Annotated in this window: 44 protein-coding genes (2 of these 44 cut by a window edge); 23 read left to right on the top strand and 21 right to left on the bottom strand. The window is 70.5% G+C overall.

Annotation, left to right across the window (positions count from 1 at the left end):
* From ACFYWJ_RS09615 to sucC, 3 genes are all read right to left on the bottom strand, one after another.
* Nucleotides 1–689, bottom strand: partial view of a DUF5336 domain-containing protein gene (locus ACFYWJ_RS09615; protein WP_355273520.1) — the 5' portion only. Its footprint begins 376 nt before the window's first position; the window shows 689 of its 1065 coding nt (coding positions 1–689); the start codon lies at nucleotides 687–689; the stop codon falls past the left edge of the window.
* A gap of 197 nt (nucleotides 690–886) precedes the next feature.
* Nucleotides 887–1804 carry a succinate--CoA ligase subunit alpha gene (sucD, locus tag ACFYWJ_RS09610; RefSeq protein ID WP_355273523.1) on the bottom strand — a complete coding sequence of 306 codons (918 nt, stop codon included), beginning with the start codon at nucleotides 1802–1804 and terminating at the stop codon, nucleotides 887–889.
* 11 nt (nucleotides 1805–1815) lie between these two features.
* The gene (sucC, locus tag ACFYWJ_RS09605) at nucleotides 1816–2982 is read right to left on the bottom strand and encodes an ADP-forming succinate--CoA ligase subunit beta (protein ID WP_355273526.1); all 1167 of its coding nucleotides are present in this window, start codon (nucleotides 2980–2982) and stop codon (nucleotides 1816–1818) included.
* A gap of 520 nt (nucleotides 2983–3502) precedes the next feature.
* On the opposite strand from sucC, the gene ACFYWJ_RS09600 reads away from it, so the two are divergent.
* Both ACFYWJ_RS09600 and ACFYWJ_RS09595 read left to right on the top strand, forming a co-directional pair.
* Nucleotides 3503–4546 (top strand): M23 family metallopeptidase, encoded by a 1044-nt coding sequence (locus ACFYWJ_RS09600; RefSeq protein WP_355273528.1) that lies wholly within the window; start codon nucleotides 3503–3505, stop codon nucleotides 4544–4546.
* Between the two features lie 58 nt (nucleotides 4547–4604).
* Nucleotides 4605–5984 carry a DUF1731 domain-containing protein gene (locus tag ACFYWJ_RS09595; protein WP_355273530.1) on the top strand — a complete coding sequence of 460 codons (1380 nt, stop codon included), beginning with the start codon at nucleotides 4605–4607 and terminating at the stop codon, nucleotides 5982–5984.
* 8 nt (nucleotides 5985–5992) lie between these two features.
* On the opposite strand, the gene pcrA is transcribed toward ACFYWJ_RS09595, so the two are convergent.
* Nucleotides 5993–8581 (bottom strand): DNA helicase PcrA, encoded by a 2589-nt coding sequence (gene pcrA / locus ACFYWJ_RS09590; RefSeq protein ID WP_355273533.1) that lies wholly within the window; start codon nucleotides 8579–8581, stop codon nucleotides 5993–5995.
* Nucleotides 8582–8880: 299 nt separating this feature from the next.
* Between pcrA and ACFYWJ_RS09585 the strand changes: the two genes are divergently transcribed.
* Nucleotides 8881–9174 carry a chorismate mutase gene (locus ACFYWJ_RS09585; RefSeq protein WP_022566231.1) on the top strand — a complete coding sequence of 98 codons (294 nt, stop codon included), beginning with the start codon at nucleotides 8881–8883 and terminating at the stop codon, nucleotides 9172–9174.
* 90 nt (nucleotides 9175–9264) lie between these two features.
* Here ACFYWJ_RS09585 and ACFYWJ_RS09580 read toward each other — a convergent pair whose 3' ends face one another.
* The gene (locus ACFYWJ_RS09580) at nucleotides 9265–10722 is read right to left on the bottom strand and encodes an NAD-dependent succinate-semialdehyde dehydrogenase (protein ID WP_355273534.1); all 1458 of its coding nucleotides are present in this window, start codon (nucleotides 10720–10722) and stop codon (nucleotides 9265–9267) included.
* A gap of 82 nt (nucleotides 10723–10804) precedes the next feature.
* Between ACFYWJ_RS09580 and pgi the strand changes: the two genes are divergently transcribed.
* Entirely contained in the window at nucleotides 10805–12445 is a 1641-nt protein-coding gene (gene pgi, locus ACFYWJ_RS09575; protein ID WP_355273536.1) for a glucose-6-phosphate isomerase, read from the top strand.
* On the opposite strand, the gene ACFYWJ_RS09570 is transcribed toward pgi, so the two are convergent.
* From ACFYWJ_RS09570 to ACFYWJ_RS09555, 4 genes are all read right to left on the bottom strand, one after another.
* Nucleotides 12414–13007 carry a potassium channel family protein gene (locus ACFYWJ_RS09570; RefSeq protein WP_355273538.1) on the bottom strand — a complete coding sequence of 198 codons (594 nt, stop codon included), beginning with the start codon at nucleotides 13005–13007 and terminating at the stop codon, nucleotides 12414–12416. The genes pgi and ACFYWJ_RS09570 overlap by 32 nt on opposite strands.
* An 83-nt stretch (nucleotides 13008–13090) precedes the next feature.
* The gene (locus tag ACFYWJ_RS09565; RefSeq protein WP_355273541.1) at nucleotides 13091–13765 is read right to left on the bottom strand and encodes a nucleoside/nucleotide kinase family protein; all 675 of its coding nucleotides are present in this window, start codon (nucleotides 13763–13765) and stop codon (nucleotides 13091–13093) included.
* Nucleotides 13766–13849: 84 nt separating this feature from the next.
* Nucleotides 13850–15478, bottom strand: coding sequence for an acyl-CoA dehydrogenase family protein (locus tag ACFYWJ_RS09560; protein ID WP_355273544.1), 1629 nt, complete (start codon nucleotides 15476–15478; stop codon nucleotides 13850–13852).
* A 17-nt stretch (nucleotides 15479–15495) separates the two neighbouring features.
* Entirely contained in the window at nucleotides 15496–16101 is a 606-nt protein-coding gene (locus tag ACFYWJ_RS09555; protein ID WP_355273547.1) for a TetR/AcrR family transcriptional regulator, read from the bottom strand.
* A gap of 63 nt (nucleotides 16102–16164) precedes the next feature.
* Here ACFYWJ_RS09555 and ACFYWJ_RS09550 point away from each other — a divergent pair, with 63 nt between their 5' ends.
* Both ACFYWJ_RS09550 and ACFYWJ_RS09545 read left to right on the top strand, forming a co-directional pair.
* Nucleotides 16165–16932 (top strand): crotonase/enoyl-CoA hydratase family protein, encoded by a 768-nt coding sequence (locus tag ACFYWJ_RS09550; RefSeq protein ID WP_355273550.1) that lies wholly within the window; start codon nucleotides 16165–16167, stop codon nucleotides 16930–16932.
* Nucleotides 16932–18155 (top strand): hypothetical protein, encoded by a 1224-nt coding sequence (locus ACFYWJ_RS09545; protein ID WP_355273552.1) that lies wholly within the window; start codon nucleotides 16932–16934, stop codon nucleotides 18153–18155. Before ACFYWJ_RS09550 ends, ACFYWJ_RS09545 begins: the two co-directional genes overlap by 1 nt.
* Nucleotides 18156–18206: 51 nt before the next feature.
* Here the strand turns inward: ACFYWJ_RS09545 and ACFYWJ_RS09540 are convergent, their stop codons facing one another.
* Nucleotides 18207–18908, bottom strand: a complete 702-nt coding sequence (locus ACFYWJ_RS09540; RefSeq protein ID WP_355273555.1) for a TetR/AcrR family transcriptional regulator — start codon at nucleotides 18906–18908, stop codon at nucleotides 18207–18209.
* Nucleotides 18909–18966: 58 nt separating this feature from the next.
* Here ACFYWJ_RS09540 and ACFYWJ_RS09535 point away from each other — a divergent pair, with 58 nt between their 5' ends.
* Nucleotides 18967–19656 carry a DUF4386 family protein gene (locus ACFYWJ_RS09535; protein WP_355273558.1) on the top strand — a complete coding sequence of 230 codons (690 nt, stop codon included), beginning with the start codon at nucleotides 18967–18969 and terminating at the stop codon, nucleotides 19654–19656.
* On the opposite strand, the gene ACFYWJ_RS09530 is transcribed toward ACFYWJ_RS09535, so the two are convergent.
* Nucleotides 19614–20912, bottom strand: coding sequence for an alpha/beta hydrolase-fold protein (locus ACFYWJ_RS09530; protein WP_355273560.1), 1299 nt, complete (start codon nucleotides 20910–20912; stop codon nucleotides 19614–19616). The two genes, ACFYWJ_RS09535 and ACFYWJ_RS09530, sit on opposite strands and share 43 nt — an antisense overlap.
* A 123-nt stretch (nucleotides 20913–21035) precedes the next feature.
* Here ACFYWJ_RS09530 and ACFYWJ_RS09525 point away from each other — a divergent pair, with 123 nt between their 5' ends.
* Nucleotides 21036–23138, top strand: coding sequence for a DUF2156 domain-containing protein (locus ACFYWJ_RS09525; protein WP_355273562.1), 2103 nt, complete (start codon nucleotides 21036–21038; stop codon nucleotides 23136–23138).
* Between the two features lie 7 nt (nucleotides 23139–23145).
* Here the strand turns inward: ACFYWJ_RS09525 and ACFYWJ_RS09520 are convergent, their stop codons facing one another.
* Entirely contained in the window at nucleotides 23146–23838 is a 693-nt protein-coding gene (locus ACFYWJ_RS09520; RefSeq protein WP_355273565.1) for a pyridoxamine 5'-phosphate oxidase family protein, read from the bottom strand.
* A gap of 79 nt (nucleotides 23839–23917) precedes the next feature.
* On the opposite strand from ACFYWJ_RS09520, the gene ACFYWJ_RS09515 reads away from it, so the two are divergent.
* The 3 genes from ACFYWJ_RS09515 to ACFYWJ_RS09505 all read left to right on the top strand — a co-directional run bounded on the left by ACFYWJ_RS09515 (nucleotide 23918) and on the right by ACFYWJ_RS09505 (nucleotide 27092).
* Nucleotides 23918–25303, top strand: a complete 1386-nt coding sequence (locus tag ACFYWJ_RS09515) for a PLP-dependent aminotransferase family protein (RefSeq protein WP_355273567.1) — start codon at nucleotides 23918–23920, stop codon at nucleotides 25301–25303.
* A gap of 107 nt (nucleotides 25304–25410) precedes the next feature.
* Nucleotides 25411–25656 (top strand): DUF2630 family protein, encoded by a 246-nt coding sequence (locus tag ACFYWJ_RS09510; protein ID WP_355273570.1) that lies wholly within the window; start codon nucleotides 25411–25413, stop codon nucleotides 25654–25656.
* The gene (locus tag ACFYWJ_RS09505) at nucleotides 25653–27092 is read left to right on the top strand and encodes an NAD(P)/FAD-dependent oxidoreductase (RefSeq protein WP_355273573.1); all 1440 of its coding nucleotides are present in this window, start codon (nucleotides 25653–25655) and stop codon (nucleotides 27090–27092) included. The genes ACFYWJ_RS09510 and ACFYWJ_RS09505 overlap by 4 nt, the downstream gene beginning before the upstream one ends.
* Nucleotides 27093–27095: 3 nt before the next feature.
* On the opposite strand, the gene ACFYWJ_RS09500 is transcribed toward ACFYWJ_RS09505, so the two are convergent.
* Both ACFYWJ_RS09500 and cobF read right to left on the bottom strand, forming a co-directional pair.
* On the bottom strand, nucleotides 27096–27965 hold the full coding sequence (locus tag ACFYWJ_RS09500) for a DNA-formamidopyrimidine glycosylase family protein (protein ID WP_355273576.1): 870 nt from the start codon (nucleotides 27963–27965) through the stop codon (nucleotides 27096–27098).
* Nucleotides 27966–27981: 16 nt separating this feature from the next.
* A complete protein-coding gene (gene cobF, locus ACFYWJ_RS09495; protein WP_355273579.1) occupies nucleotides 27982–28722 on the bottom strand; it encodes a precorrin-6A synthase (deacetylating) in 741 nt (246 codons plus the stop codon).
* Nucleotides 28723–28767: 45 nt separating this feature from the next.
* Here cobF and ACFYWJ_RS09490 point away from each other — a divergent pair, with 45 nt between their 5' ends.
* The 6 genes from ACFYWJ_RS09490 (at nucleotide 28768) to ACFYWJ_RS09465 (ending at nucleotide 32995) form a co-directional block, all read left to right on the top strand.
* A complete protein-coding gene (locus tag ACFYWJ_RS09490) occupies nucleotides 28768–29571 on the top strand; it encodes a thymidylate synthase (protein WP_355273582.1) in 804 nt (267 codons plus the stop codon).
* Entirely contained in the window at nucleotides 29568–30056 is a 489-nt protein-coding gene (locus ACFYWJ_RS09485; RefSeq protein ID WP_355273585.1) for a dihydrofolate reductase, read from the top strand. Before ACFYWJ_RS09490 ends, ACFYWJ_RS09485 begins: the two co-directional genes overlap by 4 nt.
* 103 nt (nucleotides 30057–30159) lie before the next feature.
* Entirely contained in the window at nucleotides 30160–30486 is a 327-nt protein-coding gene (locus tag ACFYWJ_RS09480) for a cupin domain-containing protein (protein ID WP_355273587.1), read from the top strand.
* A gap of 73 nt (nucleotides 30487–30559) precedes the next feature.
* Nucleotides 30560–31612 carry a Dyp-type peroxidase gene (locus tag ACFYWJ_RS09475; protein ID WP_355273590.1) on the top strand — a complete coding sequence of 351 codons (1053 nt, stop codon included), beginning with the start codon at nucleotides 30560–30562 and terminating at the stop codon, nucleotides 31610–31612.
* Nucleotides 31612–32409: a family 1 encapsulin nanocompartment shell protein gene (locus ACFYWJ_RS09470; protein WP_355273591.1), complete on the top strand. Its 798-nt coding sequence runs from the start codon at nucleotides 31612–31614 to the stop codon at nucleotides 32407–32409. The genes ACFYWJ_RS09475 and ACFYWJ_RS09470 overlap by 1 nt, the downstream gene beginning before the upstream one ends.
* 58 nt (nucleotides 32410–32467) lie before the next feature.
* Nucleotides 32468–32995: a hypothetical protein gene (locus ACFYWJ_RS09465; protein WP_355273593.1), complete on the top strand. Its 528-nt coding sequence runs from the start codon at nucleotides 32468–32470 to the stop codon at nucleotides 32993–32995.
* Between the two features lie 12 nt (nucleotides 32996–33007).
* Here the strand turns inward: ACFYWJ_RS09465 and ACFYWJ_RS09460 are convergent, their stop codons facing one another.
* Together ACFYWJ_RS09460 and ACFYWJ_RS09455 are read right to left on the bottom strand one after the other, a co-directional pair.
* A complete protein-coding gene (locus ACFYWJ_RS09460) occupies nucleotides 33008–34162 on the bottom strand; it encodes an epoxide hydrolase family protein (protein WP_355273595.1) in 1155 nt (384 codons plus the stop codon).
* A gap of 56 nt (nucleotides 34163–34218) precedes the next feature.
* Nucleotides 34219–34890, bottom strand: a complete 672-nt coding sequence (locus ACFYWJ_RS09455) for a helix-turn-helix domain-containing protein (RefSeq protein ID WP_355273597.1) — start codon at nucleotides 34888–34890, stop codon at nucleotides 34219–34221.
* A gap of 217 nt (nucleotides 34891–35107) precedes the next feature.
* Here ACFYWJ_RS09455 and ACFYWJ_RS09450 point away from each other — a divergent pair, with 217 nt between their 5' ends.
* The 4 genes from ACFYWJ_RS09450 (at nucleotide 35108) to ACFYWJ_RS09435 (ending at nucleotide 40261) form a co-directional block, all read left to right on the top strand.
* Nucleotides 35108–36643 carry an amino acid permease gene (locus ACFYWJ_RS09450; protein WP_355273599.1) on the top strand — a complete coding sequence of 512 codons (1536 nt, stop codon included), beginning with the start codon at nucleotides 35108–35110 and terminating at the stop codon, nucleotides 36641–36643.
* 107 nt (nucleotides 36644–36750) lie between these two features.
* Nucleotides 36751–37503, top strand: coding sequence for a DUF1989 domain-containing protein (locus tag ACFYWJ_RS09445; protein WP_355273601.1), 753 nt, complete (start codon nucleotides 36751–36753; stop codon nucleotides 37501–37503).
* Entirely contained in the window at nucleotides 37500–38120 is a 621-nt protein-coding gene (locus tag ACFYWJ_RS09440) for an urea amidolyase associated protein UAAP2 (protein WP_355273604.1), read from the top strand. Before ACFYWJ_RS09445 ends, ACFYWJ_RS09440 begins: the two co-directional genes overlap by 4 nt.
* Nucleotides 38121–38287: 167 nt before the next feature.
* On the top strand, nucleotides 38288–40261 hold the full coding sequence (locus ACFYWJ_RS09435) for a 5-oxoprolinase/urea amidolyase family protein (protein ID WP_387161449.1): 1974 nt from the start codon (nucleotides 38288–38290) through the stop codon (nucleotides 40259–40261).
* A gap of 7 nt (nucleotides 40262–40268) precedes the next feature.
* Here ACFYWJ_RS09435 and ACFYWJ_RS09430 read toward each other — a convergent pair whose 3' ends face one another.
* Nucleotides 40269–40751, bottom strand: coding sequence for a MarR family transcriptional regulator (locus tag ACFYWJ_RS09430; protein ID WP_355273608.1), 483 nt, complete (start codon nucleotides 40749–40751; stop codon nucleotides 40269–40271).
* A gap of 106 nt (nucleotides 40752–40857) precedes the next feature.
* On the opposite strand from ACFYWJ_RS09430, the gene ACFYWJ_RS09425 reads away from it, so the two are divergent.
* On the top strand, nucleotides 40858–41991 hold the full coding sequence (locus ACFYWJ_RS09425; protein ID WP_355273610.1) for a GDSL-type esterase/lipase family protein: 1134 nt from the start codon (nucleotides 40858–40860) through the stop codon (nucleotides 41989–41991).
* Between the two features lie 10 nt (nucleotides 41992–42001).
* On the opposite strand, the gene ACFYWJ_RS09420 is transcribed toward ACFYWJ_RS09425, so the two are convergent.
* Nucleotides 42002–43000 carry an NAD(P)-dependent alcohol dehydrogenase gene (locus ACFYWJ_RS09420; RefSeq protein ID WP_355273612.1) on the bottom strand — a complete coding sequence of 333 codons (999 nt, stop codon included), beginning with the start codon at nucleotides 42998–43000 and terminating at the stop codon, nucleotides 42002–42004.
* Between the two features lie 92 nt (nucleotides 43001–43092).
* Here ACFYWJ_RS09420 and ACFYWJ_RS09415 point away from each other — a divergent pair, with 92 nt between their 5' ends.
* Nucleotides 43093–43734, top strand: coding sequence for a TetR/AcrR family transcriptional regulator C-terminal domain-containing protein (locus tag ACFYWJ_RS09415; protein ID WP_355273614.1), 642 nt, complete (start codon nucleotides 43093–43095; stop codon nucleotides 43732–43734).
* A 41-nt stretch (nucleotides 43735–43775) separates the two neighbouring features.
* Here ACFYWJ_RS09415 and ACFYWJ_RS09410 read toward each other — a convergent pair whose 3' ends face one another.
* The 3 genes from ACFYWJ_RS09410 to ACFYWJ_RS09400 all read right to left on the bottom strand — a co-directional run.
* On the bottom strand, nucleotides 43776–44900 hold the full coding sequence (locus ACFYWJ_RS09410) for an ATP-grasp domain-containing protein (protein ID WP_387161278.1): 1125 nt from the start codon (nucleotides 44898–44900) through the stop codon (nucleotides 43776–43778).
* Nucleotides 44901–44999: 99 nt separating this feature from the next.
* Complete coding sequence (locus ACFYWJ_RS09405) at nucleotides 45000–45578, bottom strand: Uma2 family endonuclease (RefSeq protein WP_355273618.1); 579 nt, start codon at nucleotides 45576–45578, stop codon at nucleotides 45000–45002.
* A 132-nt stretch (nucleotides 45579–45710) separates the two neighbouring features.
* Nucleotides 45711–57671: the end of a non-ribosomal peptide synthase/polyketide synthase gene (locus tag ACFYWJ_RS09400; protein WP_355273621.1), read on the bottom strand. The gene runs 31647 nt beyond the window's last position; only the last 11961 of its 43608 coding nucleotides appear in the window; its start codon lies beyond the right edge, outside the window; it ends in the stop codon at nucleotides 45711–45713.

The following is a 57671-nucleotide window of genomic DNA, read 5'->3' as shown; positions in this document are numbered from 1 at the left end:
GTCGGGTACTGGCCGCCGGTCTGGCTCTGGCCGTAACCGCCCTGCCCGTACGCCTGCTGGCCGGTGCCCTGGCCGTAGCCCTGCTGGCCGTAGCCCGGCTGCTGGCCGTACTGGCCGTACTGACCCGGCTGCTGCTGCGGCTGGGCGGGCTTGGGCGCGGGCGGCTTGATGATGCCCAGCTCGAACAGCACAGCGACGATCGCGGCGGCCGCGGTGAGCAGCGCGAAGACGATCACGATGTAGGCGCCGAACTCGAGCTCGGCGCCCTCGGGGACCGAGAAGGTCAGCGCGAGCACGGCGAACAGGCCCGCCACCGCGGCCGCGGCCGAGGCGCCGAGCAGCTTCTGCTTGGGCAGCAACGACACACCGGCCAGCAGACCGGCCAGCAGCACGATGCCCAGCGTGGCCGAGCCGCCGAAGTAGGCGAAGAAGCTGTCGGTCTCGTCGCTGCTGACGGTGGTGCCGCCGATGGTCACCGGCTTGGTGCCGACGAACGGCAGGAAGCCGAGCAGGAAGGTCAGCACGCCGAGGCCTGCGGTCGCCGCGGTCAGGATGAAGGGCAGCCCTTTGCCTTCCGCGTCGGTCGCGGACGATGGCGCAGCGCCGGCGGCACCGGTGCTCGGGCCCTGGCTGGGCGCGGCGGGTGTCGCGGGTGCGTTGTACCCGGAGCCCCCGGTCGGGTAGGACATGTCGTCGTCTCCTTGTCGAGTCGTGCGCACGGTCGCGTCGAACTGACTGGTGCTGATCCGGTTACTGACGCTACTGCACGTCCTGTCCCCGGTCATCACCTACCGAGCGGGCTGTGGACAACCACCGCCCTGTGCAGAATCGACGAAGGCCGCCCCGGTCAAACCTGGAGGCGGCCTTCGTAGCTGTTGCGTGCGGATCAGGCGGAGGCGATGGACGCCTTCTCCAGGATCTCGCGCGCGAGCGCGGCGGTGGCGGACGGCGTCTTGCCGACCTTCACACCCGCGGCCTCGAGCGCTTCCTGCTTGGCCTGCGCGGTACCGCCGCCGCTGGAGACGATGGCGCCGGCGTGGCCCATGGTCTTGCCCTCGGGCGCGGTGAAGCCGGCGACGTAGCCGACGACCGGCTTGGTCACGTTGGCCTTGATGTAGGCCGCGGCACGCTCTTCGGCGTCGCCACCGATCTCGCCGATCATGACGATGATCTTGGTCTCCGGGTCCTTCTCGAACGCCTCGATGGCGTCGATGTGGGTGGTGCCGATGACCGGGTCGCCGCCGATGCCGATCGCGGTCGAGAAACCGAAATCGCGCAGCTCGTACATCATCTGGTAGGTCAGGGTGCCCGACTTCGACACCAGGCCGATCGGGCCCTTGCCGGTGATGTTGTTCGGGGTGATGCCGACCAGCGCCTCGCCGGGGGTGATGATGCCGGGGCAGTTCGGGCCGATGATGCGGGTCTTCTCGCCCTTCTCCACGTTGTAGGCCCACGCGTAGGCGGAGTCCTGCACCGGGATGCCCTCGGTGATGACCACGAGCAGCGGGATCTCCGCGTCGATGGCCTCGACGATGGCGTCCTTGGAGAAGGCGGGCGGCACGAACGCGATGGAGGTGTCGGCGCCGGTCTTCTCCATCGCCTCGGCGACGGAAGCGAACACGGGCAGCTCGATCTCGTTGCCGTCTTTGTCGGTGTGGGTGACGGTGGTGCCCGCCTTGCGCGCGTTCACGCCACCGACGACGTTGGTGCCCGCCTTCAGCATCAGCGCGGTGTGCTTGGTGCCCTCGCCGCCGGTGATGCCCTGGACGATGACCTTGTTGTCCTTGTTCAGGAAGATGGACATGTTCGTGTTCCTTACTTGGCTGCGGCCAGTTCGGCGGCCTTGTCGGCGCCTTCGTCCATGGTCTGGGCCAGCGTCACCAGCGGGTGGTTGGCCTCGGCGAGGATCTTGCGGCCCTCGTCGACGTTGTTGCCGTCGAGACGGACGACCAGCGGCTTGGTGGCCGCGTCGCCGAGGATCTCCAGCGCCTTCACGATGCCGTTGGCGACCGCGTCGCACGCGGTGATGCCACCGAACACGTTGACGAACACGCTCTTGACCTGCGCGTCGCCCAGGATGACGTCCAGACCCGCGGCCATCACGGAAGCCGAAGCGCCACCGCCGATGTCGAGGAAGTTGGCCGGCTTCACGCCGCCGTGGTTCTCACCGGCGTACGCGACGACGTCCAGGGTCGACATGACCAGGCCGGCGCCGTTGCCGATGATGCCGACCTCACCGTCGAGCTTGACGTAGTTGAGGTCGTTCTCCTTGGCCTTCAGCTCGAGCGGGTCGGTCGCGTCGACGTCGGCGAAGTTCAGGTGATCGGGGTGCCGGTACTCGGCGTTCTCGTCCAGGGTGACCTTGCCGTCGAGGGCGAGGATCTCGTCCTGCGGGGTGCGCACCAGCGGGTTGACCTCGACCAGGGTGGTGTCTTCGGAGATGAAGACCTCCCACAGCTTCTGGATGGTCACGGCCGCGGCGTCGAGCACGTCGGCGGGCAGGTGGCCCTTCTCCGCGATCTCACGGGCGAAGGCCAGGTCGACACCCTTGACGGCGTCGACGGCGATCTTGGCGAGGCGCTCGGGGGTCTTCTCCGCGACCTCTTCGATCTCCATGCCGCCCTCGACCGAACACATGGCCAGGTAGGTGCGGTTGGACCGATCGAGCAGGAAGGAGATGTAGTACTCCTCCGCGATGTCCTTGGCCTCGGCGACAAGGAGCTTCTTGACGATGTGGCCCTTGATGTCCAGGCCGAGAATGTTCTGCGCGTGCGTGAACGCGTCCTCCGGGGTGGCGGCGTACTTGACGCCACCCGCCTTACCACGGCCGCCCACCTTGACCTGCGCCTTGACCATCACCGGCTTGCCGATTTCCTCGGCAATCGCGCGAGCTTCTTCGGCCGTGTCGCAAACACGACCCTCGGACGAAGGCACTCCGTGCTTAACGAAGAGCTCCTTCGCCTGATATTCGAAGAGATCCATGTACTCACCGTCTCGTCTGCGTTGCTATGACAACGTCTTTGTTGGCGGCCCGACGTCGGTAGCGGGTCGGGTCGGACTCTAACCAGTCACATGGAGGGCCAATCGGCCACATTCATCCTAAGTGGCGCAGGTCACGACGTGTTACGGGAGGTCGGGAAAACCGCTGGCCAAGGCTACTGGCGAGTAGTTTTTCGGCGATTTCCGGCACCGTGGCAGGTCGGGACACGTAAAGCCGTGACCCCTCACGATCTACTACGTTATGTCGTCGAAGGTCCTCACCCGGGAGGCCTCGAAATGGTGAGATATTCCGACGCGTTACGGTGACGAATCTCACACACTACGGTACGTTTTCGGCGAGCGCTTGCCACTCTGCAATCGCTTCGTTACCGTCAATGCGGTCGAAGTCACAACCAGGTCACGACAACCAGGTCACGACTGGCAAGTCAGGACTGAGGAGGACGACAAGCTTGAGGCACGTCAGCACTCGCTTGGAACAGCCGTCGGCGATTCGGCGCAGCCGATGAACCACCGCTCCACCTTCACAGTCGAAGATCGCACCAACTCCGGCCACCGTTACCGGTACACCGACGAGTACACCTCGCACCCGCAGGGCAGGCGCGCGCCCGCCGCGGCGCCCGAGCCCGCGTGGCCGCAGCAGAACACCTGGCAGGACCAGAACCACTGGAACGCCGACAGCGCGTGGACGCCCGCCGAAGACGAGTGGACTCCGGACGAGTCCGACACCTATGACTCCGGCACCTACGCCACCGCGTGGGAGCCCACCCGCGCCACCGAATCCGAAGAGCCCGCGCCGCGCCGCGCCGAACGTCGTGGTGGCGCGCACCGCGTGCCCGCTCCCCCCGCCGCACTGAAGGGCCGCGCCGCGGTCATCGCCGTCGCCGCGGGCGCTGTCGTCGCCGCCGGTCAGGCCGCGATGGCCGATCCGGGCCAGCCGGCGCACGGTGTCGACTACGAGGCCGCCGGTCAGATCCACGAGATCGCGGCCCAGTCGATGAGCACCGCCGATCTCGACGAGAACGGCACCGGCGCTTCGGTTCTCGACGCCACCACCATCGCCGACAAGAGCCACTTCGACGACATCCTCGCCAAGGGCCAGAAGTTCGCCGAAGATCTCGCCGCGCAGGAATCGGCCAAGCTGCGCCCGCTGTTCGCGAAGTTCACCTCCGGTAACTACACCTCCGGTTTCGGCGCCCGCTGGGGTGTGCAGCACCTCGGCATCGACGTCGCCGGTCCGATCGGTACCCCGATCTACTCGGTCGCCGACGGCACCGTCATCGAGGCCGGGCCCGCCTCCGGCTTCGGCATGTGGGTGCGCGTCCTGCACGACGACGGCACCGTCACGATCTACGGCCACATCGACACCGCGACCGTGGTGCAGGGTGAGCGGGTCATGGCGGGCGATCAGATCGCCACCATGGGCAACCGCGGCTTCTCCACCGGCCCGCACTGCCACTTCGAGGTGTGGCTCAACGGCACCGACAAGATCGATCCGGTCCCGTGGCTGGCCACCCGCGGCATCAGCCTGGGCGCCCAGCGCGACTGAGGTGAGGTGATCAGCGGCACCCTTCCCAGTGCCGCCGGTCCCGGTTAGCGTTCCAGTCATGGCTGGTACGACGAAGTACACGCAGTTCATCGCGCTCCCACCGGAATCCGTGTGGAGCGTCCTGGGGGATCTCGAACAGTGGCCGGAGTGGAATCCGGGCGTGCGGTCGGTGCGGATGCACGGGCCGGTCGCCGTCGGCGCCACCGGTGACTACCTGCCGAGCGGACAGGTCGCGGCGCGTGTCCACGGCCGATTCGGCGAATCGTTCACCGTCACCACCGTCATCCCCGACCGGGAACTGAGCATCGAACAGCCCGAACCCGCCGGAGCCATGCGGCTCACCTGGCGGCTGACCCCGCGCGACGGCGGCACCGAGATCACCCAGGAGCTGCGGTTCACCGGTCCGTCCGCCGCGGCGGCGCGCGCGGTGGTCCGGCCGTTCATCGAAACCGATGCGCGCGTGAACTTCTCGCGACTGGCGCGGCTGGCCGGGCTGGTGCCCGCCGACGACGCGCTCACCGTGGTCATCGCCGGTGGTACCGGTGCGCTCGGCACCCAGATCGCCGCCGACCTCACCTGTCGCGGCCAGCGCGTCACCCTGCTCACCCGCAGGCGCGTGCCCGCGCTGCCGTTCCGGCAGACCGAATGGGACGGCCGCTCGGTCGGCGCCTGGGCCGCGGAACTGCGGGAACCAGGCAGGCTCGCGGTGATCAACTTGGCGGGCAAGCTGGTCGACTGCCGCCCCACCGAACGCAACATCACCGAACTGCGCACCAGCCGAGTCGATTCCACCGCTGCCCTGGTCGCCGCCGCCGGGCTGCGGGACACCCCGGTCGACTACTGGGTGCAGGCCAGCACCACCGCGATCTGGTCGGACGCGGGCGAAACCCGCTGCACCGAAACCACTCCCCTGCCCGTGGGCCTGCCGCAGATGACCGGCGTCGCCCAGCCGTGGGAGGAGGCGTTCGATCCGGCCCGCGCCGCGCACTGGACGATCCTGCGCACCTCCATCGTCCTCGATCCCGACGCTCCCGCGCTCAAGCGCCTCGCCCAGCTCACCAAGGCGGGCCTCGGCGGCCGGGTCGGCCCCGGTGACCAGTGGTTCAGCTGGATCCACATCGAGGACTGGCTCGCCGTCGTCCGGGCGACGCTCGGCCTCGATCCCGACCTCGCCCTCCCCGACGGCGTCCTCGTCGCCGCGACCGAATTCCCGGTCCGCAACACCGAACTCATGGCGACCCTGCGCCGCCTGCTGCACCGGCCGCCGTCGCCGCCGACCCCGGCGGCGATCCTGAAGGTCGGCGCCGTCGTCCTGCGCACCGATCCGGCTCTCGGCCTGACCGGCCGCCACGCCACCTCGGAAGTCCTGCACAAGGCGGGCTTCGCCTTTCGCTATCCGACTCTCGACGAAGCCCTGACGGATCTACTGCCGCACTGAGGTTCGCCCTACAGCTTCACAATGGTCCGGCTGAACTGGGGGATCAGCCGGATCTTTCCGGCCGTGCCGAAGTCGATGGTGACGGTCGCCAACGGGCCGACACCGTCGGCGGCGACCACCCGGCCCAGGCCGTACTTGTCGTCGCTGACCCGATCGCCCACGGCGAGCACGAGATCGGTGTTGTTCCGCTTGACCGCGCCGCCGCCCGGCGCGGGCCTGCGCTGACCGGTGCCGCCGCGCACACCGGGACGCTGGTCCCAGCCGTCGCCCCTGGTCCAGTCGCGTTCGAAACCGCTCTCCTCGCGCCTGCGGCCACGCTGGACGGGCGAGACCACCGGCTCCAGGCGACGCCAGTCCAGCAGGTGCTGCGGGATCTCCTGCAGGAACCGCGATTCCGGGTTCGACACCGGCTGGCCCCAGCCCGAGCGCACCACGGCGCGCGAGAGATAGAGCCGCTGCCGCGCCCTGGTGATGCCGACGTAGGCGAGCCTGCGCTCCTCGGCCAGCTCGGTCGGATCGCCCAGCGCGCGCATGTGCGGGAACTGGCCGTCCTCCCAGCCGGTGACGAAGACGACCGGGAACTCCAGGCCCTTCGCGGTGTGCAGCGTCATCATGGTGACCACGCCCGACCCCTCGTCCGGGATCTGGTCGGTGTCGGCCACCAGCGACACCCGCTCGAGGAACGCCGCGAGCGAGCCGGGCTCGGGTTCGCCGTCGCCCGCCTCCGGCAGCAGCCCCTCCTCGCGCGCGGCCTCGGCGTTGTTGAACGCCTCGGAGCTGAATTCGCGGGCCACGCTGACCAGTTCGTTCAGGTTGTCCAGGCGCGCGCCGTCCTGCGGATCGTCGGAGGCTTCCAGTTCGGCCCGGTACCCGGTGCGGTCGAGCACCGCGTCGACGACATTGCCCACGTCGGGATACTCGCTGTCGGCGCGCTTTCCGGTCGCGCGGATCTCGTCGAGCAGGTCGAGGAAACCGGCGATGGCCCGCACCGCCCTGGTGTTGAGCAGCGCGACCTTGCCGTCGGCGGCGTCGCGCAGCGCGGCGGCGAAACCGATGTCGCGCTGTTCGGCGTGCACCGCGACGCACGCCTCGGCGCGATCGCCGATCCCGCGGCGCGGGGTGTTGAGGATGCGGCGCAGGCTCACCGCGTCGTCGGGGTTCTCCAGCACGCGCAGGTAGGCCACCACATCGCGGACTTCCTTGCGCTCGTAGAACCGGACGCCGCCGACCACCTTGTACGGCAGGCCCATCCGGATGAAGATCTCCTCCAGCGCCCGCGAATTGTTGTTGGTGCGGTAGAAGACCGCGACATCGCCGTAGTTCGCGTCGCCCGCGTCGACCAGCTTGTCGATCTCCTTGGCGACGAACGCGGCCTCGTCGTGCTCGTTGTCGGCGACGTAGCCGGTGATCAGCTCGCCCTCGCCCGAGTCGGTCCACAGCTTCTTCTCGCGCCTGCCCTCGTTGCGCGAGATCACCGCGTTGGCGGCGGAGAGGATGTGCTGGGTGGAGCGGTAGTTCTGCTCCAGCAGAATGGTTTCCGCGTCGGGGAAATCGCGCTCGAATTCCTCGATGTTGCGGATCGTCGCGCCGCGGAAGGCGTAGATGGACTGATCCGCGTCGCCGACCACGCACAGCTCGCTCGGCTCGACGCCGGCTTCCTCGTCGGTCTGCGCGCTGTGGTGGCCGACGAGTTCACGCACCAGGACGTACTGCGCGTGGTTGGTGTCCTGGTACTCGTCGACCAGGACGTGCCGGAACCGGCGCCGGTAGTACTCGGCCACCTGCGGGTGGTTCTGCAACAGCGCGACCGTCTCGCCGATCAGGTCGTCGAAGTCCATGGCATTGGCCGCACGCAGCCGCTTCTGGTACTCGGCGTAGACCCGGGCCACCAGCGCGGGCAGTTCCGTCTCGTCGGCCTCGGCGTCGGCGGCGGCCTGCTCGGGCCCGATGAGTTCGTTCTTCAAGTTGGAAATTGCGGTCGCCAGCAACCGCGCCGAATACTTCTTGGTGTCGATGTCGAAATCGCGGCTGATCATCGTCAGCAAACGGCGCGAATCGTCGGCGTCGTAGATGGAGAAATTCGAATTCAGGCCAGGCAACAGGGCGGCCTGCATCCGCAGAATGCGCACACAGCTGGAATGGAAGGTCGAGACCCACATGCTGGCCGCGCGCGGGCCGACCAGCCCCGCGACCCGCTCGCGCATCTCGGCGGCGGCCTTGTTGGTGAAGGTGATCGCCAGGATCTGCCCGGTGTGCACGCCGCGCGCGGCGAGCAGGTAGGCGATGCGCCGGGTGAGCACCGCGGTCTTGCCCGAGCCGGCGCCCGCGACGATCAGCAGGGGTGAGCCCGCGTGCACGACGGCAGCGCGCTGCTGCGGATTCAGTCCGTCGAGCAGGCGTTCGGTCTCCTCGACGCGGCGCTGCTCGCGTTCCTTGCGGCGCTGTTCCTGCTCGGCGCTGTGCCGCGCCGCCGCCTCGGCCAGCCCGCCACCGGACGCGCCGGAACCACCACCGTCCCGGCGCGATAGCTCCGCGGGCGCGGACGCTGGTTCACTGGGATCGGCGGCTGAGGCGTGGGGAGCGACCGTGATATCCATCGTCTGTCCACGCTACCGGCGGGCACCGACAGGCGGCGAACCGCGGGCTTCTCAGCTGATTCACAAACACAACTGTTTTGCATGACTGGGGGCCCGTGGCACACTGGGCCTCATGGCCAGTGCTTCTCCGCATGCCCGGATCGGCAAACGATCCGATATCGTGGCGGTGCGCGCGGCTATTTGCGCACTCCCGGGGGGATCACGTACCGCCCATCGGGAAAGTTTCAGGGTGAAGGAACAGATCGGGTAACAGGCCGTGCGGCCCCACCGATCCAAGTTCTGACACGAGGAGATGAATGATGAGCACCCCTGCTACGACCACCGGGTCCGATTCGGCTCTGCCGCAATCCGAGGCGGAGATCGAGAAGCTCCGCCTCGAGATCGACCAGCTCGACGCCACGATCCTCGCCGCGATCAAACGCCGGAGTGAGATCTCCCGGATCATCGGCCGTACCCGGATGGCCTCCGGTGGTCCGCGCCTGGTCCACAGCCGCGAGATGAAGGTGCTCGAGCGCTTCAGTGAGCTCGGCCAGGAGGGCCACACCCTCGCCATGCTCCTGCTCCGCCTCGGCCGAGGTCGCCTCGGCCGCTAGGCACCGACCAAGCCACGCGGCGGACCACCAGTTCGCCGCCTCCACAAAGCCGCCCCGGGTGCGACACCATCCCCGGGGCGGTTTCGTGTCTCAGGTCAGCGCGACGTACTTCGTGTTCAGGTATTCCTCGATGCCCTCGATGCCGCCCTCGCGCCCGAAGCCCGATTCCTTGACGCCGCCGAACGGCGCGGCCGGGTCGGAGATGACGCCGCGATTGACGCCGACCATGCCCGTCTCCAGCGCCTCCGACACCCGCAGCGCCCGGTCCAGATCCCGCGTGTACAGGTAGCTGACCAGGCCGTATTCGGTGTCGTTGGCGGCGGCGACGCCCTCGTCCTCGGTATCGAAGGCGACGATCGGGGCGACCGGGCCGAAGACCTCCTCGCGCAGGATGCGCGCCGAGGCGGGCACGTCACCGAGGACGGTGGCCGGGTAGAACCAGCCGGGGCCACCGGGTGCCTTGCCGCCGAGCAGCAGCTGGGCGCCCTGGTCGACGGCGTCGTCGACCAGCTCGCTGACGATCTCCCGCTGCTCCTCGCTGACCAGCGGACCGAGGGTGCTGGCCGGATCGGTGCCCGGCCCGAGCACCACGGTGTCGGTCATCGCGGCGACCAGCTTGGCGGTGAACTCGGCGACCACCCCGCGCTGCACGTGGAAGCGATTGGCCGCGGTGCACGCCTCGCCGCCGTTGCGCAGCTTCGCCTGCATCGCGCCGGCCACCGCGGCGTCGATGTCGGCGTCGTCGAACACGACGAACGGGGCATTGCCACCCAGCTCCATCGAGGTGCGCAGCAGCCGGTTCGCCGACGCCGAGACGAGCTTCTTACCGACCTCGGTGGACCCGGTGAAGGTGAGTTTGCGCAGCCGCGGATCGTCGATCAGCGGGCCGGTGACGGCACCGGAACGCTGGGTCGTGACCACCGACAGCACGCCGTCGGGCAGTCCGGCCTCGCTGCACAGCTTGGCCAGCGCCAGCATGGTCAGCGGGGTCGCCGAGGCGGGCTTGACGATCATCGTGCAACCCGCGGCGAGCGCGGGCCCGATCTTGCGGGTGCCCATGGCCAGCGGGAAGTTCCACGGCGTGATCGCCAGACACGGACCGACCGGTTGTTTTGTCACCATGATCCGGCCGGTTCCCGACGGCGCGTGCAGGTAGCGGCCGTGCACCCGCACCGCCTCCTCGCTGAACCACCGGAAGAACTCGGCGCCGTAGCGCACTTCGTTGCGGCTCTCGGCCAGCGCCTTGCCCATCTCGAGGGTCATCAGCAGCGCGAACTCCTCGGCCCGCGCGGTCAGCTGCTCGAACACCGCCCGCAGGATCTCGCCGCGCTCGCGCGACGGGGTCGCCGCCCACGCCTCGCCCGCCGCGACGGCCGCGTCGAGCGCGCGCATCGCGTCGTCCGGCGTGGCATCGGCGACCTGCGCGATCACCGAGCCGTCGGCGGGATTGCGCACCGCGAAGGTGCCACCGCCCGTCGCCTCGACCGGCCCGGAGCCGATCCACAAACCCTTCGGTACGAATTCGAGTACGTCACGTTCGGACACCATGGGAGTCAGCGTAGGCCGCGGGCCGTGAGCGCACATCGAACTGCGGCGCCGGACTTCATCGGACGCTGTAATGTCGGCTGACGTGAGCAGCGACATCACCGCGTCGGCGGCTTGGCAGGCACTGTCGGACAACCACCGCAGCGTCGCACCCCTACACCTGCGCAAACTGTTCGCCGATGATCCGGCGCGCGGCAAAGACCTGACCGTGCAGGTCGCCGACCTGCACATCGACTACAGCAAGCATCGCGTGACGCGCGAAACCCTCGCGCTGCTCGTCGATCTCGCCCGCACCGCGGGCGTGCCGGAGCGGCGCGACGCGATGTACGCGGGCGCCCACATCAACACCTCCGAGGACCGCGCGGTCGGGCACATCGCCCTGCGGCTGCCGGTCGGCGATCAGCTCAGTATCGACGGCGCCGACGCCGACGCCGAGGTGCACGAGGTGCTGCGCCGGATGGGCGAATTCGCCGATTCGGTGCGTTCGGGCGAGTGGCGCGGCGCGACCGGCGAGCGCATCACCGCCGTGGTCAACATCGGCATCGGCGGCTCGGATCTCGGGCCCGACATGGTGTACCGCGCGCTGCGCCACTACACCGATCCCGGCATCGAGGCCAGGTTCGTCTCGAACGTCGACCCGTGCGATCTGGTCGCCAAGCTCACCGGGCTCGACCCGGCGACGACGCTGTTCATCGTCGCCTCCAAGACCTTCTCCACCCTGGAGACCCTGACCAACGCCACCGCGGCCCGCCGCTGGCTGGTCGCCGCGCTCGGCGAGGACGCCGTCGCCAAGCACTTCGTCGCGGTGTCGACCAACGCGCAGCGGGTGGCCGAGTTCGGCATCGACCCCGCGCACATGTTCGGCTTCTGGGATTGGGTGGGCGGCCGGTATTCGGTCGACTCCGCGATCGGCCTGTCGGTGATGGTGACCATCGGCAAGGAGCAGTTCGCCGAATTCCTCAGCGGAATGCACGCGGTCGACCGGCATTTCGCCACGGCTCCGCTGGAGCAGAACGGGCCGGTGCTGCTGGCCATGCTCGGGGTCTGGTACACGAATTTCTTCGGTGCGGAATCGCGCGCGGTGCTGCCGTATTCGAACGACCTGGCCCGCTTCCCCGCCTATCTGCAACAGCTGACGATGGAATCCAACGGCAAGTCGGTACGCGCCGACGGCACCCCGGTGACCACCTCGACCGGCGAGATCTTCTGGGGCGAGCCGGGCACCAACGGCCAGCACGCCTTCTACCAGCTGCTGCACCAGGGCACCCGGCTGATCCCGGCCGATTTCCTCGGTTTCGCCCGCTCCACCGACGACCTGCCGACCCGCGACGGCACCGGCAGCATGCACGACATCCTGATGAGCAACCTGTTCGCACAGACCAAGGTGCTGGCCTTCGGCAAGACCGCCGAGGAGATCGCCGCCGAGGGCACCGATCCGGAGCTGGTGCCGCACAAGGTGATGCCGGGCAACCGGCCGAGCACCACGGTGCTGGCGCCGGAGCTCACGCCGTCGACGGTGGGTCAGCTGATCGCCCTCTACGAGCATCAGGTGTTCGTCGAGGGCACCGTGTGGGGTATCGACAGTTTCGATCAGTGGGGCGTCGAGCTGGGCAAGCAGCAGGCGCTGGAGCTGATGCCGCTGCTCAGCGAGCCCGCGCAGCCGGTGACGCAGGGCGATTCGTCGACCGACGAACTCATCGAGTGGTATCGGGCCCATCGTCGCTGACGCCGGCGCCCGGCGTCGCGCGGGCGGCGGCGGCGCGGTCCGCGGCGGCGATCCGGGTGTTCACGCTGTTGGTCGCGATGGAGATCAGCGTGCCGAGGACGACCAGGTCGAACACGATCTGCACCATCGTCGCGATACGGGCCGCCTGACCCACCGCGTGCACGTCGCCGTAACCGATCGTGCCCAGGGTGACCATCGTGTAGTAGAGCGCGTCGGTGCGCGTCGTCAGGCCCTGGAACTGGCCGGGTTGCAGCTGCTGGAGCCGGAAGTAGTACAGCGAGAAGACCACACAGACGATGCACACCACGAGCAGCACACCGTCGACCCGTCCGCCCGCCGAGGTCGGCGCGTTCAGGAAGTGCTCGACCCGGCGCCAGACCAGCCAGCCGAGCCCGATGATCCCGGCGATGAAGGTGCACACCCCCATCACCCGGCCCGGCCACGCGTTCAGGTCGAAGAAGAACCCCACCGGCACGCTGTAGTAGAGCAGCAGCGCGAACACGGCCGCCGCCGCGTTGCGCAGCGCGTGCCCGGGCATGCGGGTCCGCCACCGTCGCGTCATCGCTCCATGATTGCCCGCCGAGCGCCCATTTCCGCGCGTACGCGCCGACAGCGGGCCGCGACCGACCACCACTGCCGAGTCAGCTAGCCGATCCGATAGCCCTCGCCGTCCGCCGTCAGCACCTGATCGGCGCGAGGTCTGCTCCCCGCGACGAGGTCGGCATTGCGCAGATCGCTGTCGGTGACCTTCGCTTTCGCCTGCGCCGGCGTGCGACCACCGACCGTGTGCCGGTGCAGCAGCCGCTCGGTGAGGACCTCGCGGGGCGCGTCGAGGTACCAGCAGGCGTCGAGCAGCCCGCGCACCGCCGCCCACCCGGGTGCTTCGGCGTCGGTGAGCAGCAGGTAGTTGCCCTCGACGAGGACGATGTCCTCGTCGCGCACGACCACTCCGGCCGCGGTCGGCTCGTCGATCGCCCGATCGAACAGCGGCCACGGCACCGGTTCCCCGATCCGCGACCGCCGCAGCGCGCGCAGGTCGGCGACGAACCCGGCGGCGTCGAAGGTGTCGGGCTCCCCCTTCCGCGCCAGCGCGCCCCGCGCGCGCAGCGCCGCGTTGCGCAGGTGGTAACCGTCCATCGGTGCCACCACCGCGCGCCGCCCCGCACGGGCGAGTTCGGCGCACAGCCGGTGCGCCAGCGTCGATTTGCCCGCGCCCGGCGGACCGGCGATGCCGAGCAGATACCGCTGCCCCGGCACGCCGGCCGCCGGAACGCGCTGGGCGAGGTCGCGCACCGACAGGAGGTCGCTCGTCGAGGTCACCGGATCACCCTAGGCGACAGAGAATGCCCGTCGGCGGTCGTCGACAGGCGCACCGGTGGCGGTCCGCTCGATCCGCCACGCGGCTCAGGCCAGGTCGACGAAGGCCCGTTCGATGATCGAGCCGGTGTCCGCCCCGACGGGCAGCGTGCCGAAGGCGATGCCCCAGTCGCCACCGAGCCGGGTCGCGCAGAAGGCGTCGGCGACCGCCGGGTGACCGTGGCGCACGAGCTGCGCGCCCTGGAGGACCAGCGCCATCAGTTCCACGACCCGGCGGGCGCGGTACTCGATGTCGGACAGGTCGCTGAGTTCCTTGCCGACGCGGTCGATCGCGTCGTCCAGGCGCGCGTCGGCGCCGCGGGCGAGGCCGACCTCGGCGAAGTACGCCTCGACGGTCTCGGGCTGACGGCCCATGGCGCGCAACGCGTCCAGCGCGGCCACATTGCCCGACCCCTCCCAGATCGACATGAGCGGCGCCTCCCGGTACAGCCGGGGCATGCCGGATTCCTCGGCATACCCGTTGCCGCCCAGGCATTCCAGCGCCTCGGCCGCGTGCGCGGGCGCCCGCTTGCACACCCAGTACTTGGTGATCGCCAGCGCGATCCGGCGCAGCGCCGCCTCGGCCGGGTCGCTGCCCGCGCGGTCGGTGGCACCGGCGAGGCGCATCATCACCGTGGTCGCGGCATCGGACTCGATCACCAGGTCGGCCAGCACATTGCGCATGGCGGGCTGGTCGATGAGCTTGGCGCCGAACGCCTCCCGGTGCCTGGCGTGGTGCACGGCGGTGACCGCGCCGAGCCGCATGCCGGTGGCCGAGCCGATCACGCAGTCGAGGCGGGTCATGTTGACCATCTCGATGATCGTCTTCACGCCGGCGCCCTCGGCGCCGACGAGCCAGCCGGTGGCGTTCTCGTACTCGATCTCCGAGGACGCGTTGGACTTGTTGCCCAGCTTGTCCTTGAGCCGCTGGATGCGGATCGGGTTGCGGGTGCCGTCGGGCAGCACGCGCGGCAGCAGGAAGCACGACAGCCCGCCCGGCGCCTGGGCCAGCGTCAGGAACATGTCCGACATGGGCGCGGAGGTGAACCACTTGTGCCCGACGATCCGGTACGCGCCGTCGGGCTGCGGGGTGGCGGTGGTGGTGTTGGCCCGCACATCCGAGCCGCCCTGCTTCTCCGTCATCGACATGCCCGCGATGAGCCCGGCCTTGGTCGACGGTTCACGCAGGCCGAAATCGTAGGTGCGGGAACCGAGCAGCGGCTCGTACTTCGCGGCGAGCTCCGGATTGTGGCGCAGCGCGGGCACCACCGCGTAGGTCATCGAGATCGGGCACATGTGCCCGGCGTCGGCGATGCCCCAGGTGTAGAACTTGGCGGCGCGGGCAGTGTGCGCGCCGGGCCGCTCGTCCAGCCACGGCGAACCGTGCAGGCCGTGCGCGACAGCGACATTCATCAGGTCGTGCCAGTGCGGGTGGAACTCCACCTCGTCGACGCGATGCCCCCAGCGGTCGTGGGTGTGCAGCACCGGCGGGTACTCGTTGGCGAGCCTGCCCCAGTCCTGCGCGGCGACATCGCCCGCGAGCCTGCCGAGTTCGCGCACCTCGGCCTCGGCCCAGCCCGCGCCCTCCCGGTGCAGGCCCTCGAGCAGCGCGGGGTTGCGCGCGGCGTCGAAGGGGACGAGCGGAGGCACCTGATTGAAGACTTCGTGGGTCGGCATGGCCGGAACTCCTTCGACTACGACGTTTCCGGGCGCGCACCCAGGGCGCGCACGGCGAAAGCAACCAATTCGGGGATGACGGTCTCGGCGTGCGGCGCGGCGGCCAGCGGACCGACCAGCACCTCGCCGATCGCGCCGACGAGCGCGGCGGCGCTGATCGCGGTGTCCTGCGCGGGCAGGCGGCCCTCGGCGATGCCGTGCGCGATCGCGGCTTCGAACGCGGCGGCGAACGCGCGCCGGAACTCGAGCCGTTGCGCGTCGACAGCCGCGTCGACCGGCTCGGCCAGCAGCACGTACGCCAGTTTCGGGTTCTTGAGCGCGCGCCCGGCGAAGGTCTCCACCGCCGCGCTCACCCGCTGCAGGACATCGCCCTCGGCCACCGCGGCGCGGACCGCCTCGACCTCGCGGGCGACCACGGTCTCGAAGACCGCGGCGACCAGTTCGGCCTTGTTCTCGAACTGCTTGTAGACCGTGCCGGTGGCGACGCCCGCCTCCGCGGCGACCGCGGCCATCGAGAGCCCGGCGAAGCCGTCGCGGGAGAGCACGCGGGTGGCGCCCTGCACGATCAGCGCCCGTTGCGCGTCGAGCCGGGCCTGCACGGCCGGGGTCCTGCGGTACACCATACGAAGAAGTGAACCACCGATTCACCCCTTCACACAAGGGGCGATCCGCCGTATGGTCGAACGATGTCAGTACGTGTCGAACACGCGGGCCCGGTCACCACCGTGATCCTGGACCGGCCGGAAGCCCGCAACGCCGTCGACGGCCCGACCGCCCGCGCCCTGGCCGACGCCTTCCGGGCGTTCGACGCCGACCCGAATGCCTCGGTGGCGGTGTTGTGGGGCGAGCACGGCACCTTCTGCGCCGGCGCCGACCTCAAGTCGCTGGGCACCGAGAACAGCAATCAGGCCACCGTCGAGGGCGACGGCCCGATGGGCCCCACCCGGCTGCGGCTGTCCAAGCCGGTGATCGCCGCGGTCGCCGGCTACGCCGTGGCGGGCGGACTGGAACTGGCGCTGTGGTGCGATCTGCGGATCGCCGAGCAGGACGCCACCTTCGGCGTCTTCTGCCGGCGCTGGGGCGTGCCGCTGATCGACGGCGGTACCGTGCGGTTGCCCCGGATCATCGGCGAGGGCCGGGCGCTGGACCTGATCCTCACCGGCAGGCCGGTGAGCGCGCCGGAGGCGTTGCAGATGGGCCTGGTCACCCGGGTCGTCCCGACCGGTGACGCCCGCCGCGTCGCCGAGGAACTGGCCGCCCAGCTGGCCGCCCTCCCGCAGACCTGTCTGCGCTCGGACCGCGCCGCGCTCTACGAGCAGCACGGCCATCCCGAGGACGAGGCGATGCGCATCGAATTCCAGCACGGCCTGACCGCGCTCACCGGCGGCGCGCTCGACGGCGCCGCCCGCTTCGCCGCGGGCGCGGGCAGGCACGGTAGCGCCGACCAGCGGTGATGGACCGGCTCACGGTCGTCGACGAGATCTTCCTGCGCACCCATCGCGGCATGGGCACGCCCATCGCGCTCCAGGGGCTCTGGCGGATCCCGGACGCGATGGAACCCGCACTGCTGCAACGGATCCACGATCGGCTGCGAGTCGGTGACCTCGGCCGCCGGGTGGTCAACGCCCGCGTACCCGGTGCGCGGCGCGGCTGGCGGCCGAACACCCTGGCCCATCCCCTCGACCGCGCAGGCGCCCCGCTACCGGAGCACGCGATCCTCCCGTGGGCCGACGCACTCGGCACCGACCTCGACCCGGAGTTCGGTCCGGGCTGGCGGCTGTCCTGCGCGCCGCTGCACGACGGCGGAACCGTTGTCGCCCTGACCTGTTCGCATGCGCTGGCCGATGCCCGCGGCCTCATCCACGCGGTCGACGCCGCCCTCGGCGAACTCGGCGCCATCGACGACGACCTGCCCGACGCACTCGCAACGGCATCGGACTGGGCCGATGCCCGCGCCCAGTGGTCCACCATCATCGGCGGCACGGCACGCGCCCTGCGCCGTGGGATTCCCCGGCCTCAGGCCACCACTGCGCACGAGCCGTCGCCGGGCAGGTCCGTCCACAGCACGCTGCTGGTCTTCGACGCCGCCGAGTGGGACGCCACCGCCGCCGCGACCGGCGGAACCCCCAACAGCCTGTTCATCCACGTGGTGGCGAACATTCTGTGGGAGACCGGATTCCAGCATCCGGAGATCGCCGCGAGCCTGCCGGTCGACACCCGCGACGAACCGCGCGTGGACAACGACCTCGCGATGACCGAGATCGCGATCGACCGCACCGATACCCCCGCGACGATCCGCGACAAGGCCCGCACCGCCTACCTGCGCCGCATGTCGAGCCCCGCGGGACTGCCGGAGGAAATCCTCCAGGTCCTCCCCGACCGCTGGGCCAACGCGCTCAGCCGGGGCGCCGGCGAGCGAGACATCCTGTGCTCCAATATCGGAACGCTGCCCGACAGCCTGCGCACGGTCGGCACGCACCGCTGCGACCGCGTCGCCGCGCGCGCGATCCACCCGGGGATCACCGAGTTCCCTCGCACCCGGCTCGCCGGGTATCTGTCCCGACTCGGCGATACCTACACCCTCGCGCTGGTCAGCCTGGCCGCGGACCGCGAGACCCTGCGCACCGCGCTCACGCGGGCCTGCGCCACGGCCGGAATATCCGCCGCGAGTTGGTAATCCGGCCGGACCGGTGTCCGGCCACGCACGCGTCCGCCGCGTATCCCGCCCTCAGCTCGCCGTCATCCCGGTGAGCAAGGCCCGCAACCCCCACACGAACTGATCCACCGAGTTCCACGCGGCGATCTCGTCCAGGTGCGCGGCCGTGCGCGGCCACCGGGTGCCGTCGAGCTCGTCCAGGGCGGCCCTGCGCAGCGCGATCCGCTCGGATTCCGGTGGTAGCGGCGGCTTTCCGTCGGTCTCGGCGACCTCGAGCGCGACCGCGCCGAGTACCTGCACGATCACCGCGTACACCCCGTGCGCCCGGGTCTGCGCGGGCAGCCCGCCGCGCGCCAGACAGCCGAACATCGCCTCGCCGACATCGCGCGCCGCCGGGCCGTCCATCGGACCCGACATCATCAGCGTGGCGACCGCCGGATGTGCCAGCAGCTGGTCCCGCAGGCCGAGGGCGAACTGGATCACCGCGGCGGTCCACTCCACGCCGGGATCGACGAGCGGGCCGAGCGGCACCGCGGCGAGCACCCGTTCGATCACCGCGCGTTCCAGGTCGGCGCGGCTGGCGACATAGGTGTACACGGCGTTCGGGTTGACCCCCAGCCGCCCGGCCACGGCCCGGATCGAGAGGGCGTTCGGTCCGCCTTCGTCGAGCAGGTCGAGCGCGGTGTCGACGACCTGCCCCTCGGTGAACGACCGCCGCGTCGGCCGCGGCGCACCGGCCGCGGCGCGCCGACCTGTTGACTTCTCCTCCGGCATGCGATGGACTGTACCCCGTACAGCTACCTGTACCCCGTACAGCCAGAATGGAAACCTCATGCGCACCAAGCCATGGCCCGCCATCACCCTGCTGATCGCGGCCCCGCTCCTGATGAACCTGGCCTTCACCGGTCTGGGTGTGTCGTTCGACTACCCCGACGTCCTGCAGCTGCCCGCCACCGAGGCGCTCGCGAAATTCCGCGCCGAGCAGACCACCGTCGTCGCGCTGTTCACCCTGCTCGCCGCCGCGGCCTGCGCCTTCGCCCCGCTGGCCGTCCTGGTCGGCAGACTCGACGACGCACCGACCATGCGGTGGGCCGTGCGGGTAGGCATCGCGGCCGCGATCGTCCAGACGGTCGGCCTGCTGCGCTGGCCGCTGCTCGTGCCCTGGCTCGCCGACCGGGTCGCCACCGAGGGCCCCGGCTCCCCCGCGATCGACACCTTCGAGAATGCCAACACCGTCCTCGGCACTGTCCTCGGCGAGACCGCCGGCTACACCCTCACCGCGCTGTGGACGGTCCTGGTCGTCCACGCGCTGCGCGATCGCGTCCCCCGCTGGTTCGCCGTCCTCGGCTACCTCGGCGCGGCCGCCGTCGCGACCGGCGTGCTGGTCCCGCTCGGCGTCGAGGCGGCCGGGCTCACCAATTTCGTCGGCTACCTGCTGTGGAGCGGCTGGCTGCTCGCCTTCGCCGCCCTGCTGATCCGCTATCCCGTGAGGCCGAGTCTGGTGGCCAGCCACGGGAGTTGATCGCGCAGCCCGGCGGACCACAGCGCGAAGCTGTGCCCGCCGGGCAGCACCCGCAGCCGGACATCCATCCCGGCGTCCTTCGCCGCCTGATACATCCGCTCGACCTGCGGGCGATAGATGTCGTCGTCGGCGCCGACCACGAACGCGCCGGCGGAGTCCGGGTAGGACCGGCTGCGCAGCAGGTCGAGCGGGTTGACCCGCAGCAGCGCGGCGGTGTCGCCGCCGAAGGCCGAGTCGACCGTGCGCTTGCGATCACCGAGCGTCGGCTCGTCCTCCCCGGACAGGTCGAGGAAGGTGGGATAGACCTGCGGATAGTTGGTCGCCAGTTGCAGCGCGCAGGTCCCGCCGTAGGACAGTCCGCCCACCGCCCAGGCGCGTGGATCCGGATCGACCTGGAGATTCGCCCGGACCCACGCGGGCACGTCGACGGCCAGATACGTGGCGACATTGCCCAGCCGCGAGTCCAGGCACAGCGGGTTCGCCAGCTGACTACCGGTGCCGTCGGCGACCACCACGACCGGCGCGAGCCCGTGGTGCGCGCGGGCGAAGGCGTCCATCGTCTCGACCAGCTGCCCGCCGACGATCCAGTCGTCGGGCGCGCCGGGCTGACCGGCGAGCAGGACCAGCACCGGCAGCAGCGGCCGTGGATCGGCGAAATAGGCCGGTGGCAGATAGATCTCGGCGGCGCGGGCGGTGAACCCCGACTCGGTCGGCGGCACCGTCGCGGTCAGCACCTTGCCGCCGGGCGGCAGTCCGGCGGGCTCGGTCCACACCGATTCCAGCGGCCGCCCGCTCACCACGTCCGCGGTCCGGCTCAGCGCGCTGGCGTCGATGCGCTGGATGTCGTCGATGCCAAGGGCCGAACCCACCGTCGGATACGACGCGTAGACGAGATTGATCCGGACACCGACCGCCATCAGCACCGCGACCGCGGCGAGCAGGGTCACGATCGCGGTCCACACCCTGCGGCGCACCAGGATTCGCGGCACCACCAGCAGCACCGCCGCCACGCCCACGCCGATCAGCGCGTACACCGACACCGCGATCGGATCGGGGAACGGCCGCCACACCTCTTCGACGAACAGGTACAGCGCGACGGTCACCACAGCGGCCGCCAGCAGCACGATCGGCATCGTCGTCGTGAGGTAGCGCCGCGACCGCGCACACAGCAACCACACCGCACCCAGGACGCCGAGCAGGGTGAGCGTCACCGGGAGCCATCCGGCGAGCAACGACAGATCGGTGATCCTCGACATCGCTGACCTCCACAGATGCCACCTCGACGCGCGGACCCGGGTCCGCGCGCGGCCACGATGACATACGGTACACAGACGACTTCACCGCGTCCGCGTGGCGCACTCGCAGCAAAGGGTGGATCGATGGACGACGACACAGCTGCCACCGCGCCCGCCCCGCCGGGCGCACTCGCCACCGCCGCTACCGTGCTCCGGCGAGTGCCGTTCACGGTCGGCTTCCTCGTCCTGGTGATCCTCCTCGGCCTCGCGACCGGTGGCCTCTGGCGGCGGCTCGACGCCAGGTCCTGGTTCCCCGACATCGCCTACGGCTGGCCGCCGCTCACCGAGGGCAAGTGGTGGACCCCGGTGTCCGGCTGGTTCTTCGGACTCACCCCGTTCCAGTACGCCGTCATGACAGTGCTTTTCGCGCTCGCGGTGGGCTGGGCCGAGTGGCGGCTCGGCACCGCGCGCACCGCGCTGGTCTGCGTCAGCGCCCAGCTGATCGGCGTGCTCGTCGCGTCGACCCTCGTCGGGGTGCTGCAACACACCCATCTCGGCTGGGCGGATCGGCTGGCCGAGGTCCGCGACGTCGGATTCACCACCGCGGCCCTCGCTGCGATCGCCGCGGCCTCGGCGACGCTGCGCTCGCCCTGGCGGCTGCGGGTGCGCGCCGTGCTGGCGGCGCACGTGTCGATCACCTTCCTGTTCGAGTCGACCTTCGCCGACCTCACGCACCTGATCGCCGTGGCGCTGTGGTTCCCGCTGGGCGAGAAGCTGTTCAGCACCACCGAGCACGGCTTCTGGCCGCGCACCCGGCGCGAGATGCGGATGCTCGCCTTCATCGGGCTGCTGCTGATCGCCGCGGTCTCGGTGCTGGTGTACTTCTTCCCGACCGACAGCCTGCTCGGCCCGACCGGGGAGGAGCGCGGCTCGCTGTGGAGCACGATCGTGACCGTCGCGGTGATCGCGGTGATCGCCGATCAGCTGCGCAAGGGCAGGCGCTGGGCCTGGTGGATCGCGATCGGCTACGGCACCGTGCACGTGGTCCTCACCCTGGTGCTGCTCGGGGTGGCCATGGGTACCGACTACGCCACAACCGGCGCGGTGACCGTCGGCACCGCGCTGCTGTGGGCGGGCGAAGTGGCCCTGCTCTACGGCGGACGCGGCGCGTTCCGGGTGCCCAACCGGCGCAAGATCACCGGCGGCGCGCTGTCGGGGACCGAGCCCGGCGCCGCGGCGCGCGCGCTGCTGGCCCGCTTCGGCGGCAGCACCATGTCGTGGATGATCACCTGGCCGGAGAACAAGTACTGGTTCGCCGCCGACGGCGAACGCTGCGTCGCCTACCAGCGGCACGCGGGCACGGTGATCGTGCTGACCGATCCGGTCGGCCCGCCGGACCTGCTGCCCGACACCCTCGCCCGCTTCACCGACCGCTGCGAAGCCGACGGCCTGGTGCCCTGCCTGTTCTCCACCACCGGCGCCGTCGCCGAGCTGGCGGGCGAACTCGGCTGGCGCAGTGCGCAGATCGCCGAGGACACGATCGTCGACCTGCCGCAGCTCGAGTTCAAAGGCAAACCGTGGCAGGACATCCGGTCGGCGATCAACAAGGCGAACAAGGAGGGCATCTCCTTCCGGATGGTCCATCTCGCCGAGGAGCCGTTCGCGGTGCTGGCGCAGGTGCGCGCGATCTCGGAGGAGTGGGTCGGCGAAAAGGGCCTGCCGGAAATGGGATTCACGCTCGGCGGGGTCGAGGAGGCGCTCGATCCCGAGGTGCGGGTCGGGCTGGCGATCGATACCGACGGCAGCGTGCACGGCGTCACCTCGTGGCTGCCGGTGTACGCCGCCGGCGGCGAGATCCGCGGCTGGACCCTCGATGTGATGCGCAGGCGGCCCGACGGCTTCCGGCCGGTCATCGAATTCCTCATCGCCTCGGCCTGCCAGACGTTCAAAGAGGAAGGCGCCGAGATCGTTTCGCTCTCCGGCGCCCCGCTGGCGCGCAGTGCGGGCACCGACGACGCCGAGCCGATCGATCGACTGCTCGAAGGACTCGGCGCCGCCATGGAGCCGTACTACGGATTCCGGTCGCTGCACACGTTCAAGGCGAAGTTCCAGCCCCGCCACGAACCGGTGTTCCTGTGCTACCGCGACGAGGCCGACCTGCCGCGGATCGGGATCGCGCTGACGAAGGCGTACCTGCCGGAGGTGTCGGCCAAGGACCTGATGGCCCTGAGCGCGGCACCGCGCTGAGGCCGCCTCAGCCGACGATCACCGGACTCGGCGTCACCCGGGCCGCGACATCGGCGGGCACCGCGACGCCGGGTTCCAGATCGGTGGCGTCGATCGGCTCGCCCCAGACCTGGCGCAGCGGCAGCACCCCCGCCCAGACGCCGCCGGTCTCGATATCGGCCGCGTCGTCGTTGGGGCCGCCGGTCCGCACCTTCACCGAGGCCTCGGTGAGATCCAGCGCGAGCACCATGGTGGCCGCCATCTCCTTGCGATTGGGCGGGCGCACCCGGTCCCAGGCGCCCGGCGCGGCGTGCTCGACGATCACCCGCAGCGCGTTCTCGCGCTCGGCCTCGTCGGTGACCAGCGCCGCGCGGCCCCGGATCACCGCGGACCGGTAGTTCATCGAGAAGTGCATGGCCGAGCGCGAGTAGACCAGTCCATCGACGTGGGTCACCGCGATCGAGATCTCGGTCCCGATGGCGGCGCGCATATTGCCCGCACCGGTGGAGCCGTGGAGGTAGAGGGTGTCGCCCGCGCGGCCGTAGACGGTCGGCAGCACCACCGGCGAGCCGCCGAGCAGCACGCCGAGGTGGCAGACCAGGCCCGCGTCGAGCACCGCGTCGAGCTCGGCGCGGTCGGCGCGGCCACGTTCCTTGGACCGCGTCAGAGTGCTGCGCGGGGTCGGCGACAAGGGGGTGCGGATGCTTTCGTGCGTGGTCATAAGATGAGCTTCGCCGATGAAGTGGACCGCAGACAGGTCCACTTCGGCAGTAGATCAACAGGCCAATTCGAGGTGGGCGATGCTCGACGATCTGCCGATTCCGCTCGACCGGACCGCGCCGGAACCGCTATCGGTGCAGGTAGCCGATGCCCTGCGCGCCGCGGCGACGGGCGGGGTGCTGCGCGTCGGCGAGCGGCTGCCGTCCTCGCGCACCCTCGCCCAGCGGCTCGGGGTCAGCCGGGCGGTGGTGTCGACCGCCTATGACCAACTGCACGCGGAAGGCTGGATCGCCGGGCGGCGCGGGTCGGGCACCTATCTGCGCACCGCCCCCGCCGCCGCGCCACCGCGCGCCGCCCCCGGTGGCGACACCGATCCCGACGCGGGCCTGCTCGATCTGGGTCCGGGCGCGCCGTGCGCGGACGCCGTCGACCCGGCCGCCTGGCGCCGGGCCTGGCGTGCGGCGGGCGACCAACCCGCCGATGCCCGCAAGGACCGGGCGGGCGAACCCGCCTTCCGGGTCGCCGTCGCCGAGCACCTGCTGCGCCATCGCGGGCTGGCCGCCGGGACCGCCTCGGTGGTGCTCGCCACGGCCGGGACCAGCGCGGGGGTCGGCGAGCTGGCCTCGGCGCTGCTGCGTCCCGGCGACACCGTCGCGATCGAGGACCCCGGCTATCAGCGGGCCGTCGGCGCGTTGCGGGCGGCGGGCATCCGTGTGCTGCCGGTCCCGGTCGACGCCGACGGACTGCGCGTCGACCTGATCCCGGCCGGTGTACGCGCGGTCTACTGCACACCGGCGCACCAGTTTCCGCTCGGCGCGCGGATGCAGGCCGCGCGCCGGGTCGAGCTGATCGAATTCGCCAGGGCGACCGGCAGCTTCGTCATCGAGGACGACTACGACGGCGAATTGCGCTACGACACAGCGCCGTTGCCGCTGCTCGCCGCGATGGCGCCCGACGTGGTCGTGCATCTCGGCACCACCAGCAAGATCATCGCCACCACCCTCGGCGTCGGCTGGCTCGTCGCCGGGCCCGAGATCGCCGACGCGGTGCTCGCCCACCGCGCCGACACCGGAACCGCCCCCAGCCCCGCGGGCCAGCGGGTGCTCAGCGAGTTCGCCCGGCACGGCGACCTGGCCCGGCACCTGCGCAGGCTGCGCCGGGTGGTGCCGCCGCGACGCGCCCTGGTGGTCGACGCGCTCGCCCGCCACGGTCTGCCGGTGGTCGGTGACGACGCGGGCTCGCACGTGGTGGTCGAGCTCCCCGACGCGGCCGCCGAGCAGCGCGCGATCGCCGCCGCCCGCGCCCGCGGCGTCCTGCTCGACGGCCTCGCCCGGCATCATCTCGGCGCGGAGTACCGGTTCGGCGTCGCCATCGGCTACACCGCGCCGAGCCGGGCCGAACTGGCCGCCGCGGTGCCGATCGCGGCCGACTGCCTGGCCGCCGCCCGGCCCGATCTCCCCCGGTAGCGCCGCTGATCGCCGCGCCGCCACCCGGCACGGTCGTAGCATGGACCCCGACCCGGTGCGGGTCGCTGTTCGGGCACTACCCCTCCGACCATCGAAGTGGTGAGCACATGAACGATCAGGACATTCTGGCGCGGATCAAGCAACTGGTCGACGACGAGCACGCCCTGCGCGCCAAGGCCACCGCGGGCGAGATCGACCCGGTCGCCGAACGCCAGCAGCTGGCCCAGCTGGAGGTGATGCTCGACCAGGCGTGGGATCTGTTGCGGCAGCGCCGCGCCCGCTCCGGCGCCGACGAATCCCCCAACGACACCGAGATGCGTTCCCCGCGTGAGGTCGAGGGCTATCTGCAGTGACCGACGCCGAATACGACGTCGTCGTCCTCGGCGCCGGCCCGGCCGGTGAGAACGCCGCCGCCTACGCCATCGCGGGCAGCGACCGCACCGCCGCGCTCGTCGAACGGGAGCTGTACGGCGGCGAGTGCAGTTACTGGGCCTGTATCCCCAGCAAGGCGCTGTTGCGCTCCGGCGCGGTCCTCGGCCTGAGCCGGGCGATGCCGGGGGTGACCGCGAGCGGCCCGCAGGTGGCCGACGTGCTGGCCCGCCGCGACGCCTTCACCCACGATCGCGACGACAGTTCCCAGGTCGACTGGGCGAAATCGGCCCGCATCGACCCGGTGCGCGGCTCCGGCAGGCTGCTGGGCGAACGGCTCGTCGAAGTCGCCACCGAGGACGGCGTGCGCGTCCTGCGCGCCCGCCACGCGGTCGTGCTGGCCACCGGCACCACCGCCACCATTCCGCGCATTCCCGGCGTCGCCGAGGCCCTGCCGTGGATCTCCCGCGACGTCACCAATCTGACGGTCGTCCCGCGCCGGGTCGCCATCATCGGCGGCGGCGTCGTCGCCTGCGAGGCGGCCACCTGGCTGGCCGAGCTGGGCGCCGAGGAGGTGACGCTGCTGGTCCGCGGCGATCGCCTGCTGCCACGCGCCGAACCGTTCGCCTCCGAGCTGGTGCTGCGCGGCCTGCGCGACACCGGCGTCGTGACGGTGCGGCTGCACACCGAACCGTCGCTGATCTCCCGCCGCGACCCCGCCGACACCGGTGTCGGCCGCATCCACGGCGGTCCGGTCACCCTGGTCCTCGACGACGGCGAACTCGAGGTCGACGAACTCGTCGTCGCCACCGGCCGCACCCCCGCCACCGCCGGGCTCGGCCTCGACGCCGTCGGCCTGCCCGCGGGCTATGTCGAGGTCGACGACCAGCTGACCGTGCGCGGGGTGCCCGGCGACTGGCTCTACGCCGTCGGCGACGTGAATCACCGTGCGGCACTGACCCACATGGGCAAGTACCAGGCCAGGGTGTGCGGTGACGTCATCGCCGCGCGCGCCGAGGGCAGGCCGCTGGACCGGCCCCGGTTCACCGCGAGCGCCGACCACCAGCAGGTGCCCCAGGTCGTCTACACCGCACCGGAACTCGCTTCCGTCGGCATCACCGAACACGAGGCGCGCACCGCCGGGCACGCGGTCGGCACCGTCGAGATCGATATCGCCGTGGCCGGTTCGTCGCTGTCCCGCGACGATTTCCGCGGCCGCGCGAAACTCGTCGTCGACACCGCCTCGGACCGCCTGCTCGGCGCGACCTTCGTCGGTCCCGACATGGGCGAGCAGTTGCACGCGGCGACCATCGCGGTGGTCGGCCGAGTGCCGCTGGAGACGCTGTGGCATGCCGTGCCGTCGTTTCCCGCCGTCAGCGAGTTCTGGCTGCGCCTGCTGGAGGCGTGGCGCGACCGCTGAGCCCTACTTGAGCAGCCGCGACATCCGCCGGTCGGCGAGCACCTTGCCGCCGGTCTGGCAGGTGGCGCAGTACTGGAACGAGCGCTCCGCGTAGGACACCTCGCGCACGGTGTCACCGCAGACCGGGCACTTCAGCCCGGTGCGCGCGTGCACCCGCATGCCCGATCGCTTCTCGCCCTTCAGCCGGGCCGCGTCCTGCCCGACCGAGCGCTGCACCGCGTCGAGCAGGACTTCGCGCATCGCGGTGTAGAGCTGCGAGACCTTGTCCGCCGCCAGTGTTCTCGTATTCGCGAACGGCGAGATCTTGGCGGTGTGCAGGATCTCGTCGGAGTAGGCGTTGCCGATACCGGCGATCAGCGTCTGGTCGACCAGCGCGGTCTTGATCCGCTGCGAGGTGCCCGCCAGCAACGCCGCGAACTCGTCCTCGGTGACCGCCAGCGCGTCCGGTCCGAGCCGCGCGATGCCGGGCACCGCCTTCGGATCGTCGACGACGTAGACCGCCAGCCGCTTCTTCGTCCCCGCCTCGGTCAGGTCGATCGACGGCGTCGCCCCCTCCGGGGTGAAGAAGTGCACCCGCAGGGCCAGCGGCGATTTCCCGCCCGGCTTGGGCGGCAGTGGATTCGGTTCGTCCACCCAGCGCAGCCAGCCGCCCCGCGACAGATGGGTGATCAACCACAGCCCGCCGCAATCCATCCCGAGGAACTTGCCCCAGCGCCCCGCCCCGGTGACATCGCGTCCGGACAGCGCCGTGACCGGCGGGTCGAACGTCTTCACCGCGCTCAGCGCGGCCACGTCGACTCGTCCCACCACCGCGCCGACGGCATGATCCCGCAGGAACTGCGCCAGCGCCTCTACCTCGGGTAGCTCGGGCACCCGGCCAGTTTATCGGTCATCGGCCGCGCAGGAGGTATACGTCCATGATCCAGCCCTTGGCGGCGCGCAGCTCCGCGCGCCGGGCCACGATCTGCTGCTCGACCTCGCGCAGCGGTCCCTCGATCAGGGTCTCGTCGGGCATGCCGAGGTAGGCGCCCCACCAGATGTGCACGTCGTCACCGGGGACCTCGGTGAACGCGCAGTCGCCGTCGAGCATCACCACCGTGGAGCCCGCGCCCAGACCCTCTTCGCGAAGCCTGCGTCCGGTGGTGACGTGGACCGGTTCGCCGATGCGGTGCAGCACAACGCGGTGCCGGGCGGCCAGCGCGGCGACGCTGGTGACGCCCGGGATCACCGCGTAGTCGAACTCCGCGCGGCCGCGGGCCAGCACGTGCTCGACCATGCGCAGGGTGCTGTCGTAGAGCGCCGGGTCGCCCCACACCAGGATCGCGCCGACCCCGTCGACCTCGGCGAAGGCGGCCTCGAGCAGTTCGGCACGGCGCTCGTGCCAGTCCCGCACGACACCGGCGTAGTCGTCGGGGGTGCGGTCGCGCGGCGGGTCGGTGATCTCGATGATCCGGTGCGGGCCGGGAACGTGCTCGGCCAGGATCGCGGTGCGCACCTCGACGAGTTCCCGCTTCTCGGCGCCCTTGCCGATGACGAAGAAGGCGTCGGCGTGTCGCATGGCCTTGATCGCCTGCATCGTCACCTGGTCGGGGTCACCGGCACCGATGCCGATCACGTAGAGCTTGCGCATACGCGGAGACTTTGCCAGGTGCCGCGCACCGTAGAATCGCCAGGCGTGGCCACCCCTGATACGCAGTACGAGGATCTGCTCCGGCACGTGCTGGAGAACGGCACCCCCAAAGCCGATCGCACCGGCACCGGAACCCGCAGCATCTTCGGTCATCAGCTGCGCTACGACCTGGCCGAGAGCTTCCCGCTGATCACCACCAAGCGGGTCCACCTCAAGTCGATCGCCTACGAGCTGCTGTGGTTCCTGCGCGGCGATTCCAACGTGTCCTGGCTGCAGGAGCACGGCGTGACCATCTGGGACGAGTGGGCCGACGCCAAGGGCGAGCTCGGCCCGGTCTACGGCGTGCAGTGGCGCTCCTGGCCGACGCCCGACGGCACCCACATCGACCAGATCACCCAGGTGCTGCACACCCTGCGCACCGACCCGGACTCGCGCCGGATGATCGTCTCGGCCTGGAACGTGGCGGACCTGGACAAGATGGCCCTGGCGCCGTGCCACGCCTTCTTCCAGTTCTACGTCGCCGACGGCAAGCTCTCCTGCCAGCTCTACCAGCGCAGCGCCGACCTGTTCCTCGGCGTGCCGTTCAATATCGCCAGCTACGCGCTGCTCACCCTGATGGTGGCCCAGCAGACCGAGCTGGAGCCGGGCGAGTTCATCTGGACCGGTGGCGACGTGCACATCTACGACAACCACGTCGAGCAGGCGCGCGAGCAGCTCGGCCGCGAGCCCTACCCGTTCCCGACGCTGCACCTGCGCCCGGCGGCGAGCCTGTTCGACTACACCTACGACGACATCGAGCTCACCGGCTACCAGCACCACCCGGCCATCAAGGCGCCGGTGGCGGTGTGAGCGGACAGATCGGCCTGATCTGGGCGCAGGCCGCCGACGGCGTCATCGGCGTCGACAACACCATCCCGTGGCGCCTCCCCGAGGACATGGCCAATTTCCGGGACACCACCATGGGTCATCCGGTGATCATGGGCAGGCGCACCTGGGACTCGCTGCCCGCGGCCTACCGTCCGCTGGCCGGCCGCCGCAACATCGTGGTCACCCGCCAGACCGATTGGGCGGCCGAGGGCGCCGAACGCGCCGCCTCGCTGCCCGACGCGCTGGCCCTGGCCGGACCGGGTGATCTCTGGGTGGCCGGCGGCGGCGAGATCTACCGCGCCGCGCTCCCCCTGGCGACAACGCTGCTGGTCACCGAGGTCGACACGCGGGTGGCGGGCGACGCGTTCGCCCCGGTCATCGGCCCGGAGTGGCAGGCGCCGGAAACCCCGTGGCAGGAATCGAAAACCGGTCTCCGCTACCGCATTCGCCGCTACACCCGGCGCTGACAACGCCTGGCTAACGGTCTGGCAAAACGCCCGACCGCGGGCACGGTCTCGGGCATACTCCCAGATACCAAGCCCCGCGAGAGCCTGCGAAAGGCGCTATGCCATGGACAAGAAATCGCTGACCGCGGTGGCCCGCCAACAGCTCAAGCTGGCGGCCACCTCGACGAGTGGCCGGAGTTCGCAGACCGTCATCGGCGGCCACACCCATGCGCTGCGCCAGACCGTCGTCGCGTTGACCGAGGGCCAGAGCCTGGCCGAGCACGACAACGCGGGCGATGCCACCATCCAGGTCCTCAGCGGCACGCTGGTGCTGATCGCGGGCACCGACGAGTGGAAGGGTTCGGCGGGCGATCTCATCGTGGTCCCGCGCGCCCGGCACAGCGTCAAAGCCATCGATGACGTGGCGTTTCTGCTGACAGTCGCCAAATAAGGGTTGCCTGAGGGTCGCTGACACGCCAGGGCGTGCCGCGAACCTGTCCGCGCGGCGCTCTACTCTGGACGGCATGGGTGAGCCACAGCCGATCCTCGAACCGCTCACGCCGGCCGCCATCTTCCTCGTCGCCACCATCGACGAGGGCGGCGAGTCGGCGGTCCGCGACCTCTTGTCGAATATCTCCGGTTTGCGCCGTTCGGTGGGTTTCCGGGTGCCCGGCGAGGGCCTGACCTGCATCACCTCGATCGGCTCGACGGCCTGGGACCGGCTCTTCACCGGACCCAAACCCGTTGAGCTGCACGAATTCCCCGGCTACAACGGGCCGGTCCACAGCGCACCGACCACTCCGGGCGACCTGCTGTTCCACATCAAGGGCGAGACCCAGGGCGCCTGCTTCGAACTCGCCATGGCGATCGGTGAGCGCCTGCGCGGCGCCGCCACCGTCGTCGACGAGACCGTCGGCTTCCGGTACTTCGAGCAGCGCGACCTGCTCGGTTTCGTCGACGGCACCGAGAATCCCGAGGGCGGCGCGGCCGCCTCGGCGGCGCTGATCGGCGCCGAGGACCCGGACTTCACCGGCGGTAGCTACGTCATCGTGCAGAAGTACACCCACCCCCTCGACCAGTGGAACGCGCTCTCGATCGAGGAGCAGGAGCGGGTGATCGGGCGCACCAAGCTCGGCGACTACGAACTGCCCGACGACATCAAGCCGGCCAATTCCCATGTCGCGGTGAACACCCTGATCGACCCCGACGGCACCGAACGCCAGATCGTGCGCGCCAACATGCCGTTCGGCACCGTCGGCCAGGGCGAGTTCGGCACCTACTACATCGCCTACGCCGCCACCCCGAGCGTCACCGAGCGCATGCTGGAACGGATGTTCCTCGGCACCGGCGAGGCGGCCTACGACCGCATCCTCGACTTCTCCTTCGCAGTCACCGGCACCCTGTTCTTCACGCCCACCGTCGATTTCCTCGACGACCTGCCGGACGCCCCCGACTCCGTTGCCACCGAAGAAATTTCCGATTCGCTGCCCGTGTTCACCCCTGTGGAACGGGCCGACGCCGCCGCTTCCGGCTCGGACGGCTCGCTCGCCATCGGCTCGATGAAGAGGAGTAACTGATGAACAACCTGCATCGCGAACTCGCGCCGATCACCGGTGAGGCCTGGGCGCAGATCGAAGAGGAAGCCACCCGGACGTTCAAGCGCAATATCGCCGGTCGCCGGGTCGTCGACGTCTCGGGTCCGCACGGGGTCGCGTACTCGGCGCGCAACCGCGGCAGGTTGACCGCGATCTCCTCGCCCGACGACGGTGTCGTCGCCCACCAGCGCGTGGTGCAGCCGCTGGTCGAACTCCGGGTGCCGTTCACCCTGAAGCGCAGCGAACTCGACGACATCGAGCGCGGCGCGGGCGACGCCGACTTCGACACCCTCAAGGCCGCCGCCCAGAAGATCGCCTTCGCCGAGGACCGCGCGATCTTCGAGAGCTACGCCGCGGCCGGCATCACCGGCATCCGCGACGCCGCCTCCAACGCCCCGGTCGCCCTGCCGAGCAATGTCGTCGACATCCCCGACGCGATCTCGCGCGCGCTCACCGGGCTGCGCTTGGCCGGTGTGCAGGGCCCGTACTCGGTGGTGCTCAGCGCCGAGCTGTACACGCAGGTCAGCGAGACCTCCGATCACGGTCACCCGATCCGCACCCACATCGAGCGGCTGATCGACGGCGAGATCATCTGGGCGCCCGCGATCACCGGCGGTTTCGCGCTCACCACCCGTGGCGGCGACTTCGAGCTGGCGCTGGGCCAGGACCTGTCGATCGGCTACCTCAGCCACGACGCCGAGACCGTGCAGCTCTACTTCCAGGAGACGTTCACCTTCCTCGTCGAGACCTCCGAAGCGGCGGTATCGCTCGGGTCGTGAACCCGGCGCGGCCCACCCCGCTAGGGTGGGCCGCGAGTTCGTGAGAGGGAGGTTTCGCATGGCGGTCGTGCGTGCCGGTGTCGTGCCCGCTGGTCGGAGCCTGTTCTACTGCCTGATCGGGGTGCTGGTCACCACCGGTGTCATCGGGCTGTTCGTGGCGATGTTCGGGGTGAACCGGGTGATCACCGGCCTGCTCGTCGGCGCGATCGCCGGGGTGGCGGCGGGCGCGGCGCTGTTCGTGCGCGATGTCGTCGAGCTCACCGAGCACGCCATCTACGCCAGGACGCCGTTCCGGTCGGCGACCGTGCCGTGGGATCGCGTCGTCGCCGGGCGCTTCACCCTCGACGAGCGGTCCCGCTGGGCGCTGGCGCTGGACCTGAACGGCGGCTCGGCCGACGAGCTGGTCCTGCTGTCCATCCCGCCGGTGGTGCGCCCGGTCGCCGGCGCCTACGACATGCGCAAACGCGAGCAGGTCACCGAGATCCGGGAGATCTTGCGCGCCAAGCGGATCCCGGTCACCGTGCTGCCCGAGATCGCGGGCGCGCTGAACCAGCACTGGCAGATCGCACCGCCCACGTCACGCTGACCCGGCGAATGATCAACGCAGCGTGCGGAAGAACTCACGGATGTCGGCTGTGAGCAGTTCCGGTTCCTCCAGCGCCGCGAAGTGCCCGCCCCGGTCGACGTCGTTCCAGCGGACGATGGTGTTCTCCGCCTCGTCGAAGCGACGGATCGCCACATCGTGGGCGAACACGAGCACACCGGTCGGCACGCCCGAATTCTCCGGCACCACACCCCATTCCCCGGGCTGCGCGTAGCCGACATAGCCCGCGGACCCCGCGGTGCCGGTGAGCCAGTAGATCATCGCGTTGGTCAGCAGCCGATCCCGATCGATGATCTTGTCGGGCAGCGTCTCGCGCGGGTGCGTCCACTCCCGGAACTTGTCCAGGAGCCACGCCAGCTGCCCGATCGGCGAGTCGACCAGCCCGTAGGCGAGGGTCTGCGGGCGAGTGGACTGCACAGCGATGTAGCCGAACTCCTCGTTCATGAACGCCTCGATCCGCCGGAGGCGGTCGCGTTCGAGCTCGGTCAGGCTCGCCACGACCTCGTCGGGAAGCGGCAGCTGCGGGAATGAGCCCGCGCCGCCGTTGACGTGCACGCCGATCACCCGATCCGGCGCCACCCGCCCCACCTCCGGGCTCACCGCCGCGCCGATATCGCCGCCCTGCACCCCGAAGCTCTGGTATCCGAGCCGGGTCATCAGCTCGACCCACGCGTGCGCGATCCGGCGCACGGTCCACCCACCCTCGGTGACCGGTCCGGAGAACCCGAAGCCGGGCAGTGCCGGGATCACCACGTGGAAGGCGTCGGCGGGGTCGCCGCCGTGCGCCCCGGGGTCGGTCAGCGGGCCGATCAGGTCCAGGAATTCGGCGACCGAGCCGGGCCAGCCGTGGGTCAGCAACAGCGGCACCGCATCGGGTTCCGCCGAGCGCACGTGCAGGAAGTGGATGCGCTGTCCGTCGATGACGGTCGTGAACTGTTCGTGCGTATTGAGTTTCGCCTCCTCGGCACGCCAGTCGTAATCGGTGCGCCAGTAGTCGACGAGCTCACGCAGGTAGTGGGTCGGCACACCGGTGTCCCAGTCGTCGCCGGGCAGCGCGGCGGGCCAGCGCGCGCTGTCGAGCCGATTACGCAGGTCGTCGAGCTGCTGTTGCGGAATGTCGAGGCGGAATCGCTGGATGTCGTCGCTCATGAAGACAACGATAGGAGCCAGCTAGGACAGGTTCCGCCCTAGCTGTCGAGGCAAATTCACTCAGGCGGGTCGGTGGCCAGCCGGGCGAGCAGGTCCTCGGCCGCCGCGCGCACCGGCGCGATGTCCCCTGGGTATCCGACGATGCGCATGATCGCGTCCGGAATCACGCGCTCGGTGTCCTCGCCCGCCGTCCCGGCATCGGACCGGATCCCGATCACCGTCTCGACCAGCCGGAACGGCAAGATCCGCGCGTCGTCGGATCGCCCTGTCGCCGCGGCGGATTCGGCCGCGAGGCGTTCGTAGTGCTCGCGCAGGTCGTCGCGGCGGCGGCGGAAGGTGGCGAAACGTTCGGTGCGCAGCTCCGGCAGCAGGTACAGCGCGCCGAGATTCCAGCGCGCGGCGCGCAATTGGCGCACGTCGAACAGGGCCAGCGCGTAGAGCTGGGTCGCGGCGTCGGCGGGTTCGGCGCCCATCCGCTGTGCCAGCTCGACCGGGCCCGCGACGGTTTCGGCGAGCAGCGCGTCGAGGATGTCGTCTTTGGCGGCGAAGTGGTGATACAGCGAGGCCTGCCTGATCCCGACCGCGTCGGCCACCGCCCTGGTGGAGGTATTGGCATAGCCCTTGGTGGTGAACAGTTCCGCCGCCGCGTCGAGGATCTCCGCGCGCGGCGTCGTCCCCTGCCTACGCCGCTGTTCCAGCCGGGGACGCCCGGGACCGAGGTTTGCCACCCCAAGATTCTGTCACCGGGCCCCGACCTGGGCCGCAGCGGGCACCTCACCAGGGACGATGCCGGTCGGTCGAATTCCTGTCACTCGATAGAAACGTGGGCAACGCAGAAGTTACCGCGGGCCCCACAGCCGATACACGCACGACACCGTTCGAGCGATCGCGCGCGCAAAACTATCGACTGATAGATATTTGGCCGCACCGCCGAAGGACACCGACATGGCCACGACACTCGATACCGCTGCTGTTCCGCCCGACACCGGCCGCGACAGCGCCGATCTCGCCGCATTCGGCTACCAACCGGTCCTGCACCGCAAGCTCGGGCGCTACGCGTCCTTCGCGGCAGGGTTCTCGTTCGTCTCCATCCTCACCACGATCTTCCAGTTCTTCGGCTTCGGCTATTCGTTCGGCGGCGCCGCGTTCTTCTGGACCTGGCCGCTGGTCTTCGCCGGCCAGTTCCTGGTGGCGCTGAACTTCGCCGAACTGGCCGCCCGGTATCCGATCTCCGGCTGTATCTATCAGTGGTCGCGCCGCCTGGCGGGCGGGCTGATCGGCTGGTTCGCCGGCTGGATGATGGTGATCGCGCAGGTCGTCACGGCCGCCGCGGCCGCCATCGCCCTGCAGGTGGTGCTGCCGACGATCTGGAGCGGATTCCAGTTCATCGGCACCGATACCGCGCTGACCTCCCGCGACGGCGCGATGAACGCGGTGCTGCTCGGCAGCGTGCTGCTGGTGGTCACCACCACGATCAACGTGATCGGCATCGACCTGATGTCGAAGATCAACTCGATCGGCGTCACCGTGGAGATCGTCGGCGTGCTGGCGATCGTCGCGCTGTTCTTCACCGGCACCGAGCGCGGCCCGGGTGTGGTCCTGCAGACCGACCAGGCCGCCCCCGGCCCGTACTGGGCGGCGTTCCTGGTCTCCGGCCTGATGGCCGCGTACGTGATGGTCGGCTTCGACTCCGCCGGCGAGCTCTCCGAGGAGACCAAGAACCCGCGCCGGGTCGCCCCGCGCACGATTCTGCTCGCCCTGTCGGTGTCGGCACTGGGCGGCGGGCTCATGCTGCTCGGCGCGCTGATGGCCGCACCCAGCCTCTCCGACGGTGAATTGGCCTCGGGCGGACTGGCTTACGTCATCACCGCGAAGCTGAACAGTCCCGCCGGATCGGTCCTGCTCGGCTGTGTCGCGGTCGCGGTGATCGTGTGCACGCTGGCGATCCAGACGGCCGGCTCGCGCCTGATGTTCTCGATGGCCCGCGACGGCAAGCTGCCCTTCTCCAAGGCCCTGTCGACCGTGCACCCGCGCTTCGGCACCCCGGTGTGGCCCGCCGTGGTGATCGGCGCGCTCGGCATCGGCCTGCTGGTGCTCAACCTGGGCAACCCGGCCATCTTCGCCACTCTGGCCAGCGTCTGCATCGTCAGCCTGTACCTGGCGTACCTGCTGGTCACCGTGCCGCTGCTGCTGCGCCGGATCAAGGGCCTGCCCGCCGTGGACGACCCGACGCTGTTCACCCTGGGCCGCTGGGGCGTCCCGATCAACGCGCTCGCGGTGGTCTGGGGCATCGCGATGGTGATCAACCTGGCGTGGCCGCGCCCGGAGGTCTACACCCCGGCGGGCGGCAGCTGGTGGCAGCTGTGGGCCGGTCCGCTGTCGGTCGCGGTGATCCTTACCGTCGGCGCCATCGTCTACCGCTTCGTGGTGGCCACCGAGGACGAACTCCCCCGCACCGAAACCGTCCCCGCTACCGCGTAATTCGCGCGGGCGCCGCGATTCGACCGGGAATCGCGGCGCCACGCACACGGCCTGCACGCCGTGCCCGATCGATCCGTTCCCGCCCATCGCTCGCCGAGGAGATCACGATGACGAGTACCCAGTCCACCGACGGCGCCAGGGCGCACGCGCGCGCTCAGGCCGCCACGGCCACGATCGCGCGGCCGGAGACGCCCGCCGGGGTCGATCCCGCCGCGGTCGTTCTCGCGCAACGCATCCCCACCGGTGGCTACGCGAATGTGGTGCTGGGCCGGGGTACTCGGGTCCGGCTGGCCGATCCGTCCGGCACCGCCTGCGCGCATCTGTTCCTGCTGCGCGCCGAATCACCGTGGGAGCGGCTCAATGTCGCCGACACCGTGAAGGTGCCGTGGCAGGCCTACCTGAGCGCGGGCCACCCCCTGCTGTCCGATCAGGGCCGGGTGCTCGCCACCGTCCTCGCCGATTCGTCCGGCCACCACGACACGCTGTGCGGACCGAGCGCCGAGGGCCGCCACCAGCTGCACCTGGCCGGGGCCAAGCAGGGGCTGGAGCCCCGCGACATCGGCCCCTCGGTCTCGCTGTTCCGTGGCGTCCGGGTCGAGGCCGACGGCGCTCTCGTCCCGACCGGCAACGTCCCTGCGGGCGCCACCGTCGACCTGCTGATCCACCTCCCGGTGACGCTGCTGGTCGCCAATGCCGCCCACCCGCTCGACGATCGGCCCACCGGCGACCTCGACCTGCTCGCCTGGTCCGCCCCGGCCGAGCTCGCCACCATCCCCAACAACGACCCCGAGTACCGACGGGCCGTGGACAACACCGAAGCCGCCTGGGCGGCCGCATCGACCTCGGAGGTTCTGGCATGAGCACGGCGACCACCCGCACCGTCGTCCTCGACGAGACCGTCCCTGCCCAGGCGCCGTGGTCGGCGATCGTCCGCGCGGGCGATCAGCTCGAGATCATCGATCTGCACGGCAACCAGGCCGTCGACTGCCTGCTCTACTCCGCCGCCGACCGCACCGATCGCTACAGCGCCCAGGCCACGATCGCCGCGCAGCGCAATATCTTCCTCACCACCGGCAGCGTCCTGCTGACCGAGGCGGGCACCCCGCTGATGACGGTGGTCGCCGACGAGGTCGGCAACCACGACACCATCGCCGGTGCCTGCTCGCAGGAATCCAACACCCTGCGCTACGGCCACCACACCCGCCACCAGCACGCCTGCGTGGAGAACTTCCTCACCGCCGCGCTCGAATGGGGGCTGGGCAAGCGGGATCTGGTGTCCAACATCAACTGGTTCATGAATGTCCCGGTCGAGGCCGACGGCACGCTCGGCATCGTCGACGGGTTGTCGGCGCCGGGCAAGAAGGTCACCCTGCGAGCCGAGGTCGACACCCTCGTCCTGGTCTCCAACTGCCCGCAGATCAACAACCCCTGCAACGGTTTCGATCCGACGCCGGTCCGCATGGTGGTGACCCGATGAGTCTCACCGACACCCGGTCCACCGTGGTCGACACCGCACTCCCCTCGGTCACCCCGGAGCGCCACACTCCCGTGGCCGCCCCTACCGGGACGCGCCCAGCCGAAGTCGGCCCCTCAGCGGTCGACCCGGTCGCGGACACCCGGTCCCTGCAGGTCCTCCGCCCCGGCATGCAGACGACCGTGCAGGACTGGCCGGGTCGAATCGGCTACTGGCACATCGGTGTTCCGCCGTCCGGCCCGATGGACGATCTGTCGTTCCGGCTCGGCAATCGGGTGCTCGGCAACGCGGAGGGCGCGGCGGGGCTCGAATGCACCCTCGGCGGGCCCGCGCTGCGCTTCAGCGAGTCGACGTGGGTGTGTGTCACCGGCGCGGTCGCCGACGTGCGGGTCGACGGACGGCCGGTCGAGCAGTGGCGCACCGTCGAGGTCCCGGCGGGCGGCGTCCTCGATGTCGGCGCGATCCGCGGCCCCGGCATGCGCACTTACATTCTGGTGGCCGGTGGTATCGAGGTCGAGCGATTCCTCGGCAGCGCCGCGACTTTCACTCTCGGCAAGTTCGGCGGCGGCACCGGCGCGGCCCTGCGCGCCGACGAGTCGCTGACGCTGGGCGCACCGGGGACCCGCCTCGCCCCGGCGGTCCCGATGGCCGACATCCCCGCCTTCGGGCACCGCTGGGAACTGGCCGTCACCGAGGGACCGCACGGCGCGCCGGAGTTCTTCACCCGCGCCGACTTCGACACCATCATCGGCACCGACTACGAAGTGCACTTCAACTCCGACCGCACCGGCGTGCGCCTGATCGGCCCGAAGCCGGAGTGGGCCCGCACCGACGGCGGCGAGGCGGGCCTGCACCCGTCCAACATCCACGACAACGCCTACTCGATCGGCGCGCTCGACTTCACCGGCGACACCCCGATCCTGCTCGGCCCCGACGGCCCCAGCCTGGGCGGCTTCGTCTGCCCGGTGACGGTGGTCGCGGCCGATCGCTGGAAGCTCGGCCAGCTCACCCCGGGCGACAAGGTCCGCTTCGTCCCCGTCCGCGCCGAACACGCCGCGCCCGCGGGCGAACTCGGCGCGCGCCGCCGGGCATCGTTCGGCACCGTCCTCTCGGCCGGTCGTGACGGCGACGACGGCATCCTGCGCCGCACCGCGGTCGACGACGAGACCGGCGTGACCTACCGCCGCCAGGGCGACGACGGCGTCCTCGTCGAATACGGCACGCTCACTTTGGATCTCGGCCTGCGCGCGCGGGTCCACGCCCTGCACCAGCACCTGATCGCGGCCGGACCGCGCGGGGTCGTCGAACTCACCCCGGGCATCCGCTCCCTGCAGATCCGGGTCGACCCGGCCGTCCTCCCGGTCGCCCGCCTGCTGGACTTGCTCGCCGAAGCCGAAGCGCAACTGCCTAATTCGGATCAGTTGGTCGTCCCGAGCCGCACCGTGCACCTCCCGCTCTCCTGGGACGATCCCGCCACCCGCGAGGCGATCACCCGCTACATGCACGGCGTCCGCGCCGACGCTCCGTGGTGCCCGTGGAACATCGAGTTCATCCGCCGCATGAACGGCCTGGACTCGGTGGACGACGTCTACCGCACCGTCTTCGACGCCGAATACCTGGTCCTCGGCCTGGGCGATGTCTACCTGGGCGCCCCGGTCGCCACGCCCACCGATCCCCGCCACCGGCTGGTCACCACCAAGTACAACCCCGCCCGCACCTGGACGCCCGAGAACGCGGTCGGCATCGGCGGCGCGTACCTGTGCATCTACGGCATGGAGGGACCCGGCGGTTACCAGTTCGTCGGCCGCACCACCCAGGTCTGGAACCATCGCGCGCGGCCCACCGGCACCGCGGGGCCCGGCGTCGACCGTTTCGCCACCGACCCCGAAACACCGTGGCTGCTGCGGTATTTCGACCGCATCCGCTGGCATCCGGTCGAGCCCGACGAGCTGCTCGACCTCCGGGCCGACTTCGCCGCGGGAAAGGTCGACGTCGCGACCGAGGACGGCGAGTTCCGCCTGGCCGACTATCGCGCCTTCCTGACCGAGAACGCCGCCGCCATCACCGATTTCCGCGCGGTGCAAGCCGACGCGTTCGCCGCCGAACGGCACTCCTGGCGCACCACCGGCGAGCTCACCGACTGACCCCGGCTCAGGTCCGGGGTGGCTGGTCGGCGATGGCCGTGGCCGAGGGGTTGGTGGCGTCGCGGAGGATGCGCAGGCCGGTGACCAGCCCGTCGAGCTGGTCCGGGGTGAGCAGGCCGGTGAGCCAGGTCTCCAGCGCGTCGAGGTAGTCCGGGAGGACTTCTTCGAGACGGCTCGCCCCCGCCGGCGTCAGGGCCGCGTAGGCACTGCGGCGGTCGGTGGGATCGAGTTGCCGTTCGACGAGGCCCGCCTTGGCCAGGCGGTCGACCAGGCGGGTGACGCCGCTGGTCGACAGGTCCGTCTGGGTGGCCAGGTCGGACATGCGCAGGCGGCGGTTCGGCGAGCGGCTCAGGCGCATGAGGGCGTTGAGGTCGAGGCCGGAGAGGCCGTGCGCGTGCCAGGTCGGTTCGACCTTCGCGATCAGCCCACTGTTGGCCTCGAAGAGCAGGCCGGAGATGGTCAGCCGGGGGTCGTCGAACAGTTCGTGCATGAGACCACCCTAGCCGATGCTTGCCATGCGGATAGTTGACACGAGGAATACTTAGGAGTAGATCTATGTCTACGCAATATTCCTCGAAGCAACTAATGGAGTGGTCATGCAGCAGACGTGGGTCGCCGGGTTCCGGTCGGGTGTCATCAACCCGGACGAGCAGATCAAGCTCGCCGAATCGCGGTCGTTCAGCGACGAGACGGTGCGGCAGGTGCTGCACATGGCGGGCGGCGGCGACGCGGTGCGGGTCCGCCTGACCAACCGGTACGGGTCGGCGCCGCTGGTGATCGGCGGCGCGCGCCTGGCCGCGCGCAAGGAGGGTTCGGCGATCACCGCCGATGTCGAGGTCCGCTTCGGCGGCGCGCCGATCACGGTCATCGAGCCCGGCGCCGAGCTGGTGAGCGATCCGCTCGACCTGGCCGTCACCGCGGGCGAGGACCTGTTGCTCAGCCTGTACCTGCCCGGACCGACCGGCCCGGCCACGTTCTCCCACCAGCCCGGCGAGATCGCCTACCTCGCGGCGGGCGACCGCACCGCCGACGTGGAACTGCCCGGCGCGCAAGAGGTTCCGTTCCGGTTCTTCGTCACCGGTGTCGACGTACTCGGCGCGGCACAGACCCCGATCGCTGTGGCGTTCGGCGACTCCTGGTTCGAAGGTGTCGGCACCACGCTCAGCGCCAATCGCCGTTCCGTCGACGTCGTCAACGCGCGCCTGACCCGGGGCTGGGTGGTCAACAACGGCATCGCCGGCAATCGGCTCACCGCGCGCGAGATCGGCGAATCCGGCTTGGCGCGTCTGGATTCCGACGCCATCCAGGTACCCGGTGTCACCGACATCCTGGTGAACTTCGGCATCAACGACCTGATCCTCGGCGCGATGGGCGGCCAGCCCTCCGCCACCACCGAGCAGCTGATCGCCGGGTTCACCGAGCTCGCCGAGCGCGCGCACGCGGCCGGTCTGCGCGTGCACGTCGCCACCATCGGCCCCTACGCCGGCTGCGTCTACCCCGGCATGCCGCTGCTGGAAACCCAGCCGACCCGGCACGCCGTCAACGACTGGCTGCGGACCACCGATCTCTTCGACTCGGTCTTCGACGTCGACCGCGCGGTGGCCGACCCGGAGCGGCCCGACTTCCTCCGCCCCGAGTTCGACAGCGGCGACGGCATGCACCTCAACGACGCGGGCGCCGCGGCCATGGCGCACACGCTCGACCTGACCGCGCTGTTCAACGGCGCCTGAGCGCCCGCTCTCACGGTGTAGTGAGGACGGTCTTCCCCGAGGCGTGCCCCCGCGCGAAGATCTCGACGGCGGCCGCCGCGTCCGACAGCGGGACGCGGCGCTCGATCACCGGGCGCAGCGCTCCGTCGGCGGCCAGGCCGGCGAGATAGCGCAGGTCGGCCGCCGCGGGGCGCATGAGCAGCGCTTTCAGCGTCTGACGGACGAACAGGTCGGTCAGGACGACCGCGCCGAGCCAGCGCACGGGGCCGAACCAGTTGTCGCCGGGTGCGGCGGCGGAGGAGATGAACACGCCATCCGCCGTCAGCACCCGGCGGCATTCGCGGAGTCCGCGGTTGCCCGCCAGATCGAAGAGCACGTCGTACGGCGCGTCCGTGTCGGTGAAATCCTCGGCAGTGTAATCGATCACGACATTCGCGCCGATACCGCGCACCATCTCGAGGTGCCGGGTACTGCACACCGCGGTCACGTGCGCTCCGAGCGCCTTCGCGATCTGCACCGCGAAACTGCCGACCCCGCCGGACGCGCCATTGATCAGAACCCGGTGTCCCGGTGCGACTTCGCCGATGTCGCGCAGACCCTGCAGGGCCGTCATTCCCGAATCCGGTATCGCCGCGGCCTCTTCCATGCTCATCGCGGCGGGCACGGTGGCGATCGCATCGACATCGGCGGTCGCGTATTCGGCGAAGGCGCCACTCGGCACGACACCGAAAACCCGGTCACCCACCTGGAATTCGGTAACCAGCTCGCCGATTCCGACCACCTCGCCCGCGAGGTTCTGCCCGATCATCCGATGCTTGGGCCTGCGCAGCCCGAACCCGAGCCGCAGCAGGTACGGGGTACCGGTGAGCAGGTGCAGGTCCCCGCTGCACAGCGAAGCCGCCCGCACCCGGACCACCACCTCGCGCGGACCCGCCGCCGGGCGCGGCACGATCTCGGTCCGCAGTACCTCGCTTCCGCCGTACCGGGGAGCCACCCATGCGGTCATCGACGCCGTATCCACCTCGGTCATGCCGTCCCTCAATTCGCACTTACAGCGTAAGCCTGATGGTTCAGACGGTACGCTTACGCCGTAAGTAGGTCAAGGAATGAGTCAGGAGCCGCATGCCACGCACCCCGTTGACCAGGGAACGAGTCCTGCGCGCCGCGATCGACCTCGCCGATCAGGAGGGCCTGGACGCACTGTCGATGCGCAAGCTCGCCAAGGCGGTCGGTGTGGAGGCGATGTCGCTGTACAACCACGTCGCCAACAAGGAGGACCTGCTCGACGGCATCGTCGACCTGGTCGTCGCCGAGATCTACGTCCCCCGCGCCGACGGCGACTGGCGGGCCGAGCTACGCCACCGCGCGACCTCGGCGCACGAGGTCCTGCTCCGGCACCGCTGGGCCACCGGCCTGCTCGGCTCCCGCGTCAATGTCGGCCCGGCCATGCTCCGCTACATCGACGCCACCCTGGCCTGCCTGATCACCGCGGGCTTCAGCTATGAGCAGGCCGACCGCGCGTGGAACGCCCTCGACAGCCACATCTACGGCTTCACCTTGCAAGCCATCAACTTCCCCCTCGACCCCGCCGAATACGCCTCGGCGGCACAGCGATTCCTGCCCCTCATCCCCACCGAGACACACCCCCACATGCACGCCCTGGCCGCACTCGTCATCGACGGAACCCATTCCGGTATCGCCGATTTCACCTTCGGCCTGGACCTGCTCCTAGGTGGGCTGGGCCGCCTGCTCCGGCCCACCTAGGACGTCACCGTTTCCGAACGCCGCGCGATCGGGTGGCTCGATCAGCCCGGAACCAGGTCGGCGCTCCGGCGGAGCCCCTCGGGTGCCTGATCCGCATGGGGCGTGACCTCCATGACCGCTTCGGCGACGGCGAGGCAGGCGCCGAGGCGGGGCGGGCGCCGCAACCCGGTATCCCGTTCCAGGAGCAGCCGGACGGCGGCCCACGGGAGGTTGATGTCGGCGAAGGCGGTGTGGAACAGGCCCGCCGAGGGGCGCGGGTTGGCTTCGAGCAGGACGGGCTGTCCGGCCCGGTAGCGCAATTGCACGTTGGTCAGGTAGGCCAGTTCGAAGTGGCGGACCAGGCGGCGGGCGATGTCGACGACGTCGGGGTCGTCCAGGAGCATGCGGAAGCGGCCCTGCTTGGCGCGCGGAATGCCCACCAGGAGTTCGCCTCCCGGCGCCGAGAGGCAGTCGATGCTGATCTCCGGGCCATCGAGGAACGGCATGACGAGCAGCGGGGGCACGGATTCGCCCTCCTCCGCCGCGCGCCGCAAGGCACCCGCCACCGCCTCGACCGAGGCAACGGGGCGCGGCGCCACCCGCAGGCTGGCCAGGGTCAGCGGGCGGTCGTCGAGAATGCGGAAGCCGAACGCCGAGTACTCGCCGCTGGGCTTGATGCACAGCGTTTCCCCGCCGCGCGAGAGCTCGTCGACGGCGGCGTAGAACTCGTCGGCGTCGGTGGCCTCCCGCCACGGCGGCACGGGAATGCCCGCCGCCCCGGCACTCTCGTAGGTGCGGACCTTGCTGGTCAGCGCCCGCACCGCCGCGGGCGGCGAACACATGAGGCTGGTGCCGATCGCGGCGAAGTCCGCGGCCCGGCCCGCGAGCGCGTCCAGGCGCCGGGGCGGGATGAGGACATCGATCCGGTGCGTCCGACAGAAGTCGAGCGCGAACTGCGCGTATTCCTCGTTGCCGACATACCGAGGTTCGATCGCCGATACATCGCACACCGAGAGGGCAGCCGCACTCGGATCCACATTGCTGGCATAGACGGTGACATCCACACCGTCGGGGTTCTCGCGCAGCAACCGCATCACTTGAACAGTCGCCGCGCCCGCACTGCTCAGCCAAATCCGAAGCGTTATGGCAACCGCTCCCTTCCCGTTCCCGTAGCGAACCCGGACCATATCCCGGTTCCGCGTCGCGAGCATTTCGGAACGAAAGACAGCACGTCACGCCCCGGATATCACGGGGGTGCGCGGCGGGAGCGAACGGATCAGCGGAGGCTAGCCCGGGAGCAGCGCACCAGGGTCGAACGTGACCTCGAACGGTGCGCGCAGTGTCACTGGGCTACCCGCCGACGCGCGATGAGTCGGCACATATTCACCCTCGGCTCCCAGCGTGTAGGCGAAGAGGACCGGAAGGGCCTCGCCGGGAAGCTGACCTTTGAACGGGTTGATCTCGAATCGCCAGTAATGCTCGATCCCCGCGGAGGCATAGATCACCGGCTTCACCATGCGGTCGGGGAATGTCGTCGACTTCGATACCACCTCGACGGCGACCCGGACCTGCGCTGCCGGTACGCCTCGACCATCCATATCGATGGGACGGTCGGCAATCACCAGGTCGGGAATGGGCTCGTCGGAGCCGATCAGCACGCCAGTACCGAGCAGGGTGATCATCTCGGCCGGGACGACCGGCTGCAGTGCCAGAAACAGCGACTGGATCAACCACTGGTGCTTGGGTTTGGGCGCCGCGTTCACGACGAGCTGGCCATTCAACACCTCGTATCGCAGTCCGTCATCGGGCATCTGGTCGAGATCCGCGGCAGTCCAGTGATCGGAGTGGGGCAGTGGCATCGCCATCCGAACACCTCCGATTCGCCGAATCACAGCACGCCGCTCGTGCCGAACGATTCGAGTCTAGCGGCTACCGGACCGACGTAGCGCGGCGCTGCTCGCCTACCAGGGGAAACAGGGTAGGCGAGCAGCGTGGGGCTACTCGGCGACGATCACCGTGATGTCGCCGTCGGCCGCGTCGGTCGGGTCGCCGGGGGCGACGAACCAGTGGGTGACCTCGCCGTCGGTCAGGTCGTCGGCGACCGGGCCGTCGGGGAGGACCGACAGGGCGCCCGCGGTGGCGGAGACCAGGAATTCCTGGACGGCCGCCGGGCCGGAGGCGTGCGTGGTGAAGGTGGTGCCTTCGTAGTCGACGCCGTGGGTGTCGCGCAGGGACTCGGCGAGGGCGAGCGCGGCGCTCTGGGTGAGCGTCGAGATCGCACCGGCCGCGGCCAGGACGAAGGCGGGGTGGTCCTCCAACAGCGGGCGGACCCGGTCGGCGTAGGAGACGGGATGCGCCGCGGCGGCGGCGATCTCGGCTTCCACGTCGGGCAGGATCAGCCAGTCGCCCGCGACACCGGCGACGGGGGCGTCGCTGATGCCGTAGGCCGCACCGGTCGCGGCGATCTCGACGCCGGACAGCTCGCCGGCGAACAGGACCGCGGCCCCGGCCTTCTGGATGGCCCAGGCGGCGAGGACGGAATCCACGCTGCGCGGCAGCGAGATCGCGACGATGTCGCCGGGGCCCGCACCGCGCGCGATGAGCACGCGGGCCAGCTGCGAGGACTTGCGATCCAGTGCGCTGTAGGCGATCTCGCTGTCGCCGCGGAGCAGGGCGGGGGCCTGCGGGTCCGCTTCGACGACCTCGGCGAGCACTTTGGCGACCGTCTGCGCGCCGACACCGGCCGTGCCGACCGGGGCCGAGACCGCCGCGGTCACCCCGGATTCGGCGAGCAGCTGGGCACGTTCACCCGCGTCGAGGATGTCGATGTCGCCGACCAGGCCGGTCGGGTTGTCGAGCAGCTCGTCGAGGACCCGCAGCAGTCGCGCGGACAGCGTGCGGACCTCGTCCTCGGTGTAGGTGCTGCGCAGGTAGCGCATGGTGATCTCGATGGTGGCCTCGGCCATCACCACCAGCGTGAGCGGGTAGTGGGTGGCGTCGTCGAGGCCGACACCGGTGACCTGCATGCCGTCGATCGAGCTCGCCGCGGTGACGGCGTCCTTGTCCATCGGGTACGACTCGAACACCAGCAGCGTGTCGAACGCGGCACCGGCGCCGGCCACCCGCTGGATGTCGGACAGCCCGACGTAGTGGTGGCTGAGCAGGTCGGCCTGCTCGGCCTGCACCCGCTTGGTCAGCTCCTCCGCGCTGATCCGGTCGTCGATCTGGATCCGCACCGGCAGGGTGTTGATGAACAGGCCGACCATCGACTCGACGCCGGGCAGTTCGGCCGGGCGGCCGGACACGGTCGCGCCGAACACCACGTCGTCACGCCCGGTGAGGCGGCCGACGACGATGCCCCACGCGGTCTGCAGCAGCGTGTTCACGGTGACGCCGAGTTCACCGGCGAACTTGCCGAGCGCCCTGGTGCGGTCGGCGTCGATCTCGACGATGACCTTGCCCAGCTCGTAGCGCTCCTCGGTGCGCGGCGCGGGCGCCAGCTGAGTGGGGCCTTCGACCCCGGCCAGCGCCTCGGCCCAGACCCGCAGCGACACGTCACGATCCCAGCCCGAGAGGAAGGACAGGAAGTTGCGGTAGGAGGCCACCCGCGGGAGCGCGGTGAGGTCACCGTGCACCGCGTAGAGAACCAGCAGGTCGCGCATGAGCAGCGGCATGGACCAGCCGTCGATCAGGATGTGGTGCACCGTGATCGCCAGGTGGGACGTGCCCTCGTCGGTCTTGTACAGGCCGAAGCGGATCAGCGGCGCCGTCGCCATGTCGAACTGGTTGGCCCGGTCGGCGACCAGCAGCTGCTGCATGCGCGGCAGGCGCTCGGCCTCCGGCAGGTCGGTCAGGTCGACCTCGCGCCACGGGACCTCGAGCTCCGACATCACGACCTGCACCGGCTGACCGGCCGAGTCGGTGACGAACGCGGTCCGCAGGTTCGGGTACCGGTCGAGCACGGCCTGGGCCGCGCGCCGCAGCCGCTCGGTGTCGAGCGTGCCGGTCAGGTCGAGGACGGCCTGCACGGTGTAGACGTCGACGGTCGCCGAGCTGAGCATGGCGTGGAACATCAGGCCCGCCTGCAGCGGCGAGAGCGGCCAGATCTCCGACAGCGCCGGGTAGTTGCCTTCCCACAGCTCGATATCGGACTGTTCCACCCGCACCAGCGGCATGTCGGACGGGGTGAAACCGCCCGCGTCGGCGCGCTGCGCGTGGGTGGCCAGCGCGGTGAGCGCGGCCACGAACAGGTCGGCGAACTCCTGGGCCTGGTCGGCGGTGAGCAGCCCGGTCGGGAACGCGATGTTCGCGCCCAGCTGCGGGCCCTCGTCGCCGTCGTTGACGATGGCGTTGATGTCCAGCGTCGCGTTGGCGGGCATGTCCAGGTCCATCTCGGCGTCCAGCTGGCCCAGGTCGGCCACCGGCACCCAGCCGAGTTCGGCGAGCTCGGCGGGGATCTCGCCCGCCGTCGCGCGACCGAGGTAGTTGAAGCTGATCTGGCCGACGGACGGCAGAACGGCACCCTCGGTGGTCAGGTACTTGAGCATGCCGTAGCCGATGCCCTTGTCGGGCACGGCCAGCATCTGCTCCTTGACCGACTTGATCACCTCGCCGAGCACGGCGCCGCCGGCGAAGGCGTCGTCGAGATCGGCACCGGCCAGATCCAGGCGGACCGGGAACGCGGTGGTGAACCAGCCGACGGTACGCGAGAGGTCGGCACCGGCGACGATCTCCTCCTGGCGGCCGTGGCCCTCCAGCTTGATCAGCGCCGCGGTCCCGGATTCGTCACCGCGCCACCGCGATACGGCCAGGGCGAGCGCGGTGAGCAGACCGTCGTTGACACCGCCGTGGTACAGGCCGGGGATGGCCGTGAGCACCGCGTCGGTGACCTCCGGCGACAGGGTGACCTGCACCCGGTCGACGGTGGCGAAAGTGTCGACCCGCGGATCGAACGCCCGCGCGCCCAGGCGCGGATCGGCCGTGGCCGAGACCTCGCGCCAGAACGGCAGTTCCGCGCGGCGATCGGTCGACTGCTCGACCAGGCTGTGCGCCCAGCGCCGCATGGAGGTGCCGTTGGCGGGCAGCGCGACAGGCTGACCGGCCGCGATCTGCCCCCAGGCCATACCGAGGTCCGGGATCAGGATGCGCCAGGAGACACCGTCGATCACGAAGTGGTGGCCGACGATGAGCAGCGCGTCGCGACGGCGCGGGCCGTCGGGGTTCTCGCCGAAGGCGAACCAGACGAACTGCACCATGGCGGCGTTCGCCGGATCGAGTCGGCCCATGGCCTCGTCGTATTCGACCGAAGCCTGCTTGGACAGCTGCTCGTCGGTGATCTCACCGGCCACCTCGACGCGCCGCACCAGCGCGGCCACGTCGACCTCGCCCGGCGCCAAAGCCTCGAAGACCCAGCCCTTCTCGGCATCCTCGGCCACCCGCGAACGCAGCACGTCGTGGTGGTCGAAGACCGCGCCGATGGTGGCGTGCAGGACCTCGTCGGTGAGGTTCTCCGGCAGGCGCAGCACCATCGACTGGGAGAACCGGTCGTAGGTGGAGCCGCTGCTCAGGATCTGGCGCATGATCGGCAGCATCGGGATGTCACCGACACCGCCGCCCGGCAGCTCCTCGAGCACGATCTGGTCGGCGTCGCCCGCGAGCACGGCGATCTCGGCCAGCCCGGCCACGCTGCGCTTCTCGAACACGTCGCGCGGCTTGAACAGCACGCCGCGGTCCTTGGCCCGCGAGACCAGCTGGATGGACAGGATCGAGTCACCGCCGAGGGCGAAGAACGAGTCGTCCAGGCCGACGGCGTCGACGCCGAGCACCTCGGCGAAGACGGTGGCGATGATCGCCTCGACCTCGCTGGTCGGCGTGCGGAACTCGCGCGGGGCGAGCACCGGCTCGGGCAGCGCGCGACGATCCAGCTTGCCCGCGGGGGTCAGCGGGATCTCGTCGAGCACCATGACGGCGGCGGGCACCATGTGCGCGGGCAGCTGCTGCGCCGCGTACTCGACCAGCTCGGCCGGGTCGGCGGCCGCGCCGGGGGTCGCCCGGACATAGGACACCAGGATGGTGGCGCCCGCGTCGGTGGTGCGACCGATGGTGGCGGCGAACTCGACGTCGTCGTGCGCGGTGAGGACCGCGTCGATCTCGCCCAGTTCGATGCGGAAGCCACGGATCTTCACCTGGAAGTCGTTGCGGCCCACGTACTCCACGACGGCCTCGCCGTTGACGGTGCGCCAGGCGACGACGTCACCGGTGCGGTACAGCCGCTCGCCCTCGGCGTACGGGCTGGCCACGAAGCGCTCGGCCGTCAAGCCGGGGCGCGCGTGGTAGCCGCGGGCCAGCGCGATGCCGCCCAGGTACAGCTCACCGGCCACGCCCTCGGGGACCGGGCGCAGGCGGTTGTCGAGCACGAACACGGTGGCGCCCGCGATCGGGCCACCGATGTTCATGGTGTCGCCGGGCAGCAGCGGGTCGGACAGGTTGGTCGCGATGGTCGCCTCGGTCGGGCCGTAGGCGTTGTAGAACCGGTGCTGCGCCGGGTCGGTGCCCGCGCTGTGCCAGTTCGCCACCAGGTCGACGGGGGCCTTGTCGCCACCGACGATCAGCGCTTCCAGTCCGGCCAGCGCCGCGGGTTCCATCGACGCCGCGACCAGCGGGGTGAGGAACACGTGGGTCAGCCGCTCACCCACGATGATCTCGGCCAGCTCCTCGCCGCCGACCACGCCGACCGGCGTGATCACGAGGGTGCCCGCCGAGCCGACCGCGAGCAGGAACTCGAGGATCGACGCGTCGAACGACGGCGACGCGAACGCCAGCGTGCGCGCGTCCGTGCCGAGGCCGAACTGAGCCACCTGGGCGGCGGCGAAGTTGGCCACACCGGTGTGGCTGACGACGACGCCCTTGGGCAGGCCGGTCGAGCCCGAGGTGTAGATCATGTAAGCCGTGCTGCCGGACCGGACGGCACCGTGGCGGTCCGCGTCGGTGATCGGCGCTGCGGACTGTGCGGCGAGCTCGGTGTGCAGCGCCGCGTCGTCGAGGACCAGCCAATCGCCCAGCGCGGGCGCGGGCAGGTGATCGACCTCGGACGACACCGTGATGCCCAGTGCCGCACCGGAGTCCGACATCATGTGCGCGATGCGCTCGGCCGGGTACTTCGGGTCGACCGGCAGGAACGCCGCACCCGACTTGACCACGGCCCAGATGGCCAGGGTCGTCTCGAGCGAGCGCTGCATGGCGATGGCCACGACCGTCTCCGGTGCGGCACCGCGCTCGATGAGCACCCGTGCCAGGCGCGAGGAAGCCGCGTCCAGCTCGGCGTAGGTCAGCGAGCGAAGGTCGCCCGGCTCCGTCGCGAGGAGTGCGCCGAGCAGTCCGGTGTCGGCCGCCGCGCCGGGGGCGACGATGGCCTGACCGGTCGGGTTGGCCGCCACGGCCTGGGCGAGCAGCTCGGGGAGCGTGCTCGTCGACGCGGCGGGACCGCCGGTGCGGGTGAGCAGTTCGGTGCGCTCGGTGCCGTCGAGGAGTTCGAGATCGCCGACCGGGGTGGTGGTGTCGGCGACGACCTCGGCGAGCAGGCGCTGGAAGCGCTGCGCGAACGTCTCGACCGTCGACTGATCGAACAGGTCACTGGCGTAGGAGAACTCGGCGTAGGCGCCCGCCGCGTCCCCGGCCTGCGCCTCACGCACGGTGAGCAGCAGGTCGAACTTGGCGGTGTCGACGTCGAAGTCGACGGCCGAGACCGACAGGCCCGGCAGTTCGAAGCCGGCGTCGGGCAGGTTCTCGAACGACAGCGCCACCTGGAACAGCGGGTGCCGCGCGGTGGAGCGCTCGGGGTTGAGCAGTTCCACCAGGCGCTCGAACGGGATGTCGGCGTGCGCGAACGCGGCCAGGTCGGCTTCCTTGGCCTGGGTCAGCAGCTCGCGGAAGGTGAGCTGGGCGCCGACCTGGGTGCGCAGGGCCAGGGTGTTGACGAACATGCCGATGACGTCGTCGAGTTCGGCCTCGCCACGACCGGCGATCGGGGTGCCGATGACGATGTCCTCGGTGCCCGACAGGCGCGCCAGGAACACCGCGAGGGCGGTGTGCACGACCATGAACAGCGTCGCGTTCTGCTCGCGGGCGATGGCCGAGAGCCCGGCGTGGATCTCGGTGTCGATCGGGAACAGCACCCGGCCACCGGCGAAGGACTGCGTGCTCGGACGCGGCCGGTCCAGCGGCAGGTTCAGCTCGTCGGGGACGCCGGCGAGCGCGCGCTTCCAGTAGTCGGCCTGCTGGGAGATCAGGCTGGTCTCGTCGGCTTCGGAGCCGAGCACCTCGCGCTGCCAGACGCTGAAGTCGGCGTACTGCACCGGCAGCGGCGCCCAGCCCGGACGCTCACCCGTGGCGCGGGCGGCGTAGGCCACCATGACGTCGCGGGTCAGCGGGGCCATCGACCAGCCGTCGGCGCTGATGTGGTGGGCGACGAAGACGAGCACGTATTCCTCGTCCGCGACGCGCATGAGCTTCGCGCGCAGCGGGACTTCGTCGAGCACGTCGAAGCCGGTGGAGATCAGCGCGGCGATCTTGTCGCGGACCTGGTCGGGGGCAACGGTTTCCGGTGTCAGATCCGGAACATTGCCCTCGACCGGCAGGATCACCTGGTGCGGGGTGCCGTCGGTCGACGGGTACACCGTGCGCAGGGTCTCGTGCCTGGCCAGCACGTCGGCGACCGCGAGCTGGAGCGCCTCGACGTCGAGCGCGCCCGTCAGGCGGACGGCGACCGGGATGTTGTTCACCGCGGAGCTGGTGTCGAACTGGTTCAGGAACCACATGCGCTGCTGCGCGAGCGACAGCGGCACCTGCGCCGGACGCGGCCCGGCGACCAGCGCGCGCCGCCCACCGGCGCCGGCGCCCTGCTCCACCTTCACCGCGAGACCGGCGACGGTCGACGCCTCGAACAGCAGGCGCACGGGCACCCGGCTGTCCAGGGCGGCGCCGAGGCGGGCCGCGACCTGGGTGGCCAGCAGCGAGTTGCCGCCGAGGGCGAAGAAGTCGTCGTCGGCGCCGACGCGCTCGGCGCCGAGCACGTCCGCGAACACGCCGGCCACGATCTCCTCGATCGGGGTGGACGGCGCGCGGAACGCCTGGGCCTCGAACTCCGGCTCCGGCAGCGCCTTGCGATCGAGCTTGCCGTTGACATTGAGCGGCAGCGCGTCCAGCACGACGAACGCGGCGGGCACCATGTACGACGGCAGCCCGGCGGCCAGCGTCGACTTCACCTGCGCCACATCGAAATCCGTGCCGACGAGGTACGCCACCAGGCGGTCGCCGGTGCGCGGGTCGGACTTGGCGATGACGGCGGCCTGCGCGATCTCGGGCAGCGCAAGCAGCGCGGCCTCGATCTCGCCGAGCTCGATGCGGAAGCCGCGGATCTTCACCTGGAAGTCGGTGCGGCCGCGGTAGTCGAGCTCGCCGTTGTGCCAGGCCACCAGGTCACCGGTGCGGTACATACGGGTACCGGGGGTGAACGGGTTGGCCACGAAACGGTCGGCGGTCAGGTCGGGGCGGCCGAAGTAGCCGCGCGCCAGCTGCGCGCCGGCGAGGTACAGCTCACCCGCGACGCCGTCCGGCACCGGACGCAGTCGCGCGTCGAGCACGTACACCTGGCTGTTCCACTCGGGCCCACCGATGGAGACCGAACCCTGGTCGGCGGCGTTCACCCGATGCGAGGTGATCGAGACCGCGGCCTCGGTGGGGCCGTACAGGTTGAACAGCTCGGTGCGCGGGAACGCGGTGCGGACCCGCTGCGCGAGCGAACCCGGCAGTGCCTCACCGATGGCGAGAATCCGCCACAGCGAATCGGGCATGCCCGCGGCCAGCAGCGCGTCGAGCATCGACGGCACCACGTGCAGCGTGGTGACCCACTCGTTCGACATCAGCTCGTTCAGGTACGCCGGATCGCGATGGCCGTCGGCCGAGGCGATCACCAGGCGGCCACCGCAGACGGCGGCCGACCAGAACTCCCAGACCGAGAGGTCGAAGGTCGCGGCGGTCTTGAGCAGCACCGCGTCGGCGGCGTCCATGCCGAACTCGATCAGCTTCCACTGCAGCTGGTTGGCGATGGCGCCGTGCGGCACCGCGACACCCTTCGGGCGACCGGTCGAACCGGACGTGAAGATGACGTACGCGGTGTGCTCCGGACGCAGCGGCTCGGTGCGCTCCGCGTCGGACACCGGTGCGGCGCCGACGTTTTCGAGATCGAGCTCGTCGATGCGCACCAGCGGCGCGACCGCGGTGTCGAACTCGGCCTCGGCGTTGGTCAGCACGCAGACCGGTGCCGCCGTCTCGAGGATGTAGTTCGTGCGCTCGGCCGCCTGATCCGGGTCGACCGGCACGTACGCGCCACCGGACTTGGCGACGGCGTACATGGCGACGATCAGATCCACGGAGCGGCGCAGTGCCAGCGCGACGCGGGCCTCTGGACCGACGCCGAGCGAGATCAGGTGCCGCGCCAGGCGATTCACCTTCGCGTCGAGTTCGGCGTAGGTGAGCTGGGTGCCGTCGTCGGTGACCAGGGCGGTCGCCTTCGGGTCGGCCGACACGGTCGCGTCGAGCAGCGAGACCAGGGTGGCTTCGGTGTCGACCCGGTAGCCGGTGGCGTTGCGGGTGTCCAGGATCCGGGTCCGCTCGGCCGGTGCCAGCAGTTCGATGTCGCCGACCGCGGTGCGCGGGGTGGCGACGATCGCGCCGAGCAGGCGGACGAATCGCTCGACGAAGCCCTCGACCGTGGCGTGGTCGAACAGATCCGTGGCGTAGGTGAAGATGCCCGAAATGCCTTCGGGCTCACCGGCGTCGCCGTAGCGGTCGGTGGCGATCAGGTGCAGGTCGAACTGCGACAGCTGGGAGTCGATGTCGAGTCCGGACACCGTCAGGCCCGGCAGTTCCAGGGTCGCGCGGGTCAGGTTCTGGAACGACAGGCCCACCTGGAACAGCGGGTGCCGCGCGGTGGAGCGGACCGGGTTGAGGACCTCGACCAGGCGCTCGAACGGCACGTCGGCGTTGGCGAACGCGGCGATGTCGTCCTCGCGCTGGCGGGCCAGCAGCTCGGTGAACGCCTCGCCGCCGTCGACCTTGGTGCGGAACACCAGGGTGTTGACGAACATGCCGATCATGTCGTCGAGGGCGGCCTCGCCACGACCGGCCATCGGGGTGCCGATGGCGATGTCGTCGGTGCCCGACAGGCGGGCCAGCAGCACCGCGAGGGCGGTGTGCACGACCATGAACAGCGTCGCGCCCTCGGCGCGGGCCAGCTCGACCAGCGCGCGGTGGGTGTCGGCGTCGATCCGGACGTCGACCTTGCTGCCCGCGAAGGTCTGCACGGCCGGACGCGGGCGGTCGGCGGGCAGGTCGAGCTGATCGGGCAGCTCGGCCAGGGCCTGCTTCCAGTGCGCGACCTGCTTGGCCGCCATCGAGTCCGGATCGTCCTCGCTGCCGAGCAGTTCGCGCTGCCAGATGCTGTAGTCCGCGTACTGCACGGCCAGCGGGGCCCAGCCGGGCTCCTGGCCGGTGGAGCGGGCCGCGTAGGCGGTCATCAGGTCGCGGGTCAGCGGGGCGACCGAGGAGCCGTCACCGGAGATGTGGTGCACGACCATGGCGAGGACGAATTCGTCGGTGTTCTCGACGCGGAACAAAGCGACCTTCAGCGGCACCTCGACGGTGACGTCGAAGATCGTCGACATCAGCTCCGCCACCGCCGTTTCCACCTCGTCGGCGGCGACGGTGCGTTCCAGCAGGTCCGGCGCTGCCTGCGCGGGCGACAGGATCACCTGCGCCGCACCGGCGTCGGTCTGCGGGTAGACGGTGCGCAGGATCTCGTGGCGCGACACCAGGTCGGTGATCGCGGCCCGCAGCGCGGCCACGTCGAGGTCGCCGGTGAGGCGGACCGCGACCGGCACGTTGTAGGCCGCCGACTGGGTGTCGAAGCGGTTGAGGAACCACATGCGCTGCTGCGCGAGCGAGAGCGGGATGTGCTCGGGGCGCGGAGCGGCGGTGAGCGCCTTGCGATCACCGGTCTCGGCGTGCTGCTCGACCCGCTGGGCCAGCGCGGACACCGTGGACGCCTCGAACAGCAGGCGCACCGGGATGCGGGTGTTCAGCGCCTCGCCGAGGCGCGCGGCGACCTGCGTGGCCAGCAGCGAGTTACCGCCCCAGGCGAAGAAGTCGTCGTCGAGACCGAAGCGCTTGTCCGCACCCAGGCGCAGGACCTCGGCGAAGGTCGCCGCCACGAGCTGCTCGCTCGGGCTGACCGGCGCGCGGAACACGGCCTTCTCGACCTCGGGCTCCGGCAGGGCCTTGCGGTCGAGCTTGCCGTTGGCGTTGAGCGGCAGGGCGTCGAGCCGCAGGAACACGGTCGGGACCATGTACGAGGGCAGTTCGGCGGCCAGCGCGGCGCGCAGGGCCAGCTTGTCGAACTCCGCACCGGCCACGACGTAGGCGACCAGGCGGTCACCGACGACGGGATCGGTGTGCGCGAGCACGGCGGCGGAGGTGATGCCGTCCTGCCGCAGCAGCGCGGCCTCGATCTCGCCGAGCTCGATGCGGAAGCCGCGGATCTTCACCTGGAAGTCGGTGCGGCCCCGGTAGTCCAGTTCGCCGTCGGCGTTCCAGGCCACCAGGTCACCGGTGCGGTACATGCGCTCGCCGGTCGCCGAGAACGGATCGGCGACGAAGCGGTCGGCGGTGAGATCGGCGCGACCGTAGTAGCCGCGGGCCAGCTGGGCGCCGGCCAGGTAGAGCTCACCGGAGACGCCGACCGGCACCGGCCGCAGACGCGAATCCAGCACGTAGACCCGGCTGTTCCACTCCGGCGCACCGATCGAGACCGACACCTGGTCGGCGTCGGTGACCGCGTGACTGGTGATCGAGACCGCGGCCTCGGTCGGGCCGTACAGGTTGAACAGTTCGGCGGTGTTGGCGGTGCGGAAGCGCTGGGCGGTGGACGCGGGCAGCGCCTCACCGATGGCCAGCACCCGGCGCAGCGTGCGCGGCAGCGCGGCACCGGATTCGGTGAGCAGCGCGTCGAGCATCGACGGCACCACGTGCAGCGTGGTGACGCCGGTGCCGCGCATCAGGTCGTTGAGGTAGGCCGGGTCGCGGTGCCCGTCGGCGGTCGCGACCACCAGGCGGCCACCGGCGACGGCGGCGGTCCAGAACTCCCAGACCGAGAGGTCGAAGGTGGCGGCCGTCTTGAGCAGGATCGCGTCGTCGGCGCCGATACCGAATTCGGCCGTCTCCCACAGCAACTGGTTGACGATCGCGCCGTGCGAGACCGCCACGCCCTTGGGCTTGCCGGTGGAACCGGACGTGAAGATCACGTACGCGGTGTTCGCGGGCACCAGGGCGCCACGGCGCTCGGTGATCGCGGCCGGGCTGACCGCGCTCAGGTCGAGCTCGTCGAGGACCACCACTTCGGCCGCCGCCGTGCTGAACTCGGCGTTCGCGGTGGTCAGCACGACCGCGGGCGCGGCCGTCTCCAGGATGTAGTCGGTGCGCTCGGCGGGCTGATCGGGGTCGATCGGCACGTAGGCCGCGCCGGTGCGGGCCACCGCGTACATCGCGATGATCAGTTCCGCCGAACGGCGGATGGCCAGCGCCACCCGGTCCTCGGTGCCGATATCCAGCGAGATCAGGTGCCGCGCGAGGCGATTCACCTCGGCGTCGAGCTCGGCGTAGGTCAGCTCACGGCGACCATCGGTCTCGTCGACGACCAGCGCCACCGCCTCGGGGGTCGCGGCCACGGTCGCGTCGAGCAGCGACACCAGGGTGGCGTCGGTGTCGACAGTGTGCGCGGTGTCGTTCCACGCGATGACGATCCGCTCGGTTTCCGGCGCGGCGAGCAGGTCGATGTCGCCGACCGGCACCGATGCGTCGGCGGCGACGGCGTCGAGCACCAGCAGGAAGCGGTCGGCGAAGCT

Origin of the sequence: Nocardia sp. NPDC003269, from assembly GCF_042888005.1 — a bacterium.
In the GTDB taxonomy this organism is placed as follows: Bacteria; Actinomycetota; Actinomycetes; order Mycobacteriales; family Mycobacteriaceae; genus Nocardia.
This window is presented reverse-complemented; position numbering and strand designations above follow the sequence as displayed.

Bases quoted from the DNA above. Each gene is read 5' to 3' on its own strand.
- sucD (WP_355273523.1), bottom strand. From the start codon at position 1,804: ATGTCCATCTTCCTGAACAAGGACAACAAGGTCATCGTCCAGGGCATC.
- sucC (WP_355273526.1), bottom strand. From the start codon at position 2,982: ATGGATCTCTTCGAATATCAGGCGAAGGAGCTCTTCGTTAAGCACGGA.
- ACFYWJ_RS09600 (WP_355273528.1), top strand. From the start codon at position 3,503: ATGAACCACCGCTCCACCTTCACAGTCGAAGATCGCACCAACTCCGGC.
- ACFYWJ_RS09595 (WP_355273530.1), top strand. From the start codon at position 4,605: ATGGCTGGTACGACGAAGTACACGCAGTTCATCGCGCTCCCACCGGAA.
- pcrA (WP_355273533.1), bottom strand. From the start codon at position 8,581: ATGGATATCACGGTCGCTCCCCACGCCTCAGCCGCCGATCCCAGTGAA.
- ACFYWJ_RS09585 (WP_022566231.1), top strand. From the start codon at position 8,881: ATGAGCACCCCTGCTACGACCACCGGGTCCGATTCGGCTCTGCCGCAA.
- ACFYWJ_RS09580 (WP_355273534.1), bottom strand. From the start codon at position 10,722: ATGGTGTCCGAACGTGACGTACTCGAATTCGTACCGAAGGGTTTGTGG.
- ACFYWJ_RS09570 (WP_355273538.1), bottom strand. From the start codon at position 13,007: ATGACGCGACGGTGGCGGACCCGCATGCCCGGGCACGCGCTGCGCAAC.
- ACFYWJ_RS09560 (WP_355273544.1), bottom strand. From the start codon at position 15,478: ATGCCGACCCACGAAGTCTTCAATCAGGTGCCTCCGCTCGTCCCCTTC.
- ACFYWJ_RS09555 (WP_355273547.1), bottom strand. From the start codon at position 16,101: ATGGTGTACCGCAGGACCCCGGCCGTGCAGGCCCGGCTCGACGCGCAA.
- ACFYWJ_RS09550 (WP_355273550.1), top strand. From the start codon at position 16,165: ATGTCAGTACGTGTCGAACACGCGGGCCCGGTCACCACCGTGATCCTG.
- ACFYWJ_RS09545 (WP_355273552.1), top strand. From the start codon at position 16,932: ATGGACCGGCTCACGGTCGTCGACGAGATCTTCCTGCGCACCCATCGC.
- ACFYWJ_RS09540 (WP_355273555.1), bottom strand. From the start codon at position 18,908: ATGCCGGAGGAGAAGTCAACAGGTCGGCGCGCCGCGGCCGGTGCGCCG.
- ACFYWJ_RS09535 (WP_355273558.1), top strand. From the start codon at position 18,967: ATGCGCACCAAGCCATGGCCCGCCATCACCCTGCTGATCGCGGCCCCG.
- ACFYWJ_RS09530 (WP_355273560.1), bottom strand. From the start codon at position 20,912: ATGTCGAGGATCACCGATCTGTCGTTGCTCGCCGGATGGCTCCCGGTG.
- ACFYWJ_RS09525 (WP_355273562.1), top strand. From the start codon at position 21,036: ATGGACGACGACACAGCTGCCACCGCGCCCGCCCCGCCGGGCGCACTC.
- ACFYWJ_RS09520 (WP_355273565.1), bottom strand. From the start codon at position 23,838: ATGACCACGCACGAAAGCATCCGCACCCCCTTGTCGCCGACCCCGCGC.
- ACFYWJ_RS09515 (WP_355273567.1), top strand. From the start codon at position 23,918: ATGCTCGACGATCTGCCGATTCCGCTCGACCGGACCGCGCCGGAACCG.
- ACFYWJ_RS09510 (WP_355273570.1), top strand. From the start codon at position 25,411: ATGAACGATCAGGACATTCTGGCGCGGATCAAGCAACTGGTCGACGAC.
- cobF (WP_355273579.1), bottom strand. From the start codon at position 28,722: ATGCGCAAGCTCTACGTGATCGGCATCGGTGCCGGTGACCCCGACCAG.
- ACFYWJ_RS09480 (WP_355273587.1), top strand. From the start codon at position 30,160: ATGGACAAGAAATCGCTGACCGCGGTGGCCCGCCAACAGCTCAAGCTG.
- ACFYWJ_RS09475 (WP_355273590.1), top strand. From the start codon at position 30,560: ATGGGTGAGCCACAGCCGATCCTCGAACCGCTCACGCCGGCCGCCATC.
- ACFYWJ_RS09470 (WP_355273591.1), top strand. From the start codon at position 31,612: ATGAACAACCTGCATCGCGAACTCGCGCCGATCACCGGTGAGGCCTGG.
- ACFYWJ_RS09465 (WP_355273593.1), top strand. From the start codon at position 32,468: ATGGCGGTCGTGCGTGCCGGTGTCGTGCCCGCTGGTCGGAGCCTGTTC.
- ACFYWJ_RS09460 (WP_355273595.1), bottom strand. From the start codon at position 34,162: ATGAGCGACGACATCCAGCGATTCCGCCTCGACATTCCGCAACAGCAG.
- ACFYWJ_RS09450 (WP_355273599.1), top strand. From the start codon at position 35,108: ATGGCCACGACACTCGATACCGCTGCTGTTCCGCCCGACACCGGCCGC.
- ACFYWJ_RS09445 (WP_355273601.1), top strand. From the start codon at position 36,751: ATGACGAGTACCCAGTCCACCGACGGCGCCAGGGCGCACGCGCGCGCT.
- ACFYWJ_RS09440 (WP_355273604.1), top strand. From the start codon at position 37,500: ATGAGCACGGCGACCACCCGCACCGTCGTCCTCGACGAGACCGTCCCT.
- ACFYWJ_RS09435 (WP_387161449.1), top strand. From the start codon at position 38,288: ATGCAGACGACCGTGCAGGACTGGCCGGGTCGAATCGGCTACTGGCAC.
- ACFYWJ_RS09430 (WP_355273608.1), bottom strand. From the start codon at position 40,751: ATGCACGAACTGTTCGACGACCCCCGGCTGACCATCTCCGGCCTGCTC.
- ACFYWJ_RS09425 (WP_355273610.1), top strand. From the start codon at position 40,858: ATGCAGCAGACGTGGGTCGCCGGGTTCCGGTCGGGTGTCATCAACCCG.
- ACFYWJ_RS09420 (WP_355273612.1), bottom strand. From the start codon at position 43,000: ATGACCGAGGTGGATACGGCGTCGATGACCGCATGGGTGGCTCCCCGG.
- ACFYWJ_RS09415 (WP_355273614.1), top strand. From the start codon at position 43,093: ATGCCACGCACCCCGTTGACCAGGGAACGAGTCCTGCGCGCCGCGATC.
- ACFYWJ_RS09410 (WP_387161278.1), bottom strand. From the start codon at position 44,900: ATGGTCCGGGTTCGCTACGGGAACGGGAAGGGAGCGGTTGCCATAACG.
- ACFYWJ_RS09405 (WP_355273618.1), bottom strand. From the start codon at position 45,578: ATGGCGATGCCACTGCCCCACTCCGATCACTGGACTGCCGCGGATCTC.